Below are 57,671 nucleotides of genomic sequence, written 5' to 3' on the forward strand. Positions count from 1 at the left end.
CCGTCTCGCAGCTTGCCCATGAACTGGGGCAAAACGTGACGATAGCGGGATTTTCGGGATTTGTGGCGCTGTTCATTCCGGTGTGGTGGGCTTGGATTGGCACCACGTTCTATGCCAATCGGTTTGACAGCGACAACGTAGTGCGGCGGGTGCTGATGGGGCTGCAAATGCTGGCGATCGCATCTCTGGCGGTCAATGTGCATCACGGTTTGGGAGAGTCATCGGCAGGGTTTGCCTTATCCTACACAGCGGCGCGATTTGTGCTGGTGCTGGAATATCTCTGGGCGGGCTGGTGCATTCCGGTGGCACGGGGACTGGCGACGCGATATTCGATTGGATTTGCGATCGCGGCCACGCTGTGGCTAGTTTCAGCTTTTCTGCCAGTGCCGTGGCGGTTTGTGCTCTGGGGCGCAGGACTGGTGATTGATTTCGCGACACCGTTCTCAGCGCTCCAGTTTCAGCGTCAGCTCCCGCCCCATACGGAGCATTTGCCGGAGCGGTTTGGCCTGTTCACAATCATTGTCTTGGGCGAGGCGATTATTGCGGTGGTCAATGGCGTTTCGGAAGTCGAGTGGACGTGGATGAACGGTTTGACGACTGTGTTTGGCTTTGTGATGGCGTTTTGCCTGTGGTGGCTCTACTTTGAAAACGTCAGCGGGACGGCATTGAATCAGCTCCGATCTTCTGGAAAGCTGTTTTGGGCGCAGGTGTGGCTGTATGTGCATCTGCCGCTGGTGATTGGCCTAGCGGCAGCAGGTGTTGGCGTGGAGCAGATGATTATCAGCCAGGATGCCGTAGCGCTGCCGACGCCGGAACGCTGGCTGATCTGCGGCTCTGTCGCACTGTACTATCTGGCGCTGTCTATCCTGCACCGCTCCGGCATGATCTACTTCTGCAAAGCCCGCACCAAGCACCGCTTAGCAGCTGTGATGATTTTGCTCATACTTGCGATCGCAGGTGTGTCGCTGCTGCCGATTACCGTCATGGGGCTGATCGCGTTGATCAGCATTGTGCAAGTGATGCTGGATATCTACCAAGGGAAGGCCGTTGCCACCTCACCCAGCTTGGCGAGTAAATAACCCGGTTATCCCCAAAACGTTGGGTAGGGGCGGGTTTAGCCAGCAGATGACAAATCTAAAGCAAAACTGACCAACAAAACCCGCCCTTACGACCAACATTTAACCGACATCTAAAAATGCTGAAATCCGGTCTGTAAGTCTAAAACTAAATCATCATATTCACCTGATTGATCTCGCACAACAACCTGCGGCTGTGTCGTTGTGTGACCGACAATTGCCGCACCGTTACCCAGTTTTTCAACCAGCGCTTTGGCTAAGGCCGAGTCCAGACAGAACACCAGTTCAAAGTCTTCGCCGCCGTAGAGCGTCCACTCTACCGCTTGTTCAGCCGATACCCAATTGGTTAGAGCTGGCGGAATCGGCAACTGCGATCGCACTAATTCAGCGCCCACTCCACTGGCGGCACAGATTTGCAAAACGGCATTGGCCAGTCCGTCACTGCTATCCATTGCGGCAACTGCGGTTTCACCAAAGTGTCCCTCTTCAGCTAGCAACTGACGCAAACCCTGGACGGCATCAAAACGAGGGATGGGTCGCTGGTGGGCTTGAATGAAGGTCTGGCGATTGGCAGGCGTTAGCTCTGAACTGCGATCGGGATGAAGCAAGAGTTCCAACCCCGCCCGTGAGGCACCGTGAACTCCAGTGACAACAATCGCCTGCTCAGGCTGAGCCGCATCGCGTCGCCAAACTTGATCGGGCTGAACGATACCGAGAGCAGTAATTGCCAGGGTAATCAGTGGTGCCCGACAGATATCGCCACCAAGAATCGCGCCCCCGTGAGCCGTTAAGCAGTCAGCCATGCCCTGATAAACCTGTGTAACCCATTCCACGTCAGTATCTCCGGGTAGACTCAGGCCAACGGCAATCCCTAGCGGTGCGGCTCCCATTGCGGCTAGGTCGGACAAATTCGCTGCCGTGGCTCGCCAGCCGATATCGGTTGGGGACGTGGTGCGATCGCTAAAATGAACGCCATCGACCAGCACGTCTGTGGTGACAACGGTAGATTCTCCGGCGGGAATATCAATGACAGCGGCATCATCACCAACCAAGTCGGCAGCGCAAAACGGTTGGATGCGCTTGAGCAGTCCTAGTTCGCCAATATCTTTAACTAAAGTCACGGGTCATCTTCCCATAGGATTCACGCTTGATACCTGGTGAAGCAAGGCTCCAGTTGAAAACCCATGATTTATTGTTTGCGAAACGCTTGCTAAGCAAGCGTTTCGCAAACAATAAATTGGGTCCTTATACGCGGCTTCTCAATAACTACACGACTTGGCAATCTTCTCATTTTTAGAGCTAGAGAGAATCATGGCTTAAGCAGGCATGAGCACCTCCACGACTTGCGCAACCGATTGGCCCTGGGCAAAGAGTGACTGGCATAGCTGCACGAGGGGATGAAAGGCTTGGCGAGTCAATCCATAGAGCTTCTGGCCAATGCTTGACGTTGTGCTTGCAAAGCTAAACTTTTCAGATGTCCCCCCAGCCACCGGAGCAGTCTGGATGAACGACTGCGCCAAGCAACTTAAACAGACGTGGCGGTTGACCGCATCCTCGTTGCGGAGCTGAGCCGATTCCAGGCCACAGATGGCTTTGGTAAACTCATGAAAAATCTCACAGGGCCAGCGATAGCTCCAGGTGATGGCAATGCGCGAGACATCCCAGTGTAGGGCATCGGTCACTAAAAAGCGGGGGGAATCGGTCAATTCCTGGGTTTGATGAACAATGACAATCCGTTTGCGTCCGATTGTCTTGAGGCGTACGACTTTGCTAAAGGCCCAAATCTCTTTCACTTCGCCGTTGCGTTGACGGATACGGTAATGCCGAAACGACTGGGCAGATTCGGTACGAAGCTGGTGAGCCACTTGGTCAATACGAGTCCATTGGTTGTGCCAGAGTACCGAGCGATTACAGGCCAGTTCACTCACCCAATGTACTATGCCTAACTTCTAGTTCCCGTCCCGTGCGAGTTCTCAGCACTAGCCTAGAGCCATGATGACCAGGACTGCGGCTACTACCAGCTTGTTTTTGTTGATCTTCAAGTGGTTTTAGCCAACGTTCAACTGTACGTCTACTGGGAGGTTTCCCTTTCGTTACCCAGTACTCAAATCCTGATCCTTGTTCTCGCTGTCTAATCAGCTTTCCAATCTCAAAATCTAGGTCTTCACCTTGCCATCCTCTTTGCTCAAGGGCAATAATTTCAGACTTGATTTCTGCTTTAGCCAGTGCGTAAGCTTTGACATTAGCGGTTTCCACAACTTGGGCACGAGTCTTACTCTTAGTCCCCTTGTTACCAGCCTTGTAATCCTTGATCACAAAGTCATACCAGAAGTCACTTTTGCGAGGCTTTCCCTTGTCTTTTCTATGTGTCGGTTCAAGAAGGAAAGCAAGTCCATCTTCTTCCCATGCCTTGACTAACCGTCTGACTGTGCGGGTGGACTTACCAAGTTTGTGAGCAGCTTCTTTAAGCTTTTGACTATATTACTTCTTACTACAAGGTTTTCGGAGATTACGCACAATATCCAGTTTTAATCGCTGCTCTCCTGAGAGCTTTAGATCCTTGTCATTGGCAAAACGATAATCTAAGAATTCAACAGTCTCTTTGTCTTCACTGAAGTTAGAAGATGGTGAAGGTGTATCGAGTTGTAGATCTTTGGAGTAACTTTGCTCAGCATCCCGTTCTAACTCTGGGCTTTGACTACAATCAGCCTGAGTGCTTACTGGATTGGAAAACTAATCTGATCCAGATTAATCTCATTTTTGATATTACGCATGTTCATGAGCAGTTCAGTAAGAGCATACGAACTAAAGGACAAACGTACTCAAATGATATGCCAAAGTCCCACAAATTTGACATTTAGTTTGTCGGCAACTCACTTCTCATGCTAAAACCCTTACTAGGCAAGGGTTTTAGCATGAGAAGTGAAGCCTTTTTATAAATGGACACTGATTGTGACGCAGTCTCAAAGAAATGACATTGATTGTGACGCAGTCTCAATCATCTCGTATTTTGCATGCCGAATGCTTGTATTGCTTGCTGTATAAGGGTTTCAAGAGCAAGCAGAGTAGTGACATACAATGTGACGGACGGACATATAATTTGACGCTCAACAGCATCCGTAATCGTCACAGGTCAATCTGTATCTTTAGTGGACAATATATTACATGTGTAATACATTGTTGCCAAGCGTGTAATACAAATAATACGTTTCGTCATGTTGCACAATTTGATTACTGCACCCTATAGCGCCGCCGAATGCTGTCCCACTGAGGGTACGGGCAGATCGTCCATGCTATGCAGCTGGCTATTGGGATGGGGCGAGATGTATCGATTTTTTGATGCTAAAGCTGTTCGCCATACTGCTGTCAGCTTCATCATCACAGGGTTAAAACCGAATCGGTTAATGAATGGTTTACTCAAAAGCGGTAGGAGCAGGTTCAATCCTGTTTCGTAGATAGGAAAAGCATATGAACTGCTTCAGCCCCCGCTTTTAGTGATCAAAAGCGGGGGCTGTTTTGTGGAGGAAAGAATGATGCCCGTTCGACAACAGAGCCAATCATCTTCAGTCTTACAGCGCCAGGTAGTGGTGTTTTCTAAAAACTACCTGCCGCTGATGCGAATTAATACCAAGCGTGCGATCGCACTTCTGGTCACAGGTCAAGCGGAAGCCCTGGATTTTGGTAACGCTCAGCAGTGGCAAGTCCGCTCACCCAATCTCGTACTACAGGTTTCCGAGCACATTCGCCTAGTGAGTAGTAACCCCGAGCGGCAGTGGAAAGTGCCACCCGTTAACCGCCGGGAAGTCTTTCGCCGCGATAACCACACCTGCCAGTACTGCGGCAGCACCAAGCATCTGACGATTGACCACGTCATTCCCCGCTCCAAAGGCGGCACCCATACCTGGGATAACGTTGTCGCTGCTTGTAGTACCTGTAACTCTGCCAAGGGCGACCGCTTACTGCATGAAATCAGCATGACGCTCAAGAGCAAGCCCAAGGCACCTATCCATCCTGCGATCGCATTTGCCGAGCAGTTCTGGATCGAAAACGATTGGAATTCATGAGTTGCGATCATGAGTTGCGATCGCAGTTAAGGGAACTGATAGCTCAACAACGTATGTATACTACAAGTTTCAGTTCCCTCCTTAAACTCTTACACAGAAAGCACTTCAAGCTTTTTTCAAAAAAATGTAGTATGACCTCTTGACAATTGCATGCTACATATACTACAAATGTAATATGACAAGCCAAGGAGCACTACCAATGACGACTAGCTCCCTAGTATTACTCAAACGAACGGCAGTCAAACTCAAGTCGAGCAAAGCAGATCATCAATCTTCTTCCTCACCTTTAGAGTATTCGCCGGATCACAGCCTTCAGTCTCATCGCTTGACAAACCAAACTCAAGCCCTCCGCGATCTGAGGCAAACCTATTACCTGGAGCGGCGCAGCTTTCTATAGTACCTGCTCCAAGCCCACTCTGAACCTTGACAACTGAATGCCACCTTTAAAGATTGTGGTTTTCTGGATGTGAGAGCGGAACGCTCACAACCCGAAAACCACTACTACTTGGGGATGTAGCTTAGCCTGGCTCAAAGCAGTCGCCTGTCGAGCGAAAGATCGTGGGTACCGCTGCGCGGAAGCAAGCTACGAATCCCATCATCCCCGTATAGCCGTGTGGACGACTAGATAAGTCGCTGTGATTCTCAGTCACAGAGAAGCGAGTGCAACTCTCGTCACGGCTTTATTGCCTTCAATGTTCTTTGTTGTGTGGGCTTGGCCCACACAACAAAGAACATTGAAGGCAATGCTAACTCCAGGTCGCCAAGTGGGAAGGCATTGGTCTGCAAAACCGATTACTCGCGGGTTCAATTCCCGCCCTGGAGTCCAATCACTGCAGCGTAGCTTAACTGGCAAAGCCCCAAGTTCATACCTTGGTAGTTGCGGGTTCAACTCCCGCCGCTGCTACCACTGCCTAAATGTGTTTTCTGAGAAAGCGGGGTACTTTGCGAAAGTAAGTCACAAATCTAGTCTCTGCGATTCTACGGTGTCTTTCACAGTAGAACGCTAAACCTGGTGCCGTAGGCAAATTGGTAAAGCCACAGGTCTTTCACACCTGCGTTTGCGGGTACTGCTTCGCAGAAGCAAGCTACAACTCCCGTCGGCACTGCCAACTTTTTTGTGGGTCGGCTCGCCTATAGGCGTGGGCAACGGTCTGTAAAACCGCCGCATACTGCGTTGCTGGTTCAATTCCAGCCCGGCCTACCAATTCATACCCAGATTAAGCAACACCAGAAAGATGGAGAGTAAACCGATTAGGCAATCGGCGCTGTTTGCTAAACAGATGGATGAACAATTGTGGTTCGAGTCCACTGCTCTCCGCCTTGACCTAACTTTCATATAAGGCTTGCCCCGCAGGCTTTTCATAAACAAATCAGCATGAGGACGTGGTGTAACTGGATAAACATCTCAGACTACGAATCTGAAGAGTGGGGGTTCAAGTCCCTCCGTCCTTGCCAATTTGGAGAGTACCGCTGAATGGTCGGCAACTGGTCTTGAAAACCAGGGTAGCTCTCGGGCTAGGGGTTCGATTCCTCTACTCTCCGCCAAATGGGAAGTTGGTGAAGCTGGTGCTCACGTGCCGCTGAAGACGGCGAGATGGCAGTTCGTTCGCGAAGCGTCTCCGAAGGAGAATCCTGTCACTTCCCACTTGGGTAGTTCTAGTAGCTTGTCGTTATAACGACGAAGTCGCCAGAACAACAAGCTGGACTATCCCATTCGTTGCCCTATAGCTTAACTGGCAGAGCAAGCGGCTGTTAACCGCGAGGTTGCAGGTTCGATTCCTGCTGGGGCAGCCATTGATTGAACTGTGAAAAGCTTGCGCAGCAAGCTTTTCACAAAACACAGATATCACTGCCGAGTAGACGACATGGAAAGTCGCTGTGACTCTGAATCACGGAGATGCTAGTTCGAATCTAGCCTCGGCAGCCAATGCCCTGTGGTGTAACTGGCAACACCCCGCCCTTTGAAGGCGTAGTTCTAGGTTCGAATCCTAGTGGGGCAGTTGGGAGGTAAACAGTCGCCTGGGTCAAATTGCTGCGCGCCTCCCATTTCATAAAAAGGATAGTGTGTCGCGTGCGATGCACACGACACACTTCACAAAACAGATTTTTGCTGCTGTAGCCCAACTGGAAGAGGCGCTGGTCTTAGAAACCAGAGGTTGTGGGTTCGACTCCCACCAGCAGTACTGTGGCGGTAGTTATTAGATTCAGGTCTTTTACGGAGCGGTTAGCCATTCCATAAAAGACCAATCCAAATTGCGATCGCAACTATTACAACTACCGCAACTACCACAACATCGGGATGTAATTCAGTGGTCAGAAGCCTTGGTTTGGGACCAAGGAGTCGTAGGTTCGAATCCTACCGTCCCGATTTATCCATCCTTAGGCACCGGAGGCGGAAGTGGTGGACGCGCACGCCCGATAAGCGTGTTACTAGCAGGTTCAACTCCTGCCCGGTGTACCACTTGATGGGGTTGTATCTGAGCCACGTATGGCTCAGATACAACCAGGCTGGATGAGGGTCGTTGGCAGAGCGGATATGCAGCCGCCTTTTAAGCGGAGAGATCCAGGTTCAACCCCTGGGCGACCCACTGGATTTTGGATTGGTGATTTTGGATTGCGGATTCTGCCCCCTTATTCGAAACCTAAAGTCATCGATCCAAAATCCGCTTGGGCTGTTAGCTCAGTTGGCAGAGCAGCCGCCTCTTAAGCGGAAGCGCGTAGGTTCGAAACCCACACAGCCCACTTGGATTTTAGATTTTGGATTTTAGATTGTGCTCACCAATCCAAAATCTAAAATCCTTAAGCCCCTGTGATGCAAACGGTAGACATAGCTTGCTTAAAACAAGTTTGTTGCGAGTTCGACTCTCGCCAGGGGTATTGCGGGGATGGAGCAACAGCGGCTCGGAAGGTTCATACCCTTCAAATCAGTGAGTGCAATTCTCACCCCCGCGACCAAATGCTGGTGTGGCTCAACGGTAGAGCAACTGTTTTGTAAACAGTCGGTTGCAGGTTCGACTCCTGTCGCCAGCCCCACAGCTTTCATTGAATCTTGAAGAGGTTATTTGGCCGCCGTGTCGCGGCGGCCAAATAACCTCTTCAGGTTCCTAATCCAGAATGTGGACATGGTGTAACGGTAGCATGTGAGGCTTCCAACCTCTTGGTGTGGGTTCGAATCCCACTGTCCATACCAAATGCGAATGTAGTGTAAGGGTCAACATCGGAGTATGCCAATCTCCAGATGCGAGTTCAAGTCTCGCCATTCGCTCTTGATATCAAGTCCGCGTATAAGAACCCAGCTTATTTTTTGTGAAACGCTTGTGGAACAAACGTTTCACAAAAAATAAATCATATTAGTCCTGTAGCTCAACGGGAGAGCAAGCGCCTTACAAGCGAGAGGTTGCGGGTTCAAATCCTGCCAGGACTACTATACGTACACTCACATTTTGCACCTTGCCAACCGAAAACCCGAAAAGGTTATTTGGTTGCCGCGAACGGTAGCCAAATAACCTTTCTAGGTTTTGATGCGAGATGTGAATATGTGTACATTAAGGGAGTGTCGCCTAATGGATGAGGGCATCGATCTTCTAAATCGATAGGTGTAGGTTCGAGTCCTACCACTCCTGCTAGTCCGCGCAATGCTTGCCTAGCAAGCATTGAATAAAGATAAACATATAGATAGCGCTGTGTATGTTGGTTAAGAACAGTTGTGTGTGGCGCTTCGTGCCACACACAACTGTTTTTGTACTGAATGCGATTACAAATCGCTATAACTATTCAATTAGCTCAATTTGGCTGTCGTCTCCCACCATGAAGCGGAGAGCTTTGGGGCGTTTGGGCGTGGCGACGACTCTGGCGCGTTGACCAATTAGGCTATCGACAATGCGCTGGTGAATGCCGGAAACGGTTGCACCTTCGAGCACCACGCTGTGGTCAAGGTCAGCATCAATCAGCGTCACCCGATCCGCAATGCTGCTGTAGGGGCCGATAAAGCAGTTTTCAATATGGCAGTCTTTGCCGATGATTACTGGGCCACGGATGGAGCAGTTGGTAATAGTTGAGCCTGCGCCAATTTTGACCCGACCGATTACGCGGCTTTCGCCATCTACAGTGCCATCGCAGGTGACGAGCGGACACTCATCGAGGATGATGCGATTGGCTTCGAGCAGGTCATCTTTTTTGCCTGTGTCTAGCCACCAGCCACGAAGCTGACAGGCAACGACCGATTTTTGGTGATCAATCAGCGTTTGAATGGCGTCGGTGATTTCCAGTTCACCGCGAGCCGAGGGTTGGATACGTGCAATCGCATCGTGAATTGTAGGTGCAAAGAAATAAATACCGACTAGGGCCAGATCTGACGGCGGCACTTTGGGCTTTTCGACCAGTCCCACGACTTGACCATCGGCCATTACTTTGGCGACACCAAAGGCGGTGGGATCGCTTACCTGCTTGAGCAAAATCAGTGAATCAAGCTGGTTTTGATGAAACTGATCGAGAAAGTCATGCAGCGGATCTTGAATTAGGTTGTCGCCCAGGTACATGACAAATGGTGTTTGGCCCAGAAAAGGCTGAGCGGTTTTGACCGCGTGAGCCAGTCCACCAGGATGTTCTTGCAGAATGTAGGTGATTTGCACGCCAAAGCGAGAACCGTCGCCCGTTTTGTGGCGGATTTCGTCACCTGTTTCCGGATTAATGATGATGCCGATGTCCGTAATCCCAGCCGCAGCAAGGCTTTCGATACCGTACCAGAGAATCGGCTTGTTGGCGACGGGGACAAGCTGCTTGGCCCCCGTATGAGTCAGAGGCCGCAGGCGAGTACCCTTACCGCCGGAGAGAATCAGCGCTTTCATGGACTTGGACATATTCGCGGAGCATCTGCCGTAATGACTGCCGCCAGTGGGGAGGCGACGTTCCCAAAACTGTAGCTATTTTGGCACAGTGCAGAACCGAGTAGGCCGGACGCCGCGCAGGCGTCGGATAATCCGCAGTAGTAATCGGCGTCACCTGCTGTACCTGGAGCGGCAAACCAAGCTGCTCAGCTTCCTCGAAAGTGGCTACAGCAAAGTCATACCAACTGGCGACGCCGCTGTTGGTGAAGTGATACGTACCGTATAGCTCTGAGACGCTATCTGTTTTAAGTTTGGGAATGAAAGCTGCGATCGCACTTGCAATCTCTCGCGCCCAGGTGGGACTACCAATCTGATCAGCTACAACCCGCAGTTCTTTGCGCTCTGCACCGAGCCGCAGCATGGTTTTGACAAAGTTGCCGCCGCCTTCCGTGCCGTAAACCCAAGCCGTACGCAGAATGATAAACCGCTGAGTGCGATCGCAGATTCCCTGCTCACCCAGAAGCTTGGTTTTGCCGTACACGCCCAGTGGATCGGTTGGATCAGTCTCGCGATAGGGCGTACTCTGCTGGCCGTTGAACACATAATCAGTTGAGACGTGAATCAGCGGAATCTCTAGATCCTCTGCTGCCTGTGCCAGTTGAGCTGGAGCTTCTGCATTGATCCGATGCGCCAGTTCCGCTTCGGTTTCGGCCTTATCTACGGCAGTGTAGGCAGCGGGATTGATAATTAAATCCGGTTGCAAAAGTGCGATCGCATCTTCAATCTTGTCCGGCTGGGACAAATCCAAGGCTTGCCGATCCAGCCCGATTACCTGATAGCGGGAATCGTCACTGAGCAAGCGGTTCAGCTCCGCCCCCACCTGTCCGGTAATCCCCGTTAAAACAATCCGCATGGTTCAAATACGTCTGCTTCCTGTAGGCGCTGTCCGGTTTGATCTTTGGCGGAAAGAATCGGCTCCACGCCCTCCAGCGGCCAGTCAATGCCAATTGCCGGATCGTTCCACAAAATGCAGCGCTCGTGCTGCGGCGCGTAGAAATCGGTTGTTTTGTAGAGGACTTCGGCGGTGTCGGACAAAACCAGGAAGCCGTGGGCAAATCCGGGCGGCACCCAAATCTGATGCTTATGCTCGGCATCCAGAACGCAGCCGACCCACTCGCCAAACGTGGCGGAGTCTTTGCGAATATCGACTGCCACATCGAAAATTGCGCCCTGCACGACGCGAATCAGCTTACCCTGAGCTTGGCGAACCTGGTAGTGCAAGCCGCGCAGGGTGTGCTGTTTGGACTGGGAGTGGTTGTCCTGCACGAAGTCAACGTCGATGCCAGTCTGTTCGGCAAAGCGCTGGCGGTTGTAGCTTTCCAGAAAAAAGCCGCGATGGTCGGCAAAAACCTTGGGCTTAATCAGCAATACGTCGGGAATGCGAGTTGGAATAATCTCCATGCGTAGAGAGACAGTTCAGTAATACGTCAAGGGGATTATCGCATCTTTGGGGTGAAGCGTGAGGGGAAAGAGAGTGAGGTGCGATCGCAATTATTCTTGATTCTTCTCACTCTCTCCAGCTTGCTGAAGGATTTTTTGGATTAGCGGGTCGTTCAACCACATACCGCAGCTTTGCAGTTGCTCAATGTAGTGATCAGGCATTCTCAACGTCTTGTTCAAGTTCTGCGGCTGTCATCTGGAATGGAGAGACATGATAGCGCCCTAGAGTCATCAGGAAAGCGGCTCTAGACATTCCTGCCAACTGAGCTGCACGACCAGAGGATAGCTTGCCCATTTCAAACAACTTGACTGCGGCTAACGTTGCTAGTTCCTGTGCAATGCTCTCTGGCGTTTCTTTGAGGCTAATCAAAACTTCTTCAGGAATTTGAACTTGAATGGTAGCCATAGAACTATTGGGCTAAGTATGCAACTATTTTAAGCTACGTGTCGAGCATCAAGACTATGGGGTTTGCGCCAGCGCTACCACTAGAAGCTTTGTTGATAAATGTGTCGCTAGGGTTTAGAGCAATGATCGCACTTCCACTGCAACCATTAGCGTCGAATCCATTTGGTGAGAATCCGCATTGGTTTACCGCTGATTGGATCAATTTGAGGCTTGCTCCAAGCACGAGGTTCGGCAAAGCCAAGCTGGTGCAAGGTCTTAACAACTAGATCAATATCAATTTCAGCACCGTTGAGGAACTATCAGATGAGTTTGGGCCATTTTGAAAAGTAAGTGCGATCGCAGTTCGTTATTTGGCTAAATCCTGACGTAAGCCGTGCCCGATGTAAAACTTAAGTAGGGACTCAACGGACATGTCTCGCTTGTTTGCAATGTTCTCTAAATCCTGCAATGTATCGATTGGGATGTTCAGCGAGACTGTTTTTGATGGTCGGGGCTTGAGTTTGAGTTCAAATTCTGGTTCAGACATTTCGCTTTTTAGTATTTTTGATCTTATATTTCGTCTTCTATATTTAAGGTTATTGAATATAGAAGAATACAGATTTAAGTTTCTGCGAAATCGCCTGCTGTACAAAGGATATAAGCGGTGCTAATGGGTATTAATAAATTATTAAGGGAATAATATCGTCAAGCATTAAGGGATTGAGCACTGTGGACAAAGAGCAAAAGCCAGGAACTCGCGACCAGATTGAGCTGACTAAAGCTGAATATCTTTATGACATTCGAGATAAAGATGGTAAGGCAATTGACTATGAGACAACGAACGGTCGCCAGCTTTTTGAACATTATCGTCACAATATGACAAATCACGATACAGTGGTCGGTTCTCTCATAGAAGAAGGGCGAAATACTGAGTATGAGCGACATGAGGCATCAATAGGTTCAGCAGAGCAAGTTATTGAATATTGCCGAGATGAGCATATAAAAGTCCATAAAGATGCAAAACTAAAAGGGAATATCCTCAAGAATTTAATGCAGAAAGCTGGTGTGGGTACTGCAACTGCATTAACAGGTATTCTTGATTCCTGGTCTGAGGGTATTAAGAAAATAGCCAGGCTAGAGAATAGCCAACGCGGATTACAGACGTGGAACGACACCTATCGTGTTCAGCAAAAGCTAGTTAAAAAATTACTGATTGACGATGGTGTTGCTCAAGAAACTCGCAATAAAGTTGATGCTATTTTTGGAACTCGCTCGTCTCGAAAGGCTATCGAACTGGGAGCAACTCTGGTTGATTTAAAAAAATCTGAAGTTCTCAAATTAGTTAAGTCTGCAATTCGGTATGCAAAAAACGTATCGGAGAATGACTCATGAAGATGCAGGAAGTGAAGCAGGAGGTATATCGCCTAACCTGCACAAAAAACACAAAGCAACTTAGAAAGGAACGTCCTGATCTAACAGATGCTCGAGATTTACGCTACAAGGCACCGTGGATTGAAGTTTTAGAAAAAATCAAAGAACTTCGCGAGAAAGGACTTGATATGTCCTTAGAAGATCTAAAGAAATCCGAACAAATGCTGAAAGAATCTCTATATTCTGTCGGGCGGATGACAGGGCTAGACGACGAAACAATCGAAATCAATTGGCAGCGCATTAAGCTCGAAGCCCAATTTGGTGATGTTCATATTGAGGAACTGTAATGCAAGTTCTAATCACCGATTTAGCGTCTCTGCCTAAAGTTAGTGGCATTTATCTTGTCCGAAATGCTGATGGAGAAGTGATCTATGTTGGGCAGGCTAAGAACATTCATCAACGTTGGAATAGCGGTCATCATAAAATCGGTGAGATTCTAGCCGAGTGCAAGGCAGAAGCATACATTTCTTGGGCTGAAGTCCCCGAGTGGTTGCTAAACCGAGCAGAACATGCAGCAGTTGGTTTTTATAAACCTAAACTAAACTATAAGATGCCTTCGGTTATCTGATTCGATTTGCTCATAAGGCTCTTGGGTTACTTATATAAAAACATTTGTTGATATTTGACAGTAGAAGTTTTCCTTCTCTAGCTTTTTAAATAGCTCCTGTCCGAGTCTGAGAGATTGCATCAACTCGTAAAGCGGATACTGCATTTTTTACGGGTACAGACGAAAGAATATGATGCAAAGCATGGAGAAATTGCTCCTCATCCATACATCTAGCTGGAGGAGTACTTTGTATAAGTCCAGAGATGAGAAGAGGATATAGTCCTGCAGAATGTCTTACTTGAAGTAATGCTATGGAGTAATTATTAAGTGATGGCACTTTCGCTTTAAGATAGATGACCGATTCAGGATTTTGCTCATTGTCCCATCGGTTTCCCACTTCACTCCGCTCTACTTCACCAACAACTAAGCCCTGAGTTTTTCTGGTTAATAAATCAGCCTGATCTTTCAAAATTGTAAAGGGTGTTTTTATATTTTCTACAGGAGGAAGTTCCCCCCATAAATCTTCTACCATGATTTGCTTTCTCCTAGTTCACTATTAAAAAACTTAGATGACTGTTTCTTTCAATTGAATTAGAATCGGTAGATGGTCAGACAAATCTGGAACTCTTTTTAAGCCTTTAACCAAGCTTTGACTATTGATTTCTGTCAGTACGCTTATATTCTCAATCGAAAATTGTTCTAGACTTGCTGGTCTTAACAAAATCTGATCAAAAGTATTCCAAAAATAATTTATGTAGCTTCCCGGTTGATAGTAGTATGTACCGGGAGGGCCTGATGAAAGATCTCCTAAATAGCTCCACATAGGATTGTAGAAAAAAGTCTTTTGTCTTCCTTGAACTTTTCGGCTAACACTTCTAGCAATCGCTTGATCCATAACTGCGTGAAGAGCATCAGAACTTACCATCCCTTTCTCAAATGGATTCATATTGAAATCACCAACCAAGATTGTTCTTTGATTATTTCGCTCAACTTCAACTTCAGAAATTACTTCAGCTAATCTCATTGCCTGAAAAATCTGATCATCTTCACTCATGTGGAGTTTACTTGGAAGATGAACTCCTACTAGCAAAAAGCTACTACTGAGAGGTGGAAACACTTCTTTGATTGAAATCCCACCCTCATCCAAAACATTCTTCATTCGCTCTGGCGTATATCTATGAAAGAAAGCAACTTTGGGATTAGGAGCATACTGAAAGATATAAACAGGATCTGATAAACCTATCTCTCTGTTTAGCTCAAGCAGTAAATCATTAGCCAAAGACAAATTGAATTCCGCTAGAACGACTACATCAACCTCATACCTTCGACAGGTCTCGGAAATTTCTGGAAGCAATGGCTTTTTGTTGAGATTCCAAAAGAAAAGCGTTAACACTTTTGTTTGATCTTGCAAGTATGAATGAACTCATTTTAGAGTTTTTGCCTGAGTATCACAATCTTCATTTACACACGAACGCAAAAAAGGGGAGCCGTGGCTCCCCATAGAGGTAACAATTGAGATGACCTAGACCTTATTCGATACCTTCAATACGGTCTTCTACTTCTTGATACAGCTCACGTAGCCGATCCAAGTTTTCCTCGCTGGTTTCCCAGTAGCCGCGACCGTTAACTTCCAGAAGCGTACCCACCATCCGGCGGAACGAGTTCGGGTTCAGATTCATCAGGCGCTTACACATCTCCGCATCCTCGATGAAGGTTGTGTTTACGTCCTCATACACCCAGTTATCCACCGCGCCAGCCGTCGCCGACCAGCCCATTGTGTTCACCAGGCGCTTCGACAGTTCCCGCACACCCTCATAACCGTGGGAGAGCATCCCCTCATACCACTTGGGATTCAACAGCTTCGTCCGCGCATCCAAGCGAACCGTTTCCGATAGCGTCCGCACTTGGGCATTCGCTGTTGTCGTGTCTGCAATGTAAGAGGCCGGAGTTTTGCCGTCATCCCGTAGCTGAGACACCAGCTTTGTCGGGTCAGAGTCGAAATAGTGCGACACGTCCGTCAGCGAGATTTCCGAAGAATCCAGGTTTTGGAACGTAGCATCCGCCGTCTTCAGCGATGCTTCGAACAAGCCGCGTGACTCATCCATCACGCCCGGATTATCCGAATTGAAGGCAAACGACTTGCGCTTCAGATACATCTCCTGTAGTTCCGCCTCCTCTTCCCAAGAGCTGTTTTCCACCGCCAGATTGACGTTAGAGGAATAGGAACCGGATGCGTTAGAGAACACGCGGGTTGCCGCTTGGCGCAGATTGATGCCCAGCTCATCCGCCTGCTTCATGGCGTGCTTACGGACAAAGTTCATCTCCAGCGGCTCATCGGCTTCGGCAGCCATTTTCACACCTCGGTCAATCAGCGCCATCTGATTAATGAACAGATCACGGAACACACCCGAGCAGTTCACGACCACGTCGATTCGGGGACGGCCCAGTTCTTCCAGCGGAATCAGCTCCAGCTTGTTCACCCGCCCCAGGGAATCGGGCACCGGACGCACGCCGATGAACCAGAGGATTTGGGCTAGAGATTCGCCGTAGGTCTTGATGTTGTCCGTACCCCAGAGGACGCAGGCAATTGTTTCCGGCCAGCTGCCGCCGTTGTCCAGCTTTTGCCGCTCCAGTAGACGATCGACCACAACCTTAGCCGACTGCACCGCTGCGATCGTCGGAATCGACTGTGGGTCAAGCGCGTGGATATTCTTACCCGTGGGCAGCACATCCGGGTTGCGGATCGGGTCACCACCGGGGCCAGGTAGGACGTACTCGCCTTCCAACGCCTTCAGCAGCGCACCCAGTTCGTTATCGGCCACCACTTGCTCCAGGCAGAACTCTAGATACTCGAACAGAGGCTTTAATGCTTCCACGCTTACCTTGGTGTAGCCCAGATTGTGCAGCGCTTCCACCCAAGGCTCTTTGCGACCCATGTTGAAGAAATTGAGCTTGGCGACGCGAGACACGCGACCATCTGCATCGGCCTGCTCTTTTACCAGTGCCGAGACGGCAGCCCGTGATGCTTGGGTAATGTCATTGAGTAGCTGGACATCTTCAAGCACACCGCGATCGCTGTTTTTATAAACCTGATCAATGTCGCGACCTAAACTTTCGGCAATAATCCGCTGGAGGCTCTTAATGCCACCATCCTCAGGCCGATCTAGCCCCGCAATGTTGACCAGAGTTGCGATCGCTTCTTCGGCAGTAGGAGGCTTACCGATCACGTGCAGACCGCAGGGCAACAGACGCGACTCGATTTCCATCAGCTTGATGTAAACCTTACCGACAATATTGTCGCGCTGCTCGACGATTAGCTCACTGGCATCGACTTCTGGGAACTCGATATCCTTATCCAGATTGCAGATTTGCGCCTGAGTCACGATCGCGTTGACGATTTGCACCGCCCGCCCGCTTTCTTTCTGGCCCTGGTAGGAGCCGATTAGCTCGCTCAGTTCCTTCAAACCCTTGTACAGACCCGCATTTTCCGCTGGCGGAGTCAGATAGCTAATTGTGGCTGCATAGCTGCGCCGCTTAGCAATAGTTGCCTCGGAGGGGTTGTTAGCGGCGTAGTAGTAGAGGTTGGGAATGTGGCCGATCAGGTTGTCGGGATAGCAGTCGCCGGACATGCCCATCTGCTTACCCGGCATGAACTCCAGCGAGCCGTGCGTACCAAAGTGCAGTACCGCATCCGCCTTCCAGAGATGCTCTAGATAGGTGTAGTAAGCCGCGAAACCGTGGTGGGGGCTGGCCGAGCGGGAGAACAGCAGCCGCATCGGGTCACCTTCGTAACCAAACGTGGGCTGCACACCGATGAAGATGTTCCCAAACGACTTACCGTAGATCAGCATGTTCTGACCATCGGTATTCAGGTGTCCGGGCGGTGGCCCCCAGTTCTCTTCTAGCCGCTGGGAGTAAGGCGTAAGCTGCTCGTACTCCTGCACGGGCATCCGGTAGGCAATATTCAGTTCCGGACTCGCGTACTGAGCCTGTGCGTCGTGGATCACCTCTTGCATCAGCTGCTCAGGCGATTCTGGCAGATCCTGCACATCGTAGCCGTTGTTCTTCATCGCTTCCATCACTTTGTAGATGGAGCCGAACACATCCAGGTACGCTGCCGTACCGACGTTGCCCTTGTCCGGCGGGAAGCTGAAAACGGTGATGGCTAACCGCTTGTCAACCTTGGGCTTGCGGCGCAGACTGGCCCACTTCATCGCCCGCTGAGCGACAGCTTCGATCCGGTCTTGAAGTGCGATCGCACGTCCGGTCGCACCGTCACGACCGGAAAGGATAATCGGCTCAATCGCGCCATCCAGCTCAGGAATGGCGATTTGCAGCGCCACCTGGATCGGGTGCAGACCCAAATCGCTCGCTTCCCACTCTTCAGTGGTTTGGAACACGAGAGGCAAAGCCACCATGTAGGGACGATTCAGCCGCTTCAAAGACTCAATTGCCTTGGGATGATCCTGACGAGCGGGGCCACCGACGAGCGCAAATCCGGTCAGGGAAACCACTGCATCCACGACCGTTTTATTGGGATCAATTGGGTCGTAAAAATAGGCATCAACGGGTTTGGAGAAGTCTAAACCGCCTGCAAAGACGGGGATTACCCGTGCGCCCAGGCACTCTAGTTCCTGCACCATCGCCACATAGTGGGCATCGTCGCCTGTCACCAAGTGCGTCCGCTGCAAGACCAAGCCCACACAGGGAGCCAGCGGATCTTTCATGTCGGCTGAGAGATCGGGGCGGGAGTCGTACCAGTTGAAGTATTCCTTCAGATCCTCATACATGGTCGGTGCTAACGGGTGCCAAATGCCCATGTCGGGATAAGTGACAGGCTCAGCATACTTCACACCGTCTGCCCGCTCACCTTTGACCACATACCTATCAGCCAGCATCAGCAGGAAGTTCTCCAGGTTTTCCTGCGAACCACCCAGCCAGTACTGGAAGCTGAGCATAAAGTTGCGGGCATCCTGCGCCTTGTCCATCGGCAGGTACTTCAGCACCTTGGGCAGCGTCCGCAGCAGCTTCAGCATCGCGTCTTGGAAACCCGCACCGGAGTTTTCCTTCCGCTTCTTCATGAATGATGCGATCGCACTTTTAGACTGGCCCAACTGCGCCATCGAGAACGTGCCCATCTTATTCAAGCGCATCACCTGGGGCATAGACGGGAAGACAACCGCTACATCTAGATTGTCGCGATAGGGCGTAACGGCTTCTACCAGCTTGTCGGCCAAGTCTTCTAGGAAGATCAGCGACGCAATGAACACATTTGCCTCAGAGATATCTTTCTGGAACGCCTGATAGTTCTCTGGGTCACGAAGCTCTTCAATTAAGTAGCCACTCACTTCGAAAGCTAAGTGAGCGTTGTTGCGGTTGATCTCACGAACAGCGGCTGAGAGCGAGCTTTGGTACTGCGGCTCCAACACCACATAGACCACCTTGATGAGTCTGCGCGTACCGAGATCATCCGGCTTAATATGCCGTACGGTGGGCTTGACGTGGGTGAACATGCGGTTAAACTCCTTTGATGCGTGATGCCTGCGTTTTGATTAGAAATCGTATGATCGGATTTTGATATTAAGTAAACCCTGCATTCTGAGCCGCTAAGTCTGTAAATCACCCAGCAGCAAATCAGCCCGCAATCTTAGATCCTATCCCTTAGTTGAGAACCTTTGAGCAGGTTCTCGCTGACTGTTGCAGAACTGAAACAATCACTGAGGCTCTACCGACTAGGCGACCAGTTTCAACGCTCAAAATACGCAGATTTACGAGCGACTGAGTAAAAAGCACGGAGGCAAAGATGAGATTCTTTACCCGCTGTGAGCAAGGACTGAAACATCGCCATAGGAGTGTTTCTATCAAAAAATGCTCAATAGATAAGGGATTGCGGCCTTATCTGACACAATTTGATAACTATATTGAGATGTTTGTTTACAACCGTTGACAAAAATAAAAGTATTTACTCAGAAAATCTTAATCAAAGTTTACGTTTAGAGGATGAGGCGTGAGGAGAAGGAGTGAGGCGAAAGAAGTTGTAGGGTGTGTAGAGCGAAGCGAAACGCACCGATGAGGACTGTAAAGGGAGTCGATAGGCGTAACGAGATCACTCAATTACCCGTCCACCCGATCACCCATCCACCCCTAACTCATCTCGTCCCACTTCTAAGGACAGCTAAATATGGACATGCCTATTGATATCTTGATTCTCTCGAATGGCCCCGGTGAGGTGACGACTTGGGTGAAACCTGTGGTGCGATCGCTACGCCAAAAACTGGGCAATGACCATCAGCAAACCCGCATTTCCGTTGTGCTCTCGCCCTGCCCCAATGCCACCGGACAGGAAGGTGACATTGCTCGTAACTATGCCGAAGTGGATCGGGTGCAGGATGCCAAGGATTTCTTTCCGTTCTTGCTCTGGGGGCGGACGCAGGACGATTGGGACTGGCGCGATCGCGGAGTTGTCATTTTCCTGGGTGGCGATCAGCTTTTCCCCGTCATCATCGGCAAGCGTTTAGGTTACTCCACACTCATCTACGGCGAATGGGATACCCGCTGGCACCGCTGGGTCGATCAGTTCGCAGTGATGAAACCAGAGCTAATCAATCAAGCCAAACCCCAATACCGCCACAAATTCACTGTCATCGGCGATCTAATGGCTGACGTCACCGATACCCCCAATAATCCATCTACCCATTCACCCATCCACCCATCCACCCCATTGCCTCTCTCCCTCACCGACCAAACCGAACTCATCGGTCTCCTTCCCGGCTCCAAAGCTGCCAAACTGGCAATGGGCGTTCCATTTGTATGTGCGATCGCAGATCAAATCCACGCTGCTCGGCCCCAAACCCGATTTGTCATTCCCGTCGCACCTACCCTGAAGCTTGAGGAACTGGCTAAGTTCGCTGATGCTAGCCAAAATCCAATGGTGCAGCGCGTATCTGGTTCAGCAGCCCAACTGATTATTCCGAATGAACCCGACACATTACCTTACTTGAAGACAGAATCTGGCCTCAAGATCCATTTATGGACAGACTTTCCAGCCCACGCAGTTTTGTCTCACTGTAAGTTTTGCATTACAACCGTCGGCGCAAATACCGCAGAGTTGGGCGCTCTCGCTATGCCAATGATTGTGATTATCCCCACTCAGCAGCTTGACGCCATGCGAGCCTGGGACGGTATTCCTGGCATTTTGGCAAATCTACCGGGTGTCGGTACGCTGTTCGCCAAGTTAATTAATACGGTATTCCTGCGGAATTTGGGCAATCGCCTGTTGGCTTGGCCTAATATCTGGGCTGGACGCGAAATCGTGCCGGAACTAATTGGTCAACTACAACCTGCTGATATTGCCAAGATCGGCATCAACTGGCTCCAGCATCCAGAAACTCTTGCGCAAATTCGCAATGACTTACGCCAGGTACGCGGTGAATCCGGTGCGGCCCATCGGTTGGCGGAGCTGGTTATAAATGAAATGGTTTCGCCTGTTTATGCTGGCTTGAAGAAAAAGCCTAGAGTATAAACACCATTAAACCCTTGTGACGTTTGAACGTTTGGGCAGTAGAGATATCGGGCATCCTGTTTAAGAGGGTAATACTACGTAAAGTATTGGAAAGCTGTTCACGAGCCTGAGTTGCCATGACTATGCCTGGAAGTCCGTCATCAGATTGTTCATCAACGGTGCAGAGTGAGGATGGAAATCTAGAGTGCGATCGCACATCCTCGTCTACCCTCTCAAACAACCACGCAGCAATCCTACAGGGCATTTCTAAAATCACTCATCAACTGCTGACGGTGCGCGATGTTGACCAGGCCATGCAATGCGCGATCGCAACTCTAGGGCAAGCTTTTGATCTGGCGCAGGTTATCGTTTATCGGTTTAGCTCGGCAGTACAGACTCATGCAACCGTTGAGACCGCTGAATCTGAGCTAGATTTGGAGTGTTGTTGGCAGTGGCAAGCTGAGCACGGAGCGACGGACAGGAGCGAACAACCCGATGCCAGGTCTACTCTGCCACCTGTGTCTGGCTGGTATCCACAGCTCGCTCAGACCGAAATCGTTTGCTATGGCTGGAATCCGTCTGAGAACGCAATTCAATCTACTAATCAGGCCGGACAAGTCCAGAGTCAGCTGATTAGTCTGGTTCCTATTCAACGAAATCAGGAACTATGGGGTTTCCTACAGCTCATTGACGGGGCGGCTGAGCGGCAATGGTCAGAGGCTGAATTAACTGGACTGCACATCATCGCTGATAGTGTAGCTGCAGCTATTGAGCGCCATCAGATTGAGCGAGAGCGGCAGGAATCGCAGCAGTTTTTGCAGTTCGTCATCGACAACATTCCCCAGTTCATTTTTTGGAAAGATCAGCATTCGGTCTACCAGGGCTGTAATCGCCGCTGGGCCGAGATGACGGGGTTAGGCGCTCCCGAACAGGTTAAGGGCTGCACCGATGCCGAGATGCCGTGGACACCCGATCAGCGGGATTGGTATCTCAAGTGCGATCGCACAGTGTTGGAAACGGGCCAGCCTCTCCGCGATCTACGCCAGCCTCGACGCCAAGCGAATGGTGAAGTTCGCTGGCTCAAAACCAATAAAGTGCCACTCCGCGACGATGAAGGTAATATTACGGGCCTACTGGGACTGATTCAGGACATTACCGCCCAGGAGAATGCGGCAGCAACCATCCAGCGCAACAGTGAACAGTTCCGCACCCTGGTCGATAACATTCCGGGGGCTGTCTATCGCTGTTTATGCGATCGCAACTGGACGATGGAGTTCATGAGCAGTGCCACCTTCGATATTTCCGGCTATCCAGCCTCTGATTTTATTGATAATCAACTTCGCACCTGGGCCAGCGTCATCCATGCCGATGATCGAGTAGTGGTTGAGCAGAAGGTGGAACAGGCACTGCGATCGCGCCAGCCTTTTGTCTTGGAATATCGGGTGCTGCATCGGGATGGCAGTATTCGTTGGGTCTATGAAAAAGGACAGGGGATTTTTGATCGGCAGGGCAATCCCCATTGTCTGGACGGCGTCATTTTTGATATTACGCAACGCAAGCAAGCCGAGGAAGCCCTTCGACAGAGCGAAGCGACCAACCAGGCGCTAATTGATGCCATTCCCGACTTACTGATGCGGATGCGGGGGGATGGCACCTATATCGGAGCCGTCAATGGCGGCAATATTACGCTCTATGACCAGGAAGAAACCTTCAACGGCACGAGTATTTATGATGCCTTTCCCTACGATCAAGCCCAGCGCCGCATGATCTATGTCCATCAAGCGCTGCGAACCGGGGAACTACAGGTTTACGAGCAGCAAATTGAGGTCAAGGGTCAGCGACAGGATGAGGAAGTCCGGGTTGTACCGAGTGGGGACAATGAAGTCCTGATTATGGTGCGGGACATTACCGAGCGCAAACGGGCTGAAGCCAAACTCCAGCAGCTCAATGACGAACTGGAAGATATTGTCGAAGAGCGAACCGCCCAACTCAGTCGGACGATTCAAGACCTGCAAGCAGTCGAAACAGAACTGCGCCGCTCTCAGCAAAAGATGAATCTGCTGATTGAGCATACGCCGCTGGCGATGATTGAATGGTCGCCAGATGTCAAGGTGCTGTCGTGGAATCCAGCGGCAGAGAAGATTTTTGGCTACACGGCTGATGAAATCATGGGTCAGCATACTAGCGTGCTGTGTACCGACGATGTGAAACCCTACGTTGACCAAATTTGTAAGGATCTGATGACCCGCAAGGGCGGAACTCGCAGCACAAACCCCAACTTGACTAAAGATGGACGCATGATCATTTGCGAGTGGTATAACACGCCTCTGGTTGCGCCTGATGGCGAAATTATGGGTCTAGCGTCACTGGTTCTAGATGTGACAGAAGAGGTTAACGCGAAAGCTGAACTCCAGCGATCTCAGGATATGCTGCGTCTGGTGATCGACACGATTCCTCAGCAGGTTTTCTGGAAAGACCGCAACTGCATCTACTTGGGCTGCAATCTCCGGCAGGCTCAGGTGGCAGGACTCGAATCTCCCGCCGAAATTATCGGCAAATCTGATTATGAACTGCCGTGGAGTGGCGACGAAACCGAGTTTTACATCGAGTGCGATCGCAGAATTATGGAGGCCGACCAAGCAGAATACGGCATCATCGAATCGCAATCCCAGGCAGACGGTCAAGCCAAATGGCGCAGCACCACCAAAGTGCCTCTACATGATCCAGAGGGCAAAGTGGTGGGCATCCTGGGCATGGTGGAAGATATCTCTGACCGTAAAGAAGCTGAGGCGGCACTGGCGGAGAGTGAAGCTCAATATCGCAACCTGATCGAAACCGCCAATAGCATCATCATCCGCTGGGATAGAAAAGGCAAGATCAAGTTTATGAATGAATATGGTCATCGCTTCTTTGGCTATGAACCGGGTGAGCTAATTGATCAATATGGGCCGGGGACAATTGTGCCCAAAACTGAAACATCGGGTCGTGATCTAGAGCGGCTGATTGCGGATATCGTCAAGCATCCCGAACGCTATGCCTACAACGAAAATGAGAATATCCACAAAGACGGTTCGCGGGTGTGGGTGGCCTGGGCCAATCGCCCCATTCTGGATGAAAACGGTAACTTAGTGGAGCTGCTTTCGATTGGGAACGATGCCACTGAGCGCCGCCGCATGGAAGAAGCGCTGCGGGAAAGCGAACAGCGTTTTCGAGATGTCAGTGAAGCGGCAGGCGAATACCTTTGGGAGATGAGTCTGGACGGAAACTATACCTTTTTGACCGATCGAGTACAGGATGTGAAAGGCCACAGCGCCGCCGAACTCCTCGGTCATTCGCCCTTTGATTTTATGCCGCTAGAGGATGTTGACCAAGTCCAGAAAATTTTGGCTAAAGCGTCTGCCCAAAAGCGCAATTTCACCTTGGAGCATCGAGATATTACGCCCTCCGGTGAAATGGTGTGGGAGCGGGTGACGGGATTACCGCTCTTGGATGAAGACGGCAACATCATTGGTTTTCGCGGTACAGGACTCAGCATCACAAAACAAAAAGAAGCCGAGATTAAACTGCGGGAATCAGAAGCCCAACTGCGGCAGCAGGCACAAGAGCTGGAAGAAACGCTGCAAGAAGTGCGGCAAATGCAAATGCAGCTAGTGCAAAGCGAAAAGATGTCGAGCTTGGGTCAGCTGGTGGCCGGAGTTGCCCATGAAATCAACAACCCCGTCAGCTTTATCTACGGCAATTTGGGCTATGCCAGCGACTACATTAGCGACTTGATGCGAGTTCTTCAGCTCTATCAGCAGCACTATCCCCAACCGGCAGCAGAAATTGCCCAGGAAGCCGAAAATGTTGACCTCGATTTCTTGATGGAAGATTTGCCGCGCCTGCTGGATTCAATGAAAGTGGGGTCGGAGCGGATTAAGCAAATTGTTTTATCACTCCGAACATTTTCCCGCATGGATGAGGCGGAAAAGAAAGAGGTCGATATCCATGATGGTCTCGACAGCACGCTGATGATTCTGCAAAATCGGCTAAAGCCACGCCCGGATCGATCCGAAATTAAAATTGTGCGTCAGTACGGTGATATTCCCAAAGTGGACTGCTATGCTGGCCAGCTCAATCAGGTGTTTATGAATGTTCTAAGTAACGCGATTGACGCACTAGAAGAAGCCATCCAAAACGATAACCTGTCGGATCGGGCACCGATAATTCAGGTAACGACAACGTTAGTCAAAACAGCAGTGCGCGATCGCAACTTGCAAATCCAAATTACTGACAATGGCCCCGGCATTCCTGACCATATCAAACCGCGTCTATTCGATCCGTTCTACACCACAAAGCCCATTGGTAAAGGAACGGGGATGGGGTTATCGATTAGCTACCAAATCGTCACCGAGCGGCATAGCGGTACGCTCACCTGTGAGTCAACGCTGGGAGAAGGGACGACATTTTTGATTACGATTCCGTTGGGGGAACGTGAGGCGTGAGGCGTGAGGAATAAGGGGTGGATGGGTAGATGGGTGGATGGGTGGGAATGTGTAAATTTGGGTGAGGAACGGTAGGATTCGATTTTATCGGGGTTGTATTCGATTGCCGTCAGTAACAGTTTCGGGGTAGGCAATCACCGTATCACCTTCTGCTAGACCACTTGCGATCGCAACTTCAAAGGTGTTCCGTGCCGCCGTTGTCACAGGGGTTAGGTAGGCCCGATTATTCTCTACTGCAAAAACGCACGATCCGGTATCGCAGGGAAAGACGGCGCTAATCGGTACGGTCAGCGCATCATCGGTTTGATCAATCACGATTTGCGTTTCGACCCGATAGCCATCGCCCAGTGCGATCGCACGTTCTGAATCCACGAAATCGGCAATCACGTTTACCCGCTGTTCTTCAACGCCCAGGGCTGACACGTCGGTAAATGCAGACGGTTCTACATAGCGGACTTTGGCCAAGATTGTGTCGTCGCCGCCCCACTGGGATACCTGGATGGTGTCTCCTGGTTGAATCTTGACGGCATCGGTGGATAGAACATCAATAATCAGCTCCAAGTTGCTCGCGTCGCCGAGTTCAACTAGCTCCGTGCCTGCCGTCACATAGCGGGCACTCTTTTCGGGAATGCGGAGTACTCGACCACTGGCGGGAGCCTGAATCTCGGTACGATTAGCGTCATCGGCTAGGCGAGCCAGTTCGGCTTCGACCTGATTGATTTCCGCCTGGTAGACATCCAGCAAATAGTCTGGGTCTTGCTGCTCCGCCTGCAAAATCGCCAGGTCAGATTGAGCGGCATTCACAGATGCGATCGCACTTTCCACGTTCTGTCTCGCCACCGTCACCGCCTGTTCCCGCGATACCTCCGTCAGGCGAGCCGATTCTCGATCTTGCTCTGGGATCGCTCCCTGGGAGGCCAGCATATCGGCGCGATTGCGATCGCGTTGTGCCTGAGCCAGTTCAGCTTGTGCTTCGGCCAGCTCTGCCTCGGCCTGACGCTGGGCGGCTTGGGCCGACTGGATACGCGCCTGGGCCTGAGCCAACGCCTCGTTTTTGGGCCGCTGGGTGTCCACCCCGGCGATTTCCGCCCGCAGCGCCTCAATCCGCGCCTGCGCCTCCTGCACCTGGCTGGTGTAAGGGATAGGGTCAATCTGGGCAATCACGCTGCCCTGCTCCACCCCATCCCCCGCCGACAGGTCAATCCGCGCCAAGCGGCCATCCACCGGAGCCGCCACCACAAAGCGATCTTGCACCCGCGTCTTGCCTTCCGCATCCACCGTCACCTGCAAATCGCCCCGCTCCACGGTGACTAGATCGACCCGCACGGGCGCAGGCCGAAACGCCAGCGCAATCAGTCCCACTGCGCCTAATCCTCCCAGTGCATACAACCAGCGTCGGGAAAGCCTAAATTTCCGCTGCTGCACGGGAACCGAGCCATTCACGGCTTTCGTCCCGTTGTTCGTGTTCGGCGAATCAGATATCGCAACCTGCCGATTCGTCTCGTCCTGGACTGGCGTTTGACCATTGCCCAACCCCGTCTGTTGCGGCTCGGCAAACTGAGATGACTCCGTAGTATGACTGTCGTGAGGCATGATGGACTCCTTTATTCGCGGGTCTTCAGCACGGCAACGAGATCAAGCTGATTGATTTGACGGCGAATCAGCGCACCAGAAATGATAGCTGCGATCGCAATCACGCCAAAGGCAAAACCATAGGTGTAGCGGGTCACAACCAGCGGCCAGCGATACAGCTCGGTGTTGTAGGCCAGCGCCATCAACGCCGCCAGTCCGTACCCAATGGCATAGCCCACCGGAACAGCCAGCAGCGTCAGCACCGCCTGTTCACCCAGCAAAATAAAGGCCACTTCCCGCTGAGTGAAGCCAATAATTCGCAGCGTCGCCAGCTCTCGCCCCCGCTCAGATAAAGCGATTCGGGCAGCGTTATACACCACGCCAAAGGCAATAATGCAGGCAAAAATCACCAGCACCGTCGTAAAAATGGCCAAACTGCCAGCAATCGTTTCCTGAAACCGCTTAATGCTGTGTTGACGCAGGGCGACGCTAGCCACAGCAGGCGTTTGCTTCAGTTCGGCGTAAATTGGGTCAAGCTGCTGAGGGTCTACTGTCAAGTAGGCACCGGAGAGGGTCAAATCCTCCCGCATCAGGCTATTCAGTGTATCGATATTCATGTAGGCCGAAACGCCAATCAGCTCATCAACCAGACCGACTACAGGCACCTGTCGCTGGGGACGACTGCCTTCCAGCACCTCCAGCGTCAGCAGTTCTCCCGGATGAATATTTAGAATTTCAGCCAGCTTCGTTGTCAGCAGCACTCCTGATTCCGGCAGCGAGACTGGCTTCAGCTGCCGATTTAGCAGACGGCGCAGCGTCCCATCCGGCGGCAACCCTGTCAGACCGCCCAAGTAAGTGCGCTGCTGAAATCGCAGTCGGGCGGGCACACTGCGAAACGGCTCCACCCGCAGCACGCCGGGTAAGTGCAGCAAATCGTACTGGGCGCGTCCCGCCAGCGGTTCCGCAAAGGCCAGGGTAATATCCTCCTGCTGAATCTGGTGAAACTGCACATTGATGATGTAGTTCATGCCGTCCTCAAACGAACGACCCACCACCAGAATCGCCACCGCCAGCGAAATGCCCAAAATCGCCAATCCCGCCTTAATCGGCTGCCGCTCCAGATTACGTAAAATAATCCGTCCCGCTGGCGAAAATAGCTGCTGCAAACCCAAGCGCTCAATCAGCGTCGGTCGAAATTCTGCCGGAGGCTCAGGCCGCATCGCTTCCGCTGGAGGTAGCTGCACCGCTCTTTGCACCGACAGAAACGCGCCAATCATGGCGGCAACTAGACTGGTTCCCACCGCAATGATGACCAAGTCCGCCCCCACTTCAAACGCCAGCACCGGAAAGTGATAGAAATTGGCGTAGTTTTTGGTCGTCGCTGAGCCAAACCAAAGGCCAATCCCGGTGCCCAACGCCGCTCCGGCCAGCACCACCAGCACCACCAGCTTGAGATAGTGCAACCCCACATCCAGATTGCTGTAGCCAAACGCCTTCAGCACCGCAATCTGATCTCGCTGAGTGCTAATCAACCGCGCCAGCAGCAGGTTCAGCAAAAACGCCGCAATCCCCAAAAAGATAATCGGCATGAACACCGCTGATGCTTTGAGACTGGTGATTTCATCCGAGACAAATCGATTCGAGATTTGATCGCGCCGCCCGTAGGCTCCCAGTCCCCCGTAGGATTCCAAGAGCTGATCCAATCGGAAAATCACGTCAGCTTCACTGGCATTTCGGGTTAAATCCAGCGCCACATCGTTAAACGCCCCGTCCATATCGAACGCTGTCGCCAATGCCTCGCGCCCCATCCACAGCACGCCAAACCGCTGATTATCCGGCAGCAAATCCGTACCGCGAATCTCGTAGACATACTCCGGCGACAGCGCCATCCCGACAATCTGCAAATCCTGCCAGCGCCCATTGATCACCGCGCCCAAGGTATCACCCAGCTTCAGGTCATTCGCATTGGCAAACGTCTCACTCACCAGCACCTCATTGGGATGTCCGGGCGTAAGGTAGTGTCCCTGGCTGAGGTATAGGCTATTCAGCAACGGCATCCGCTGCTCCGGCACCGAAATTAATCGTCCTGTCGCTGGCTCCGCCAACCCCGGCACATCCAAAATTACATCTCGCACCACCCGAGTCTGCACCTGCTGCACCCCCGGTAACGCTTGAATGCGATCGCGGATTTGCTCCGGTGCCCGCTTCACCTGCACAAACACATCGGCAAAGTGATACTGGTCGTAATAGGCCGCCTGGGTGAGATTCAGCGAGTCATAGGCACTTAGCATCGTCACCAAACTGGCAATCCCACAGGCCACAATCAGCACAATTGCAACCACCTGGCCTCGGAGGTGAATCAGATCGCGGAGGAGTTTGAGGTTGAGAGAACTCACCATTCCAGCTCCTCCGGATCAGCCTTCTGCGCATTGCATTCAATTGCCGTAATCTGGCCGCTGCGCATGTGAATCACCCGATCGGCCATTGCGGCAATGCCAGCATTATGGGTAATCACAGCCGTCGTTGTACCAAACTCGCGATTGACCTGCTGTAGGGCTTTCAGAACCAACTTACCCGTCCGGAAATCCAGCGCTCCCGTCGGTTCATCGCAAAGCAAAACTTCAGGGCGTTTGGCAATGGCACGTGCGATCGCAACTCGCTGCTGTTCCCCACCGGAGAGCTGAGCCGGAAAGTGATCGAGCCGATCGGCCAGTCCGACGATATCAAGTGATTCCACGGGCGACATGGGATGACGAGCAATTTCCGTGACCAGCGCCACATTCTCGCGGGCGGTGAGACTGGGGATGAGGTTATAAAACTGGAAGATAAACCCTACAGCATCGCGACGGAAACGGGTTAGAACCGCATCGTTGGCATGGGTGAGATTTTGGGTGCGGAAGAACACCTGCCCGCTGGTGGGAATGTCGAGTCCGCCCAGAATATTGAGCAGCGTCGATTTGCCGCTACCCGACGGCCCCAGCAGCACCACAAATTCACTTTCATACAAGTCAAGATCGACTGACCGCAGGGCCTGCACTTCGACTTCGCCCATGCGGTAGGTTTTAGTCAACTGCTCGACGTGAAAAACCACAGGTGTCCGAGCCGTCGCCTCTAATTGCAATCCCTCTGTTGATAGCCCCATGATGCGTTGCAGGAATATCTATCTTGAGGCTAGCCAGGGAACGAAGCTCGCGGTAGATCTAAGCATATATTCTTAATGATTTCAGTTTAGCAACCCAGAAGAGAGGGCCAGGTCGTCGCCATTTTGTTGAAACTATTGAGGCATCTGCTCGATCTAACGTTCAAACGTTCCAACGTTTTTAGGATTGTGAATTAAATAACCTGTAATTCTGGTTTTGCTGTGTAATTCCATTGCGGCAGAAGCTCGTCGAAGACAATCTTCATGTTGGCTTTGAAGTCCTCGGGATTGTAAATTAGATTGTGTCAAAGGTCAGAGATGAGATCTAATGAACTATTGAACCTAAGAGACTCGTACTATGACTTTTCGACCTGAACTCCTGGATGAATTGCTTAAAGGCTATCAGAATCCCGAAGACCTGCTGGGGGATGGAGGGATTCTTAAGCAGCTCACGGCGGCTTTGGTGGAACGCTGCTTGAATGCGGAAATGAAAACCCATCTGGACGAGCAACAGGCGGAGCCTGAAAGCGACGTCAAGCCAACTCGTAACCGCCGCAACGGCCACAGCAAGAAGACCATCAAAGGGGAGTTTGGAGAAGCTCAAATCAATGTTCCCCGTGACCGCAACAGTGAGTTTGAACCCATCATCGTCAAGAAGGGGCAGACCCGCTTCGAGGGCTTTGATGACAAGATCTTGTCCCTCTATGCCAGGGGCATGAGTACCCGTGACATTCAGGCTCAACTGCAAGACCTGTATGGCGTTGAGGTCTCAGCCGGGCTGATCTCGAACGTCACGGATGCGGTTGAAACGGAGCGTAAAATTTGGCAAAATCGCGCGCTCGACCCGGTTTATCCCATCGTCTATTTTGATGCCATCGTGGTCAAAGTCAGACAAGACGGGCGGGTGATCAACAAAGCGATTCACTTGGCGCTTGGGGTTAACTTGTCTGGCACCAAAGAACTCTTGGGGATGTGGATGACCCAGAACGAGTCTGCCAAATTTTGGCTTCAAGTGCTCACAGAGCTGCAAAATAGGGGTCTCAAAGACATCTTCATCGCTTGCTGTGATGGCCTCACTGGCTTTCCCGATGCCATTGAAGCGGTCTTTGCTCAAACCCAGGTGCAGTTGTGCATTGTTCACATGGTACGAAATTCACTCCGCTATGTGTCCTACAAAGACCGTAAGGCGGTTGCAGCAGACCTCAAGCTGATTTACACGGCCAGCACTGAGACTGAAGCAGAGCAGCGCTTAGTTGAGTTTGCCGAGCAGTGGGACCAGCAATATCCAACCATTAGCAGGTCTTGGCTTCATCATTGGCAGCGGATTATTCCCTTCTTTGCTTTTTCACCGGAGATTCGTAAAGCAATCTATACGACCAATGCGATTGAATCGATGAATATGACTCTTAGAAAGGTGATTAAAAACCACCGAGCTTTTCCAACCGATGAATCTGCCCTAAAAGTTATCTACTTGGCAATTCAAAATATTGCCAAAAAGTGAACCATGCCCATTCGCGACTGGAAACCCGCTCTCAACCGCTTCGCGATTGAATTCAGCGATCGCTTTCCAACTTGAGTTTTTACCTTTGACACAATCTATTTGACATACCCGTCCTCAGCAACTTTACGACCCTTGTGATACGTTTTATCGAGAATCGTCGTAAAGACCTTGAGACCTGTGCGAGTGGTTGCCTTTTCCATCAGCTCTTTTACCATCTGGACACTCTCAAAAATTACCCCTTGACACCTGCTTGAGACGTGAGGAAACAAGCGGTGTTCAATTGGATTGTACTTGGAGGTATAGGGGGGATAGTGAGCAATGCGAATTTCAATCCCTAACTCGTTGACCAATGCTTGCAAGTCTTGCTTAAAGATGTAGTAGCGAGAACTGTTACTGCCCCCACCATCGCAAAGCAGCAAAATCGAGCCAGCTAGGGGATAGCGTGCTTTGCCATAGGTGTTCCACCAGTAGCGAATCGATTCGCAGGCAAACTCACTGGTATCATGACTCGTGCCGATCTGGATGTAGCCAATATTATCGCTCAAGTCGTACAGTCCGTGGGGAATAGCGACGCCTTCTGCGAGCGTTGCCCAATCATGGTCAAACACTTCGACTCCCTGCTCTTGAGTGTACAGTTGCCCCGCTCGATACAACTTGCCAATTAATTCTCTTTTTTTGTGTCCATACTCATGACGGGATTGCCAGCAGCTTGATAGGTGCCTTTCAACTGCTCAATCCGCTCAAATTGTTCATTGCGATGTTCACTCTCCCCAGTTGCCAGTCTTTTCACCGCTTTGCGTTTACGAAAGTTGTGCCGCTCCAACAACTGATCGACCACCGTCACACTCACGTCAATTCCGTCCTCTTTCAGCAAGGCCACAATCTCATGGCGCTTGAGATTAGTCCACTTCACCGTCTCATCCATGGGTGAACCCGCCGTGTGTTGCTCCAACACCTGCAGAAATGACGCATCTAGCCCTTCAATGGTCTCAAATGCTGACTTCCGTCCACCTCCCACTTGACGAATCCGTTCCCGTTTGAGAGCAGGTTCATCATCCAGTTCTGCCAGTCCCAACGCTAGGGTTGCATGATGGCATCCGAACAACTCTCGGATATAGGCTTGCCCACCATATCCGAGTTTGATCGCTTCAATGGCGGCATAGCGACGACGATCCTTCTCAGACAACGATTGATAATAGCGTTGCATTTGAGCTTCAATTGGCGCAGGGTAGGGTTGCATTCAGGTTCTGCTTCATCTTCTATTGCTCTAGCTTACAAATACAGACGGTAAAATTACATCTTATTTAATCCACGATCCTTAGAGTTGCTTGATGTCTAACCGATGTGGCTATTTCACGCTCTCCGGTTCGACAGTTACCAAAATCTGCGTTATTGCTAAGTTGTAGGGATTAAATGATTGCTAAACATGGCACGCCAACGCTCCAAATCTGATTTGCCAACTAAACTCTGTCCCGTTTGCGATCGCACATTTACCTGGCGCAAAAAATGGGCCGACTGCTGGGACGACGTTAAATACTGCTCCGATCGCTGCCGTCGCCGTCGTTCTCAGGCCAAGTCTGAAGATTGAATCTGGGTTTAATGTCTAAGTGACATTTTTAATATATCAATCTTATCAGTACCTAAAAATCATCGCCCTTTAAATGTACTTATGAAACCATGAAAAATAGCAAATTCAATCGTCTATTTACTACTCAGTGGCATCATCAGAGTTCAGCATTGGTAAAACTTCGTCCTCAAGAAAATCAATAAACTCTACGGTATAGTTTTTTGCACTATCAGCCGTGAGATGGGATGTGTCAAAGACTTCTAATTGATTGGGTTCCTTAGCCTGAAAAAAGGGAACCTTCATATAGTTTGAAACCTCTTGCAAGCGATTTTCACAGTAGCCGAGTTTTGGAATGTATGTATTCACTATAATGGCACTTGGAGCAACTGAATTTATTTGCTCCACCCAATAATCGATAAGCTTCTTTTCATCGACATCCAATATTTTGCATGAACGCGCCTTAGTATTGGGAATTTCAGAGGGTGCTGTATATGTATTCATAAAAGCATCCTTAACCCATAATCCATTGTCTATCTGGCGATAAATTGTTCGATTAGGAACCCACCTGCTCTGATCTGACAATAAGGCCACAATTACTTGATTGAAGTAATAGTTTGAAATCTGTAATAGATTACTCTGAAAAACTCGTCGAGAGCCATAGTCTTTTCCGGTCAGAAAACGGGTTGCACATTTTGAATGTTTTTTCTTAAAAAAACTTTGATCAACGTTTAGCACAAACAGCTTTGGACGCGTTTTGCTTCGTTTTAGCAGATCCAATTGAACTTTAATCGATTCATTACAGCCAAAGCCCACATGATAAAAGTTGATATTTTTGTCTTCAAAAAACTTCTCTAGAATTAAACGATCGTAGGCAAATTGGGATCTACTATTTCCCAGAAAAACAACATCAGCTCTCCGAATATATTTGGAGACCTCTTCTTCCCTATAGTGATAATAATTCAGATCAGTTTGCTCAAAATGAACCATAAGCCAATATCCAGTTACTATCAGCTTGAAAATATTTTTCTACTACTGTAAACTGTTGATCGTCGATTTGCCTAAGCCTATGCCAGCTTCGAGACTTCCCCAGGAACCATCCAGCATCAATAAACAATGACAGAATAAGTAGTAGCGGCAAGCTAAAGATTATCAGTAAATTGTATTTTTGATATTTTGTAGAAGGCTTCATAAATTAATTTAAAGGTTCGTAACAGTTCCAATATTAGCAAAGCCACGGAAGCATTTCATGCTGAAGATGGAGAAACGTCCTCGTACTCATAACCGAATAAATGCTGTAGTCAAAACTGAAAATATAGAAAATCTGTTGGAATTGAAGCCAAGGCAGAAAGGGAGATAAGATTCATTATGGTAAGAGCTAAAAACCATATGAAATTTGGGTTCCACTGCAAATGCATCCAATGCTTCCAACCATCATCTTTGATTTGATAGGGAAGAGTCACTGAATTATATTTTTCAAACACTTGTTGTGTATTTGGCAGAAACCAAACAGCCAGCAATAAAAACAATAAAAGAATCAATCCAGATACCTGAATCAGATCATTGGGCGATAAAACTGCCAACCATTGTTGCAATTGAGGAGCTTCACCAACGTCTTTGTGCTGCAAAAAAGAATGAATTGTTATTCCAATAGGCATCCCACCTAACCCAGTCATCTCGTACAATATTTGAGATGCTGTGGTTAAGTTCTGAGATTGAAATAGAACCCAACCTACCACAACTGCTACAAACGTAATGGTTTTTCCAAGCAGCTTCATCCATGCTTGTTTGGTCATTTGAATTAAATTAAGCTTGTTCAGCAAGTAGTGCCAAAAATGATTGACGACTAAATATAAACCATGCAGTCCACCCCATACAACGAATGTCCAACCAGCACCATGCCATAAACCTCCTAAAAGCATTGTAATAAACAGGTTGGTGTAACGGCGAACATTGCCTTTTTGATTGCCACCGAGAGGAATGTATATATAGTCACGCAAAAATTTTGATAGTGTCATATGCCAGCGCCGCCAAAAGTCAATAATGCTGATAGCTTTATATGGAGAGAAAAAGTTTAAAGGTAGTCGGATGCCAAACATATTACCGATGCCGATTGCCATATCTGAATAGCCAGAAAAATCAAAATAGAGCTGCATTGTGTAGGCTAAAGCTCCATACCAAGCCTCAAAAAAGCTTAAATCTTCACCTTTGAAGGCAACTGTAAAAACAGGATTGCCATGAATTGAAATTGCATCCGCCAAAAACTTCTTAAACAAACCAATTGAAAAAATACTAATTCCAAGCGCAACTGATTCTGCATTAACGCGGAGATTATTTTGAAATGAGAACTGAGGCATAAGTTCTCGATAATGAACAATTGGCCCTGCAATTAGCTGTGGGAAGAAAGTAACAAATAGACAATATCTTAAAAAGCTGTGATCACCTCTAATTTTGTCTTGATAGACATCTACCAAATAAGCAATCTGCTGAAACGTGAAAAATGATATTGCTAATGGAAGAATAATATTTGGAATCTCAACATCTAAGCCGAAAGCTGCATCAATATTTTCAAGAAAGAAATCTTGATATTTGTAATAAGCAAGCACCAACAAATTTACCGATATTCCAGATATGAATATAGTTTTGATAGCCAACTGCTTTCCATTCGCTTTTCTCAAATTAGCCATCCAGTAGGCGACCAAATAGTTGACTATGATGGAGGCAATCATCAAGAGGAGATATCGAGGATTCCAATACCCATAGAAAAACAGTGATGCACTGACTAGCCATCCTGTTGCCAGTGTCCATTTTTGCCAACGAATAATGAGTAAAAATACGATTAGTACACATGGTAAAAAGATAAAAATAAATCCGTAAGAATTAAATAGCATACAAATTCAACTTATACATGTGCTGCATTAAAGAGTTGTTTTTTGTCTTTAGTCTTTAAGTTTGGCATAGCATATTGGCATATGAGTATACCTGATGGGCTGCAGTGTTAGTTACGTCTTGTATAAGAGAAATCATGTTTGCTTTGTACGTGATTCGACCAGCTGGCTCTATTTATTTTCATGCAGAGCCTCTACCGAAGTGCCTCTTCTATCTCAAATGATTTGAATACAGGGTTTGCAAAGGCAGATCTCCAGATAAGCCCAAATTGCCGATGATATACAAGATCGGCATTAGCTCGTCTAATTCGTGCAGTCCTGTGTAACAGTGATAGAGGTTCAAATCGTGCAGTAGATCAACGCTAGTCAATAACTTTAGTCAGTATGGGTAAGATTTGGGAACTCGATTTTTATTCGCGGCCAATTTTGGATGACAACGGCAAAAAACGCTGGGAGATGCTGGTGTGCGAATCGCCGCTTAGCGTTGATGCCGATCCGGACAATTTGTTTCGCTATAGCCAATACTGCTCCAATACCGAGGTGAACTCGATTTGGTTAACGGCAGCCTTGGAAGCTGCGATCGCAGAAGCAGGCAGTTCTCCGACGCAAATTCGCTTTTTTCGGCGGCAGATGAACAACATGATTACCCGCACCTGCCAGGATATGGGCATCGCGGCCAAGCAGAGCCGTCGCACCATCGCGCTCCATCAGTGGCTAGAGCAGCGGTATGAATCGGTCTATCCCAATGAAGAGGGATATCAGCCATCAACCAATCCATCCGTTAACTACGGCACGACCCCGCCCCAGCCGCTACCGGACGCGTTAAAGGGGCAGAAGTGGGCCTTTGTCTCACTACAGGCCAGTGATCTGAGCGATATGCCGGAGTGGGACATTGATTTTGGTGAAGGTTTTCCATTGAAACTGGCCGGGATCAGTCCCGATACTCAGGTGCCCGGAGTGATTATTTTTTCGTCAAGGGCTATACCTTTAGCAGGTTGGTTGTCTGGGCTAGAGCTGGCGTTTTTACGGATCGAGCCCAATCCAAAACCGCAATTGGTGCTGGAAACGGGCAGTAATGATGCTTGGATATTGGCGGATCTAGTCCCAAAAGTTTTACCAGAAGCCAATGGATTTATGGCAGCCAAAGAACAGGCTCAGGGAGTTCATTTCATTGCTGTACAGGAGAATCCAGAATCAGAATCCTTTGCTGGATTTTGGTTATTGCAAGAACTCCATCTGGCGTAAGTGCACACGATCCCAGAAGATAGGGAAGAACAATCTTGGTCGGTAGCAAGCGAAGTCTATATGCACCACCCAGGGTTGTTTTAATTTGGTGTGCTTGAGATACCTATGGGTTCGATTGAATCTTCACATGATCAATTAGCGGAACAGCTGGTTGAACTAGCGATGCGCTCTGGAGCGGAAGCGGCTGAGGTATTTCAGTCCTTTTCGGCATCGCGTCCGGTTTTTTTTGAAGCTAATCGACTAAAGCAGTTGGAAAGCTCCCAGGTGGAAGGGACAGCGCTGAGAATCTGGCGCGATCGCAAACCAGGGATTGCCGTGGCCTATGGTTCTGTAGAGCCAGAGGCACTGGTGGAACGTGCGATCGCACTTAGCGAGTTAAATGAGCCAGAAGAAATTGAGCTAACGGAAAATCTGCAGATCACCTACCCATCGCAGGGACGTGAAGTTGCAGTGGAGCAGCTAGTGGACTGGGGCCGCGCGGCAATTGCCCAAGTGCGAGATGCCTATCCCGAAGTCCTCTGCTCGGCAGAATTAGAGTGCGACATGGAGCGTACCCGGCTCATCAACTCCGCCGGACTTGACTGTAGCCACGTTGATACCACCCTCAGCTTTTATCTCGATACGGAGTGGGTACGGGGCGACGATTTTCTGAACGTATCTGATGGGCAAACGCGGCGTGAATCGCTCGATCCAGACATGCTGGTGCGCCAAATTTTGCAGCGGCTAGAGTGGGCCGAAGATAACGTTGCGCCGTCTCAGGGTCGTCCCCTGGTTCTATTCACTGCCAAGGCCGCCGATATGCTTTGGGGCACGGTGTTAGCTGCCCTTAGCGGCAAGCGAGTGATGGAGCGTTCGTCGCCCTGGAGTGACTCCCTGGGAGAAGTGGTAGCCGATGCCAAGTTCACGCTATATCAAGATCCGGAAGCCGGCCCCTTTAGCTGTCCCTTTGACGATGAGGGAACGCCGACGCAGCGACTGACGTTTATCGAAAACGGCGTGTTGAAGCTGTTTTACACTGATCGCACGATCGGACGAGTCTTGGGCGGTGGTTCAACCGGAAACGGGTTCCGGCCCGGCTTGGGCAGCTATCCCACACCTAGTACCTACAACTCCATTGTGCAGCCTGGAGTGCGATCGCTAGATGAGCTGATTGCATCCCTAGACGATGCCATCGTTGTAGATCAAATGTTGGGGGGTGGGGCCGGAATTTCGGGCGACTTTTCGATTAACGTTGATTTGGGCTACCGAATTCGCAACGGTACCATTACTGGGCGCGTCAAGGACACTATGGTGGCGGGTAACGTCTACACCGTGGTGAAGCAATTGGTGGAAATTGGCGGGGATGCCGACTGGAATGGCTCGTGCTACACGCCTTCTGTTATCTTAGGAGGCTTATCAACGACCGGACGATCGATTTAGGTCATGCTTCATGAAGTTTGCTGCTCTATCTCGCAAGCTGCAGTACTTGCTTAAGCCGAAGCGAATCGCCATTTTTGAAGCCTGCATTATCGGGCTCGTATCTGGCCTCGCCGCTGTATTGCTCAAGCAAGGTGTGGGCTGGCTGGGCGGCTTACGCATCTATAGCACAGCACTGGGACTACCTGCCTGGCTGGTTTTACCGCTAGTGGGTCTCATCGGCGGTAGCCTAGCCGGTTGGCTAGTGCAGCGGTTTGCGCCAGAGGCATCCGGTAGCGGTATTCCCCAAGTCAAAGCGGCATTGGCCTATGTGCCGATGCCGCTCAATTTACGAATTGCTGTGGTGAAGCTGATTGGCACTATGCTGGTAATCGGCTCCGGTTTAATGCTGGGACGACAAGGCCCAACGGTGCATATTGGTGCCGCTCTGGCCGCCTGGCTAAGTCGCTGGGTACCGACATCACCGGAATATCGCCGTCAGTTGATTGCCGCCGGAGCCGCCGCCGGATTAGCCTCGGGCTTCAATGCGCCGATTGCCGGGGTACTGCTGGTGGTGGAAGAATTCCTACAGGATTTTTCTGGGCTGACTCTGGGTACCGCCATCCTGTCGTCGTTTATCGGGGCGGTGGTGTCTCGCTTACTGGGTGGCGGCAGTTTGGCCGCCAATATTGAGAACTATCCGGTGGAGTTTTCGGTACAGGACATTCCTTTTTTTCTGCTGCTGGGACTGCTGGCGGGTGTGCTGGGAGCGTTATTTAACCGAGGGGTGTTTATTAGTCTAAATATTAATGAACGGCTGATCGGCCTCAGTTTGCCGGGTTTAGTAGGACTGGCAGGTTTAATTTCAGGGTTGGGACGATCGCTGTTACCGATTGATTTTCGTGATAATGCCGGACTGCGAGAATTCCTGGTAGTGGGCAATGTGGATTGGCGGTTAGCACTGATTGCCTTTATCGCTACGTTTATTCTGACGCTGGTGGCCTGCGGATCGGGGGCACCAGGCGGCTTATTTGCCCCATCACTGATTCTCGGCTCAGCCCTCGGTATGCTGGTGGGAGAATCAGCGCACGTACTGGAATCCGCCATTGGTGTTCCGCTGGGCATTCCGGTCGGGATTAGCTCCTCTAGCACCTACGCGCTAGCGGGCATGGGGGCATTTTTCAGCGCCATGACGCGGGTGCCCGTCACGGCAATTGTCATCGTTTTCGAGATGACTACTAACTTTACGCTGGTACTACCGCTGATGATTGGCTCGGTGGTGGCCTATCTGATTGCCGACCGGGTTGATCCAGGCTCCGTCTATAGCCGGATGTTGGCCCGTAAGGGTATTTTGCTAGACGCCAATCGGGCAGAGAACATTCCCTTGGCGCAGTTAAGCGCCGCCGATGTCATGCAGCGGCGGGTGGAAACGCTAACTAGCCAAATGTCGATGCGAGAGGTGGTGCAGGCTTTTTCGCGATCGCACCATCGCGGATTTCCTGTGGTTGACCAAGGGCGACTGGTCGGCATCGTCAGCCAGTCGGATTTAGCAGATTTGAGCAGTAGCACAACATCATCGACAACCACGCTGGCTGAGATTATGACACCCAATCCAGTCGCCGTCAGCCCCCGCGATCTGCTGCCCCAGGTGCTGTATTTACTGAATCGCTACAAGCTCAGCCGATTGCCCGTCGTAGAAGATCGGCGTATTGTTGGCATCATTACCCGCGCTGACATTATTCGGGCTGAATCTGATCATCTCAGCGGGCAGATTGATCAGATTGGCCCCCAGCCAGAACCGTCCTATCTGGTGTATCAAACTCGTTCGCCTGTGACGGGGCGCGGGCGCATGCTGGTGCCGCTCGCCAATCCGCAAACCGCACCGACGCTGCTGAAAATGGCAGTTGCGATCGCACGGGAGAGTCGCTACGAAGTTGAGTGTTTGCAAATTATCGAAGTCCCTCGGAACTATTCCCCAGCTGAAACACGGGTCAACGCCACCGCCAGTCGGCAGATGCTAGCCGAAGCGGAAGCTCACCTCACAGCCCAGCAGATTCCCGTCCATACGCAAATTCGGATTGCCCATGATATTGCTCACGCCATCCTCGAAACGGTCAAGGATCGCCACATTGATCTGATCTTCATGGGCTGGAAGGGCAACACGGCTACTCCGGAACGCGTTTTTGGCAATGTTGTGGATACGATTATTCGGCAGGCCGCCTGTGAAGTGGTACTGATCCGTTTAGGAAACTCCTTATCTTTTGACCGCTGGTTGATTCCGGTATCGGGTGGGCCGAACGTACTGCGAGCCGTCGAGTTGATTCCAGCCCTAATCAGCTTAGGAGACCATACAGAAGCTGTTGTGTGCCAGGTTTTCACCCCTGACCAAAAGAAAATTCAGCGGACGGAAAGCATGATTTATGTCATGCAGTCTTTGAATCCAGTTTTCGACGGGCGCATGATCCCTCTCTGTTTGGTGGGAGACTCAGTGCCACACAAAATTTTGAGCACAGCCGATCGGTATCAGACCGATGTGATTGTGATGGGAGCTAGTCGTGAAAGCCTACTAAAACAAGCTATTGGGGGCAATATTCCAGAAAACATTGCTAAAAACAGTCCCTGTACCGTCATTTTGGTTCGCGGAGCAGAGTAAACACTACGGCGTGAGATTGTTACACCAAACTTCTCTGATTAAAAATAAACCGCCATAATTAAAGAGCAGGTGCATAGTATTTCTATTTCCTAGATGACTAGTGTTGTGCCCAATCAGTTTTGATGATTCAGTTCTGATGGTTGATGTGCCGCGCAGAGCGTGGCACATCAACCATCAGAACCCAGCCCAATAAAAGCTGGCAAACTACTAGATTCAGTTGCAAATCAGGGTCTTCTCACTGCACAGATTAGCTACTGCTCATACACACCTTGAATCTTCCTGCTACACCCCAGAATGCTCTGTTGTGGGTACTACACACCCTCTGAATTGTGGGCTAGGATGCAGCAAAGTCCCGCATTTCTGGCTCTGTTATACCAAGTCTGTAGTGGTTTTCAGCAGACTTGATCCTGGAGGTTCAACGATTCTTCCCTGATTTAGAGGTTTTTTCATGGCGCTTCAGTCAGCGAGTCAGCTTGTACGGTCGGCATGGAGCAAACTGAAGCAAACTGTCTTTCCTCGCAATGCGTTAGGAATTCAGGGCGTTTTAGTAGCCGCGATTCTGATTACGGGTGGAACATGGGCCGTTCGCTACTGGGATGGACTACAGGCATTAGAACTCAAAGTTTACGATCGATTTATGCGGGTGCGATCGCAACTGGAGCCCGACCCCCGCATCTTAATCGTCGGGATTACAGAAGTTGATCTGCGACGATTCCAGCGCTCAACCCTTTCGGATAAAGATCTAGCCCAAGTTCTTCAGCTCATTCAGCGGCAGCAGCCTGCCGTGATTGGCTTAGACCTCTACCGCGATGTGCCTCAACATGTTGGTTTATCGGAACTCCGACCTCAATTGCAGGCCGAGAACCTGATTGCGATTACGCTGATCGGTGACGATGAAAATACAAGCGTGCCGCCACCGCCCAATGTGCCCGAGGAGCGGGTAGGGTTCAATGATTTAATCAATGATTCAGATGGGGTTGTGCGACGCAATTTGCTGTTTGGTGCAACGCCGGATGGTACAGTTTATTACTCATTTAGTCTGAGAGTTGCGATCGCATATTTAGCTCAGCAAAACATCCTACCCAAGCCCAGTGACCAGAATCCAGAATATCTCCAGCTTGGAGCAGCCACGTTTGAACCGCTGAAGCAGAATTCCGGCGCGTATAAAACGGTGGATGACGCTGGCTATCAGATTTTACTCAACTATCGAGCCGATACCGCACCTGCTCGCATTGTGTCGGTATCCGATATTCTGACTCGCAAGGTGCCTCCGGAATGGATCGCAGACCAAATTGTACTGATTGGCACAGTTGCACCCAGCAGCAAAGACCTCTTCTTCACACCCTATTCCGCTGGTAATTCAGTGGAATCCAAAATGGCCGGTATCAACGTCCATGCCCAAATGGTAAGCCAGTTCTTGGATGCGGCTACGGGTGAGCGTAATCTGTTTACATACTGGCCAGAATGGGCAGAGTTCGGCTGGATGCTGGCCTGGGCTCTGCTGGGCGGTACAGTCGCTTGGCAAATTCGCCATACGCTGGTGCTGATTGGCGTGGCGGCAGTGACAGCGGGTGGGCTAGTTCTAGTTAGTTACGGCATTTTTCAGCAGGGCGTCTGGATTCCGGTTGTGGCTCCTCTGATTGCAATGGGGGCAACCGAAGCGGCAATGGTCACCTATCGGGCACAACAAGCCCAGCGACAGCAGCAGATGGTGATGACGCTACTGGGCCAAAATACCTCACCGGAAATTGCTCGCGCCCTGTGGGAAAATCGCGAAAACCTGGTTTCGGCGGGTAAATTACCCGGGCAAAAGTTAACGGCCACTCTGCTGTTTTCTGACCTGAAAAATTTCAGTACGATGGCTGAACAGATGCCGCCCGAACAGCTGCTGCTCATCCTCAATCAGTACCTGGGCGAAATGACGGAGGTAGTGCAATCCAACAACGGCATTATCAATAAGTTTACGGGGGATGGTTTACTGGCCGTTTTTGGCGTGCCCATTGAGCGGATGCAGAAAGAAGAAGTCGCGACCGATGCCCATAATGCTGTCGTGAGTGCTTTAAAGATGGGCGAACGGCTGCAAACGCTGAATCAAATTTGGCGATCGCAGAATTTACCGGAACTGCAGATGCGAGTTGGCATTTTTACGGGGCCAATCGTAGCGGGCAGTTTGGGCGGCAAAGACCGCATGGAATATGGCGTGATTGGCGACAGCGTCAATGTAGCTTCACGGCTTGAGAGCTGCGAGAAACATCGACATAAAGGCGTCTGCCGCATTTTGATTACCAATCACACCTTGGATTTACTCAATGCCGCTCAGTTTGTAGTCGAAGCTTGGGGCTTAATCGAATTGAAGGGACGACAGCAGCCAGTTCAGGTTTATCAGGTTCTGGATTACGCACCCTATCCCCACTGCCCTCTAGAAGAAACAGCCGATCAGAGTTTACCTGCACAGGATTTAACTGAAACACCCAGCGCGGCTGGATCAGCATTGACCACCTATGACGCTTGCGATCCAGAAGTCATGTAGAGCTCGAGGTGGAGTCGTCAGCAACGCCCTTGTAGTGCAATAGGTTCTGTCGCTTGCGGCGAGCAATCGCCTGCAGGTCAACGCCGCGATCGGTTTCATCGACAATTTCATCCGTCAGTACTTCCAGCACGTCTTCCAGCGTTACAACGCCTGATACGCCGCCATATTCGTCAAGTACAATCGCTAAGTGCTCCCGGTTGGACTGAAAGGTTTTCAGCAGCCGATCGGCTCGAATCGTTTCGGGCACAAAGCGAGCCGGACGAGCCAAATCGGTAATCAGCTGCTGGCCGTCCTGCTCAATTAGCGCGGTCAGTAAATCATCTTTCAGCGCCACACCGCGCACCTGATCAATGGATTGGTCAATCACCACGATGCGGCTATGTTGTGAAGCAATAATCTCAGCCTGAGCCTCCAACAAGCTAATGTCGCCACGCAGATAGGTGAGAACGACCCGTGGCGTCATCAAATCAGCGGCAGTCACATCATTCAGGTGAAAAATCCGCTGAATCATCTCCGCTTCGTCTTCTTCGATGATGCCTTCTTGGCGGCCCAATTTGGCGAGAAATCGAATTTCGGCTTCGTTGGTAATCGGCATCTTTTGACCGTGAGTGAACGGCGACATGATGTTTTCAATCAGCCAAACGATAGGGCCAAACACTAAGCTCAAGGTTTGCAGCGGTTGAGCCGCTACCAGAGCAATGACTTCCGCATTTTGTTCTCCCAGTGTTTTCGGCAGGATCTCGCCCAGGATAATAATCAAAAATGTGAAAACACCAGAAACAACCCCTAACCAAGCATCTCCCAGGACTGAGGCTGTCACCTGCCCCACAATAATACTGCCGATGATGTTGAAAATATTGTTGAGGATAACAATCGTGGCAATGGGGCGGTTAATATTCTCGCGGATCTTCAAAAGCGAGATCGCAGTTCGCTGTCCCGATTGAGCCAGTTGACGCACCCGCAGAACGGGCACCGACAAAATAGCGGTTTCAGTACCCGAACAAATGGCTGATCCCAAAATAACGACTAGAATGACGAAAACAATTTGCAGCATGAACGATATTAACGACCCATAGAATCCCCTTTGACCATCACAGCAGAACTGCTTCCGGTTTGCCTGAATCGTTCACGTATTGTCACCTGTTGCCTACTCGTCAAGCCAGTCGTCCCAGTCTTCTTCATTTGCTAGATTATCGATGTCGTAGCGGAGTTCTTGCAGGGCTTGATTTTGCGATTTGCGGGACGTGCGACGATATTTTTTAGGGGAGAGCTTTGGCTCATGCTGGAGCTGGCCGGACTGACTGTTTTTGACTTTGACCGTTGATTCTTGATCCGCTCGCTGCTCTAAACTCTGCTGATATGCGATCGCATCGTCTAAAAAAGCCAAATAGTGCTCGTAGCGCTCCCAATCGTCCGAAAGGGCACAGTTGGGTTCGTCTCGATGCAAACAATCACTAAATTGACAAGATTGATCGGTTAGCTGCTGCCGTGCTTCTGGAAAATAACTCACCAGTTCCCGTGGCATACACTGCAAATCGGGTTGATTAAATCCTGGTGTATCAGCCAGCAGTCCACCATCTGGTAGTTCAAAGAGTTCTACATGGCGCGTCGTATGGCGACCTCGTCCCAATTTGCCTGACACACGTCCCGTGCGCAGGTCGGCTTCAGGAATCAACCGATTAATTAAGCTCGACTTGCCTACTCCAGATGGCCCCGATATGACCGTCACGTGCTGCTTGAGCTGGTCAGTCAGCTGAGTGAGTCCTTCTTCTGTGCTGGCACTGACAAATAAGGGAGCATAGCCCCACTGTTCCAGCCGATTACGCCACTCCTGCCGCTGTTCGGTGGAAGCCAAATCGCACTTATTGAGGCAGATTTGCACGGTCAGCTGGGTTGTTTCCGCCTTGACGAGAAATCGGCTCAACTGCCACGGCTCCGGTGGCGGTTCATCCAAGGCAAATACCAGCAGAATTTGGTCGGCATTGGCAACTGGGGGACGATCTAGCTCTGTTGTGCGAGGATGCACAACTGCGATCGCACCTCGTTCTCCCTCCCAATCCGGCTCTTCGACAGTGACGCGGTCACCGACCATTACCTGCTGACCAATTTTCTTCAGCAGTGTCCGGCGGGTACACAGCAGCATCGTCGGTTGATCAGGAACCATAGACAAATCTGCTACTGCCGGATCTAAGCGAACCCAGTAGTAATTAGCCTGTACAGCTAAAACAGTGCCGATTAGATCCGTTGCAGCTTGCGTCGGGTCACTATCGGACGTATCGCTCGCAGGTGTGACGGGTAGAGAGGGTAAGTTGCGATCGCAATTCTGATCTCCATTATCGCCAGCATGGCCCTGACCAGCCGATGAATTGGAGTCAGCCTGCGAGTTAAACTGCGTGTAGCTCGGCATCATACCGGACAACGGACGTGCAGGACAAAGTAGCCCGTTTGCTCATCCAGGCGCTCAATACTGTAACCTTCCATCTTGAGGCTATCAGGCACCTGCTCAATTGGTTCGCCGGGATCCAGCCAGACTTCCAACAGTGAACCCGGTGACAATTGTTCTAAGCGCAGTTTGGTGCGCACAAAATTAATTGGGCAGGGTGTGCCGCGCAGATCAAGCTGATCGTCTGGAGCCTTCGCGGCAGAATTACCAGCAGAGGGTGAAATCATGATGTAAATGCAGCCTTATCCACGAAATAAATCGCCTAAAAAGCCAAGATGGCCTTTCCCCACTCGATCACCCCGCAGCTTGGCTAATTTTTCGAGCAGCTCACGTTCTTCGGATGAAATACGGTTGGGAATTTCGACGTTAACAGTGATGCGATGATCGCCTCGGCTAACCGGATTACCCAAACGAGGAACGCCTCGGTTTTCTAAGGTTAGTATCGTGCCAGGTTGGGTTCCGGATGGCACCTGGAGTTCTTCTTTGCCATCGACGGTTTCAACTTCCATCCGACAGCCTAAAATGGCCTGCAGATAACTAATATCAACCTCTGAGAGGATATCAATGCCGTCTCGCTGGAAGGTGGAATCGCTGTTAACAAATAGATAAACGTATAGATCTCCCGGTGGGCCACCCCGCTTACCCGCGTCACCTTCGCTGGCGACTCGCAAACGGGTGCCGTTGTCCACACCCGCTGGAATGGTGATTTTCAGGCGCTTCGTCCGCTGTACCTGCCCGCTACCGTGACAGGTTTCGCATTTCTCTTCAATCACCTGACCGCTACCCGTACAGGTCGGACAAACCGAAACTTGAGTAAAACTACCAAACGGCGTACGAGCGGCCCGTCTAACTTGACCAGAGCCGCCACAGGTTGTGCAGGCCCGTGGGCGAGTGCCAGGTTTTGCGCCCGAACCATCACAGGTATTACAGCTCTCCAAGTGATTAATTGGAATTTCTTTATCGCCGCCAAATACGGCTTCTTTAAAGTCAAGCTTCAGATCAAGCCGCAGATCTTCACCCCGTACTGGGCCACTGCGCCGTCGTGCTGATGTACCCGCACCTGCACTGCCACCTGCAAAACCGCTGAAGAAACTTTCAAAGATATCTGCGAAACCGCCCATGTCGCCAAAGTCGCTAAATCCAGCGCCAGCGCTAGCAGCGGAACCAACGCCTGCCTCGCCGAAGCGGTCATAGCGCGATCGCATTTCGGGTTCAGATAGGACTTCGTAGGCCCGATTAATCTCTTTAAACGTCTCCTCCGCCCCATCCTCTTTGTTGACATCTGGATGATACTTCCGAGCTAAGCGGCGATAGGCACGCTTGATTTCATCTTTGTCAGCATCCCGAGAAACGCCAAGCAGTTCGTAGTAATCACGGGCCATAGAGCAGCAGTATTAAGGGCTAGGATTTACAACAGTCAATTACAACAATGAGTCAGACAACCAATCCGGCAATTACAGATTGATTAGCCTGCTAAGAGTCTAGGATAGCGAGAATGGTGACGTTCAAGAAAGCCCCAACAGATGGTGGAAACCGAACCTCGACCTTAGTCGATGGCCTCGTAGTCGGCTGTTACCGTCGCATCATTTGAGAAATCGTAATCATCATCATCGGGATCAGGGACATCATCGGGATGAATACTATCTGATGCCACCTCGGTCGGAGCCTCTTCAAACATTTCCCCCTCGCCCATATCGCCTGCGGACTGATAAACCGATGTGCCGACTGTCATTAGAGTCTGCTGCAGTGCATTGAGGCAGGCCTGTAAATCTTCTGGCGTCACATTCCGATCTGCGATCGCAGCCCGCAGTTCCGAAACCCGCTCTGCGGCTAAAGCCTTTAGCTCATCACTAATGACATCAGCGTTATCCCGCATTGTGGTTTCGTAGCTGTAGAAGAGGTTGTCGGCCTGATTCTTCAGCTCAGCCACTCGAATTCGCCGCTGGTCTTCGTCGGCATAAACTTCAGCTTCTTGCCGCATCCGCTCAACCTCAGTCTGGCTCAGACCACCCGTATTGGTAATCCGGATGCTCTGCTCACGACCTGTTCCTTTATCACGAGCGGCAACCTGTAGAATCCCGTCCGCATCAATCTCGAATGCGACTTCGATTTGCGGGATCCCGCGTGGCGCTGGTGGAATCCCGGTCAACTGGAACTTACCGAGGCTCTTATTGTCTTTTGCCATCGCCCGCTCACCTTGCAGGACGTGAATCTCAACCGACGTTTGTCCATCCGTTGCGGTCGAAAATGTTTGCGTCTTGCTAGTGGGAATTGTAGTGTTGCGCTCAATCACCTTCGTAAAGACTTCCCCAAGGGTTTCAATGCCCAACGAGAGCGGCGTCACGTCCAGCAGCAGCAGGTCTTTGACTTCTCCACCCAAAACGCCAGCCTGGATAGCCGCACCTAATGCAACCGCTTCATCTGGATTAACGGAGCGGTCAGGCGTCTTACCGTTAAAATAGCCCGTGATCGCAGCCTGTACGGCTGGAATCCGCGTTGAACCACCAACCAAAATAATTCGATCAATGTCGTCCGTAGTTAGCTCACAGTCTTTCAGGGCTTGAGCGACAGGTTCGAGAGTGCCATCGATTAGCTCCTTAGCTAATTCCTCAAACTTGGCACGAGTCAAGTCCATTTCTAGGTGCTTTGGCCCCGTTTCATCTGCTGTGATGAAAGGAAGATTAATCGGTGTGGACACCATGCTAGATAATTCAATTTTGGCTTTTTCCGCTGCTTCACGCAGTCGCTGAAGTGCCATTTTGTCGGTCGATAAGTCAACACCTTCCTGTTCCCGAAAGGCATCGATCATCCAGCGAACAATAACGTTGTCGAAATCATCTCCACCCAAGTGGTTGTTACCAGCCGTGGCCTTAACCTCGAAAACCCCGTCTCCTAGTTGCAGCACAGATACGTCAAACGTACCACCACCCAAGTCAAACACAAGGACGGTTTGGTCTTGATCCTGCTTATCTAGACCGTAGGAGAGCGCTGCGGCTGTAGGCTCGTTGATAATCCGTAGTACTTCTAAACCCGCAATCGTTCCAGCATCTTTGGTGGCCTGTCGTTGGGCATCAGTAAAATAAGCTGGCACTGTAATTACAGCTTGAGTAGCGGTTTCTCCCAAATAACTTTCAGCATCCTGCTTCAATTTCTGCAGGATCATAGAAGAAATTTCTTGAGGAGTATAAGTTTGTCCCCGCACCTGCACATCAACGGTTTGATCTCGGCCCGTTACACAGGTGTAAGAAACGCGTGCGCGCTCTGCCTCAGTATCGTCCCACCGTCGGCCAATAAAGCGTTTAATACTGAACACAGTATTTTCTGCATTGGTAACGGCTTGCCGCTTTGCTAGCTGGCCAACGAGCCGCTCTCCAGATTTACCAAAACCGACAATACTGGGAGTTGTGCGTCCCCCTTCTGTATTTGAAATGACAACAGGTTGGCCTCCTTCGAGGACGGCGACACAGCTGTTAGTGGTTCCGAGGTCGATACCAATGACTTTTCCCATAATTCAGGGGGTGAATAGCGACAGAGCTAGGATTAGTAATCACGTTGAGAATAACTCAACTTTCTTAGGATGGACGTGTTGAGGCCAAGGATTAACATCAGTCAACACAAAACATCCAAGTTTTTTTTCAAACAACTACCAAACAACCGTAGTTTGGTGTGAATTACAGGTATCAATGAACTGCCATTTAGGAGCTACATTGATACCTTAATGAGTGCGATCGCAGTTATTTTTTATTATTCACAAGGGAATTCATAAATACCGGATTGCACAGCAGCATTTCTGCTACTACTTTTTTAGATGGCTAACTGTACTGAAGTTAGCCAAATTTGACTGGCCAGCTAGTATAAGTTAGCCAAAAGGATACACCTTATTCAGCGGCTGGTTCAGTTTCTGTTCCAGCTTCAGCTGAATTCGGTTCCATGTCTGGGTCAGGTGCAGCAGCGACCTTCACCATCGCATGCCGCAACACGCGGTCTCCAAGTAGATAACCACGCATTAATTCTTCCATCACAACGCCTTCTTCATACTCCGACGTCGGTTGGCGCATGACAGCCTCGTGAAGGTTAGGATCAAATTCTTGTCCTTCTGCCCGCATCGGGGCCACACCAATTCGCTTGAGACAATCTACTAGCTGTTTGTAGACACTCTGATAACTCTTGTGGATGGTCATTTCCCCTTCCGTCTCGGGCTTAATCTGCGATCGCGCCCGCTCAAAGTTGTCCACAACTGGCAACAGCTCCTTAATAGTGGAGCATTTAGCTTGAGTTTCCAGGCTTTGTCGCTCCCCTTGAGTGCGCCGCCGGAAATTTTCGAAGTCGGCAGCGATGCGCATATATTGCTGCGTTCGGTCTTCTAACTGGGCCTTGAGCGACTCAATTTCTTGAGATAAACCTGCGATCGCAGCCATACTTTCTGCATCTTGGGTCGCCGTTCCTTCCGAATCAGCGGGTGCGGCTTCCTCTGCCATATCGTCTGTCAATTCTTCGACCGCAGATCGATCGACAGCAGCGGCATCTCCCTCCACAGCAGATTGATGAGCCTCTACTGGAGTAACGCCCTCGTCCCCCATTGCTGCATCCAAATTGTCCTCTTGGGCATTGTCTAGCCGAATTTCTTCATCCATCATCGTTAACTACTAACCTAATCGCGATTTACTGAGAATGTAAGTCGATCGCTGAACTCTGACGTTCTGTTCTTTGTCATTATATTTTGCCCATGTTAAGACACATCACCTGGACACCCCAACCCAATGTCTAAATTAATGCCCGATCAGCAAATTAAAGAGGTCTGGAGAGCTGTACTAATCCTGAAGCTGCTTACCCAAACGAGCTGTGCTTTTACAACGACATGTACGACACGCTCTTTGGAAAGATGATTCTGGAGTTTTCAAACCAGATGCTGAAAGGCCAGCTAGGCTTTCAACAGTTTGCCCAAATTTCATATATGTTTTACCTCTAAATATAGATTTTCTCTACTTGTTGAGAAGAACTGGTTGAGGAGACTGTTCATTTACACCTTGACATTGCGTCAAGGTGCGTCACACTGAGGGCGCGAGAACCGCTTACTGCTGCATTTGCAAGATTTATTTATAAAGCTTAACCATGATCGTTCACAGAGTCATCTCAGATCTACGCCATCCTTGTCGGAGGTTAGCCAGCTTCATCTGACCCATCCAAGCCAAATTTTGCCTGATTTTGCTCTATGTCAACGTATGAAATTGCGAAAGTGTGGGAATACTGGAATTGTCCTATGAGATCTAAGCGATTATGCTCAGAGCCATCTCCGGATAAACATACGAAAGTTTACTAACGCCATCTCGTTTAAGTAACGATAGACTAGGCTTATTTCATTACATTGGCGTTGTCATTCATCAACACGGTCTAAATGCTCCCTATTTCATACAGAATCCACTGGTTACAACCTTCGGTTTTTAAGCTAGGCATAGCGTAGTTGAGAAATCATTCTGGTACTCTGTAGCCGGATTCAGTATCGCAGGGAATTTTGGGAATATAACTGTAATCAGGATCTTTCGCACTAGCTATGGCTAATTCCTCCTCGTCGCGGCGTGCTCTAGTTGTACAAAACAACCTATCTCCCTTTGGCAATCAACTAGTTCAATCTGGGTTCGTTGATAGCGAGCAGATGCAACAAGCCCTCGTTGAAAGTCGGCGTTCGGGACGATCCTTGACGGATGTTCTGGAATCAATGACAGGCAAGCAGCTGCCACCAGATTTAATTCGTCAGTACAAAAAACAATACCTTTTTGAACTAAAAATCTTATACGGGATTGAATCTCTCGATCCGGAACTGAGCGATTTTCCTGATGTACAAATTGGCCAACTCATTGACGAGCTAATTCCAGTTGATATTTGCCGCCGCTATAAGCTGATTCCACTATCACAGCAAGAGGATCCACCCTCTGTACTGGTAGCTATGGTGAATCCTGAGAACTTAGATGCTCAAGACGACCTGAATCGGATTTTGCGCCCGAAGTCTCTCAAGTTGCAGCGCATGGTAATCACGACAGAAGACTTTCAAAGCCTGCTGTCCCGCTACTTGGATGAGCGAATTGAGCGCGAGAAACAGGACGAGTTTCGGAAGGCAACCGATGTTCAATCCGACATTGCCGGATTGGATAATCTAGATGACCTTGAAGATGCGGTAGACGAAGAGGCCGACCTCGGAGCAGCGCTGCAAGACGCAGAGGCGGCACCTGTCATTGCTTTGGTGAATAAAATTCTTGTGAAAGCGCTCCAGGAAGGCGTTTCTGATATTCACGTTGAGCCACAAGAAGAATCCCTGCGAATTCGCTTCCGGAAAGATGGCGTTCTACGGCAGGCATTCGATCCGCTGCCCAAAAAGATTGTGTCTGCGGTCACGGCTCGTTTCAAGATTATTTCGAACCTTGACATTGCTGAGCGTCGCGCACCCCAGGATGGCCGGATTCGTCGAATGTACCAAGGCCGCAAGGTCGATTTCCGGGTCAACACTCTTCCTTGTAACTATGGGGAAAAGGTTGTACTACGGATTCTAGATAACTCTTCAACTCAACTGGGACTGGATAAGCTAATCACCGACCCAGAAACGCTGAAGATTGTGCAGGACATGGCATCTCGTCCCTTTGGTTTGATCCTGGTTACAGGTCCAACGGGTTCAGGTAAAACGACAACCCTGTATTCTGTTCTGGCCGAACGGAATGATCCAGGCGTCAATATCAGTACGGCAGAAGATCCGATTGAATATACGCTGCCCGGTTTAACACAGGTGCAAGTCATTCGTGAAAAGGGCATGGATTTTGCGTCCATCCTACGGGCGTTTTTGCGACAAGACCCGGATGTCATTCTGGTGGGTGAGACACGAGATAAGGAAACGGCCAAAACGGCAATTGAGGCTGCACTAACGGGACACCTTGTATTAACAACCTTACACACGAATGATGCCCCAAGTGCGATCGCACGTTTAGAGGAGATGGGCGTTGAATCATTTATGGTTTCCAGTTCTCTACTGGGCGTCCTAGCACAGCGTCTTGTCCGTCGCGTCTGTCAAGACTGCCGTATTCCCTATAATCCTGAACGAGAAGAATTGGCTCGATTTGGTTTGTCAACCTCTGCTCATGCCGATATTACTCTGTACCGAGCAAACAGCCTCCAGCCAGAAGAAATTCAAGCGGCCCGGAAAGACAATACACTTTGTAAAACCTGCAACGGTGTTGGCTACAAAGGTCGCTGTGGTGTCTACGAGGTAATGCGAGTCACAGAGAATATTCAGGCTCTGATTACAGAAGGTGCTCCGACAGAACGGATTAAGGAAGTAGCAGTCGAGGAGGGAATGAAAACTTTGCTCGCTTATAGCCTAGATCTCGTTTCTCAAGGACTAACCACATTAGATGAAGTTGAGCGGGTTACCTTCACCGATTCGGGCTTAGAAGCAGAATTGAAAGCCAAACGAAAAACTTCACTGACCTGCCGAGTGTGTGGAGCAGGACTCGAACCCGAATGGCTTGATTGTCCATACTGCACAACACCGCGATTCCAAGATTGAGAATAAAAGCCGTGCAAGCTGATCACAAATGATCTATTTTGTTTGGATCTAGGGCATCCTTGCACCAAACCCACCGTTGAAACTGGTAAACCGATTGGCAATTTCTATTGCCGAGCAGTTTGTATCGTTGTAGCAAAATCTCAGGATGAGGTACCTTCATGGAACTAATGATTGAAGACCTAATGGAAGAGGTCGTTGAGCGGGGTGGTTCTGACCTGCATTTATCTGCGGGCTTACCTCCCTACATCCGCATTAGCGGCAAGCTAACCCCCACCGAGCATGAACCGATGTCTGCGGAACAGTGCCAACGGCTTATCTTCAGCATGCTCAACAATACACAACGTAAGACGCTTGAACAAACCTGGGAACTTGACTGTTCTTATGGCGTTCGAGGGCTTGCTCGCTTCCGGGTCAACGTGTACAAAGATCGGGGAACCTATGCAGCTTGTTTGAGAGCACTGAGTTCTAAAATTCCTACTATGGAAGTGCTCGGCCTACCCAATATCGTGCGCGAGCTATCGGAAAAGCCTCGGGGTTTAATTTTGGTAACTGGTCCGACCGGATCAGGTAAGTCTACTACTCTGGCTTCCATGATCAACAACATCAACCTGACTCGGCCAGAGCACATTTTGACTGTTGAAGACCCAATTGAATTTGTATATGAACCCATTAAAAGCTTGATTCACCAGCGCCAAGTGGGCGAAGATACCAAGAGTTTTGCCAACGCGCTGAGAGCTGCTCTACGGGAAGATCCCGATGTCATCCTGGTCGGTGAGATGCGGGACTTAGAAACGATCTCGCTTGCGATCTCCGCTGCTGAAACTGGTCACTTGGTTTTTGGCACCTTACACACCAGCTCCGCATCCCAGACCGTTGACCGGATGGTAGACGTATTTCCGCCCGATCAGCAGCAACAGGTTCGAGTTCAGGTCTCCAACTCCCTCGTTGCTGTACTGAGCCAAACCCTAGTATCCAAAAAGAATCCGAAACCCGGTGAATTTGGACGGGTGATGGCGCAAGAAATTATGGTTGTCACGCCCGCTATTTCTAACCTGATTCGTGAGGGTAAAACTGCCCAAATTTATTCTGCAATTCAGACAGGTGGTAAGTTGTCGATGCAGACACTAGAAAAAGTGTTGGCCGACTACTGTAAACAGGGTGTGATCTCATTTGAAGATGCAATGTCAAAAACCTCCCGACCTGACGAACTGCAGAGACTGATCGGCGGTGCTGTGACAACTAATGCAGGAGCAGGGGCTGCACGCCACTAATCTGCCTACTGGCCAGTTACTGGCGATCAAATAGGCAATCGAGATGTATTCGATATTGTCGTGAAATACCAACGGTAGCCAGCAGGTATTCAGTAAAGCTCAGCTCGAAAATGACTACTTGCTGGTTCCGTTTTCCAAATAGTTGAAAACATGATGTTGAAGTACTAGATATCATTACACTAAGAATCAGATTTTGATTCTTATCGGGAACTTGGCCTTCTCAGCCCTCCTGGTTTTCAAGTTAGATTGATGCTGTCTGGTAACTTATAACAATTTCTATCCTTAAGTGAGAGAAATTTTTAATCGCATAAATCCTTACAGGACAAAGCCATGCCTACCTATGTTGCAACTGCCCGCGATGCAGCTGGAAATTCTAAAAAGCAAAAAATCAAAGCGGACTCACCCAACGCTGCTCGTACCGCCCTACGAGAACAGGGTTTGTTCGTTCAGGACATCAAGGAAGATCAAGGCTTAAGTATTGATCTCAGCGATCTGTTAACCAGCGTATCTGTGAAAGATAAGGCGATTTTTTCACGTCAGTTTGCTGCACTGGTTAATGCTGGTGTAGCTTTGGTTAGGGGACTGGGCATTTTGTCAGAGCAGTGTCCAAACCCCAAGCTGAAGAAAGCACTACAAGCGGTCGGTGCCGAGGTACAGCAGGGCACCAATCTTTCAGATGCAATGAGTAAACATCCTCATTGTTTTGATGATTTATACGTAGCGATGATTCAAGCTGGTGAGGTTGGTGGTGTACTGGATGAAGTGCTAAACCGCTTATCTAAACTGCTGGAAGATGTCGCCCGGTTACAAAACCAAATTAAGTCAGCGATGGCTTATCCGGTCACAGTAGGATTTTTGGCAGTCGTCATCTTTGTGGCAATGACGGTGTTCCTCTTGCCTATCTTTGCTGGCATTTTTGAGGAGTTGGGCACGACGCTGCCGCTCTTCACGCGCATCATGTTGGGCATTAGTAAAGTTCTAAGAACGCCTCAATACATTGTGGGCATTATTGTCATTATCGCGGGATTGAGCTTTGCTTATCGGCAATACTATAAAACTCGTGCTGGCCGTGAAGTAATTGATCGGTTGTCTCTTAAAATGCCCTTGTTCGGTGATTTGATTCAGAAAACGGCTACTGCTAGATTTTGTCGGACATTTGGTTCCTTATCTCGCTCTGGAGTTCCTATTCTGACCTCTTTAGAAATCACCCGTGATACGGCAGGAAATCAGATTATTTCAAATGCGATCGATCATGCGCGGGAAGAGGTGCAAAGCGGTGGCATGATGAGTCTGGCGCTACAGCGAGAACAGGTTTTTCCAATCATGGCGATTCAGATGATCAGCATTGGCGAAGAAACTGGTGAAATTGACCAGATGCTGATGAAGGTGGCTGACTTTTATGAAGATGAAATTGAACAGGCCGTCAAGGCACTAACGAGTATGTTGGAGCCAATTATGATTGTGCTGTTGGGTGGTATGGTCGGCGCAATTTTGCTGTCGATGTATCTCCCGATGTTTGCAGTCTTCGATCAACTTGGATAAGGCTGAATCTACAGCTTAGAGTTTGGATTACGGATTTTGGCTAATTAGGAAAAGTAGAAGCAATATACCTGTCTCACCTACATTAGCCAAGATCCAAGCAAAGTCTAGATGGTTGATGCGATCGATAGAAAGACTATGGTTGTTTATCAAGTTCACTATGAAGAGTTGCTAGCGGAGTATAGCAACTATGACGGTGCGATCGCACTTTTGAAGCAGTATCGTCCCTACCTGGAAACCATTCCGAGTATGCGGCGACCCGATGAAAGCGTTATCACCATTCCGCTACCGAATATTCGAGTCCGACAAACCATCTCAAAACCCCATAGTGATCTCAAGGTGGCCGCAGGTGAAGTGATTCCGTTGCCCTGCGACGTCGTGATTCTCATGTGCGATCCAGAATGGAAAATCAAAACGGGTGTTGAGATTCCCATCTATATTCATCGACCTCAAGAAGATTTTTCGGCGTTGTTGACGCGCTGGCGACACACTCAGGTGCTACTGAGCCAAGAATATGAGTGGCTCATGCCAATGCGCCATAAACATTTGTTGAGCGAAGGGGCTG

The 57,671-nt window shown here is 49.9% G+C and carries 38 protein-coding genes, 22 tRNA genes and 3 pseudogenes (2 of these 63 only partly in view); 40 read left to right on the forward strand and 23 right to left on the reverse strand.

Annotation, left to right across the window (positions count from 1 at the left end; translation table 11 throughout):
- A protein-coding gene (locus tag AC286M_RS24645) for a low temperature requirement protein A (RefSeq protein WP_488206911.1) crosses the window boundary here: on the forward strand, nucleotides 1-1,079 show its 3' portion. Its footprint begins 112 nt before the window's first position; 1,079 of the gene's 1,191 nt are visible here — the last part of the coding sequence; its start codon lies beyond the left edge, outside the window; the stop codon is at nucleotides 1,077-1,079.
- A 110-nt stretch (nucleotides 1,080-1,189) separates the two neighbouring features.
- Here AC286M_RS24645 and thiL read toward each other — a convergent pair whose 3' ends face one another.
- The 4 genes and pseudogenes from thiL to AC286M_RS24665 form a co-directional block, all read right to left on the reverse strand.
- Nucleotides 1,190-2,197, reverse strand: a complete 1,008-nt coding sequence (gene thiL / locus AC286M_RS24650; RefSeq protein ID WP_488206912.1) for a thiamine-phosphate kinase — start codon at nucleotides 2,195-2,197, stop codon at nucleotides 1,190-1,192.
- A 195-nt stretch (nucleotides 2,198-2,392) separates the two neighbouring features.
- Nucleotides 2,393-3,004, reverse strand: coding sequence for a transposase family protein (locus tag AC286M_RS24655; RefSeq protein WP_488206913.1), 612 nt, complete (start codon nucleotides 3,002-3,004; stop codon nucleotides 2,393-2,395).
- Nucleotides 2,997-3,392: a hypothetical protein gene (locus AC286M_RS24660; protein ID WP_488206914.1), complete on the reverse strand. Its 396-nt coding sequence runs from the start codon at nucleotides 3,390-3,392 to the stop codon at nucleotides 2,997-2,999. The genes AC286M_RS24655 and AC286M_RS24660 overlap by 8 nt, the downstream gene beginning before the upstream one ends.
- 42 nt (nucleotides 3,393-3,434) lie before the next feature.
- Nucleotides 3,435-3,533 (reverse strand): annotated as a pseudogene (locus AC286M_RS24665) (helix-turn-helix domain-containing protein); the annotation flags it as partial.
- 1,073 nt (nucleotides 3,534-4,606) lie between these two features.
- Here AC286M_RS24665 and AC286M_RS24670 point away from each other — a divergent pair.
- The 24 genes from AC286M_RS24670 (at nucleotide 4,607) to AC286M_RS24785 (ending at nucleotide 8,763) form a co-directional block, all read left to right on the forward strand.
- The gene (locus AC286M_RS24670; RefSeq protein WP_488206915.1) at nucleotides 4,607-5,140 is read left to right on the forward strand and encodes an HNH endonuclease; all 534 of its coding nucleotides are present in this window, start codon (nucleotides 4,607-4,609) and stop codon (nucleotides 5,138-5,140) included.
- A gap of 199 nt (nucleotides 5,141-5,339) precedes the next feature.
- A complete protein-coding gene (locus AC286M_RS24675; RefSeq protein ID WP_488206916.1) occupies nucleotides 5,340-5,537 on the forward strand; it encodes a hypothetical protein in 198 nt (65 codons plus the stop codon).
- Between the two features lie 110 nt (nucleotides 5,538-5,647).
- Nucleotides 5,648-5,744: transfer RNA gene (locus tag AC286M_RS24680), tRNA-Asp, on the forward strand.
- A 146-nt stretch (nucleotides 5,745-5,890) separates the two neighbouring features.
- Nucleotides 5,891-5,966: transfer RNA gene (locus tag AC286M_RS24685), tRNA-Cys, on the forward strand.
- 5 nt (nucleotides 5,967-5,971) lie between these two features.
- Nucleotides 5,972-6,047, forward strand: a tRNA-Met gene (locus AC286M_RS24690).
- Nucleotides 6,048-6,151: 104 nt separating this feature from the next.
- A tRNA-Glu gene (locus AC286M_RS24695) sits at nucleotides 6,152-6,249 on the forward strand.
- A gap of 10 nt (nucleotides 6,250-6,259) precedes the next feature.
- Nucleotides 6,260-6,344: transfer RNA gene (locus AC286M_RS24700), tRNA-Tyr, on the forward strand.
- A gap of 173 nt (nucleotides 6,345-6,517) precedes the next feature.
- A tRNA-Arg gene (locus AC286M_RS24705) sits at nucleotides 6,518-6,595 on the forward strand.
- A gap of 4 nt (nucleotides 6,596-6,599) precedes the next feature.
- A tRNA-OTHER gene (locus AC286M_RS24710) sits at nucleotides 6,600-6,685 on the forward strand.
- Nucleotides 6,686-6,858: 173 nt separating this feature from the next.
- Nucleotides 6,859-6,934 (forward strand) — tRNA-Asn (locus tag AC286M_RS24715).
- Between the two features lie 56 nt (nucleotides 6,935-6,990).
- A tRNA-Gln gene (locus AC286M_RS24720) sits at nucleotides 6,991-7,067 on the forward strand.
- 1 nt (nucleotide 7,068) lies between these two features.
- Nucleotides 7,069-7,140 (forward strand) — tRNA-Gln (locus AC286M_RS24725).
- A 109-nt stretch (nucleotides 7,141-7,249) separates the two neighbouring features.
- A tRNA-Leu gene (locus AC286M_RS24730) sits at nucleotides 7,250-7,323 on the forward strand.
- Nucleotides 7,324-7,435: 112 nt separating this feature from the next.
- Nucleotides 7,436-7,508 (forward strand) — tRNA-Pro (locus tag AC286M_RS24735).
- A 15-nt stretch (nucleotides 7,509-7,523) separates the two neighbouring features.
- Nucleotides 7,524-7,601, forward strand: a tRNA-Ile gene (locus tag AC286M_RS24740).
- Nucleotides 7,602-7,656: 55 nt separating this feature from the next.
- Nucleotides 7,657-7,728 (forward strand) — tRNA-Lys (locus AC286M_RS24745).
- 81 nt (nucleotides 7,729-7,809) lie between these two features.
- Nucleotides 7,810-7,882, forward strand: a tRNA-Lys gene (locus AC286M_RS24750).
- A gap of 61 nt (nucleotides 7,883-7,943) precedes the next feature.
- A tRNA-Leu gene (locus AC286M_RS24755) sits at nucleotides 7,944-8,017 on the forward strand.
- Nucleotide 8,018: 1 nt separating this feature from the next.
- Nucleotides 8,019-8,095: transfer RNA gene (locus tag AC286M_RS24760), tRNA-Met, on the forward strand.
- 3 nt (nucleotides 8,096-8,098) lie between these two features.
- A tRNA-Thr gene (locus tag AC286M_RS24765) sits at nucleotides 8,099-8,173 on the forward strand.
- An 83-nt stretch (nucleotides 8,174-8,256) separates the two neighbouring features.
- Nucleotides 8,257-8,330: transfer RNA gene (locus AC286M_RS24770), tRNA-Gly, on the forward strand.
- Nucleotides 8,331-8,333: 3 nt separating this feature from the next.
- A tRNA-Gly gene (locus AC286M_RS24775) sits at nucleotides 8,334-8,405 on the forward strand.
- 87 nt (nucleotides 8,406-8,492) lie between these two features.
- Nucleotides 8,493-8,564, forward strand: a tRNA-Val gene (locus AC286M_RS24780).
- A gap of 125 nt (nucleotides 8,565-8,689) precedes the next feature.
- Nucleotides 8,690-8,763: transfer RNA gene (locus AC286M_RS24785), tRNA-Arg, on the forward strand.
- A 147-nt stretch (nucleotides 8,764-8,910) separates the two neighbouring features.
- Here the strand turns inward: AC286M_RS24785 and AC286M_RS24790 are convergent.
- The 4 genes from AC286M_RS24790 to AC286M_RS24805 all read right to left on the reverse strand — a co-directional run bounded on the left by AC286M_RS24790 (nucleotide 8,911) and on the right by AC286M_RS24805 (nucleotide 11,872).
- Nucleotides 8,911-9,999: a glucose-1-phosphate thymidylyltransferase gene (locus AC286M_RS24790; RefSeq protein WP_488206917.1), complete on the reverse strand. Its 1,089-nt coding sequence runs from the start codon at nucleotides 9,997-9,999 to the stop codon at nucleotides 8,911-8,913.
- Complete coding sequence (gene rfbD, locus AC286M_RS24795) at nucleotides 9,959-10,879, reverse strand: dTDP-4-dehydrorhamnose reductase (protein WP_488206918.1); 921 nt, start codon at nucleotides 10,877-10,879, stop codon at nucleotides 9,959-9,961. The genes AC286M_RS24790 and rfbD overlap by 41 nt, the downstream gene beginning before the upstream one ends.
- Nucleotides 10,864-11,427 (reverse strand): dTDP-4-dehydrorhamnose 3,5-epimerase, encoded by a 564-nt coding sequence (rfbC, locus tag AC286M_RS24800; RefSeq protein WP_488206919.1) that lies wholly within the window; start codon nucleotides 11,425-11,427, stop codon nucleotides 10,864-10,866. Before rfbC ends, rfbD begins: the two co-directional genes overlap by 16 nt.
- A gap of 193 nt (nucleotides 11,428-11,620) precedes the next feature.
- A complete protein-coding gene (locus AC286M_RS24805) occupies nucleotides 11,621-11,872 on the reverse strand; it encodes a UPF0175 family protein (protein WP_488206920.1) in 252 nt (83 codons plus the stop codon).
- Between the two features lie 708 nt (nucleotides 11,873-12,580).
- On the opposite strand from AC286M_RS24805, the gene AC286M_RS24810 reads away from it, so the two are divergent.
- From AC286M_RS24810 to AC286M_RS24820, 3 genes are read left to right on the forward strand one after another with little or no spacing between them, the layout of a single operon-like run.
- Nucleotides 12,581-13,243, forward strand: a complete 663-nt coding sequence (locus AC286M_RS24810) for a hypothetical protein (RefSeq protein ID WP_488206921.1) — start codon at nucleotides 12,581-12,583, stop codon at nucleotides 13,241-13,243.
- Nucleotides 13,240-13,569, forward strand: coding sequence for a hypothetical protein (locus AC286M_RS24815; protein ID WP_488206922.1), 330 nt, complete (start codon nucleotides 13,240-13,242; stop codon nucleotides 13,567-13,569). The genes AC286M_RS24810 and AC286M_RS24815 overlap by 4 nt, the downstream gene beginning before the upstream one ends.
- On the forward strand, nucleotides 13,569-13,850 hold the full coding sequence (locus AC286M_RS24820; protein ID WP_488206923.1) for a GIY-YIG nuclease family protein: 282 nt from the start codon (nucleotides 13,569-13,571) through the stop codon (nucleotides 13,848-13,850). Before AC286M_RS24815 ends, AC286M_RS24820 begins: the two co-directional genes overlap by 1 nt.
- Before the next feature lie 85 nt (nucleotides 13,851-13,935).
- On the opposite strand, the gene AC286M_RS24825 is transcribed toward AC286M_RS24820, so the two are convergent.
- The 3 genes from AC286M_RS24825 to AC286M_RS24835 form a co-directional block, all read right to left on the reverse strand.
- Nucleotides 13,936-14,361 carry a hypothetical protein gene (locus AC286M_RS24825; protein WP_488206924.1) on the reverse strand — a complete coding sequence of 142 codons (426 nt, stop codon included), beginning with the start codon at nucleotides 14,359-14,361 and terminating at the stop codon, nucleotides 13,936-13,938.
- A gap of 33 nt (nucleotides 14,362-14,394) precedes the next feature.
- Nucleotides 14,395-15,240 carry an endonuclease/exonuclease/phosphatase family protein gene (locus AC286M_RS24830; protein ID WP_488206925.1) on the reverse strand — a complete coding sequence of 282 codons (846 nt, stop codon included), beginning with the start codon at nucleotides 15,238-15,240 and terminating at the stop codon, nucleotides 14,395-14,397.
- 118 nt (nucleotides 15,241-15,358) lie between these two features.
- Nucleotides 15,359-19,342, reverse strand: a complete 3,984-nt coding sequence (locus AC286M_RS24835) for a magnesium chelatase subunit H (RefSeq protein WP_488206926.1) — start codon at nucleotides 19,340-19,342, stop codon at nucleotides 15,359-15,361.
- 668 nt (nucleotides 19,343-20,010) lie between these two features.
- Here AC286M_RS24835 and AC286M_RS24840 point away from each other — a divergent pair.
- A complete protein-coding gene (locus AC286M_RS24840) occupies nucleotides 20,011-21,351 on the forward strand; it encodes a glycosyltransferase family protein (protein WP_488206927.1) in 1,341 nt (446 codons plus the stop codon).
- Between the two features lie 116 nt (nucleotides 21,352-21,467).
- Complete coding sequence (locus tag AC286M_RS24845; protein WP_488206928.1) at nucleotides 21,468-25,814, forward strand: PAS domain S-box protein; 4,347 nt, start codon at nucleotides 21,468-21,470, stop codon at nucleotides 25,812-25,814.
- A gap of 84 nt (nucleotides 25,815-25,898) precedes the next feature.
- On the opposite strand, the gene AC286M_RS24850 is transcribed toward AC286M_RS24845, so the two are convergent.
- Genes AC286M_RS24850 through AC286M_RS24860 form a run of 3 tightly spaced genes read right to left on the reverse strand, consistent with a single transcriptional unit; the run spans nucleotide 25,899 to nucleotide 30,528 of the window.
- Nucleotides 25,899-27,407 (reverse strand): efflux RND transporter periplasmic adaptor subunit, encoded by a 1,509-nt coding sequence (locus tag AC286M_RS24850; protein ID WP_488206929.1) that lies wholly within the window; start codon nucleotides 27,405-27,407, stop codon nucleotides 25,899-25,901.
- Nucleotides 27,408-27,418: 11 nt separating this feature from the next.
- A complete protein-coding gene (locus AC286M_RS24855) occupies nucleotides 27,419-29,785 on the reverse strand; it encodes an ABC transporter permease (RefSeq protein ID WP_488206930.1) in 2,367 nt (788 codons plus the stop codon).
- The gene (locus AC286M_RS24860; protein WP_488206931.1) at nucleotides 29,779-30,528 is read right to left on the reverse strand and encodes an ABC transporter ATP-binding protein; all 750 of its coding nucleotides are present in this window, start codon (nucleotides 30,526-30,528) and stop codon (nucleotides 29,779-29,781) included. The genes AC286M_RS24855 and AC286M_RS24860 overlap by 7 nt, the downstream gene beginning before the upstream one ends.
- Before the next feature lie 355 nt (nucleotides 30,529-30,883).
- On the opposite strand from AC286M_RS24860, the pseudogene AC286M_RS24865 reads away from it, so the two are divergent.
- Nucleotides 30,884-32,101, forward strand: a pseudogene (locus tag AC286M_RS24865) (IS256 family transposase).
- Between the two features lie 20 nt (nucleotides 32,102-32,121).
- Here AC286M_RS24865 and AC286M_RS24870 read toward each other — a convergent pair.
- A pseudogene (locus AC286M_RS24870) lies at nucleotides 32,122-33,266 on the reverse strand (ISAzo13 family transposase).
- Between the two features lie 186 nt (nucleotides 33,267-33,452).
- Between AC286M_RS24870 and AC286M_RS24875 the strand changes: the two are divergent.
- Nucleotides 33,453-33,614, forward strand: coding sequence for a DUF2256 domain-containing protein (locus AC286M_RS24875; RefSeq protein ID WP_488206932.1), 162 nt, complete (start codon nucleotides 33,453-33,455; stop codon nucleotides 33,612-33,614).
- A 120-nt stretch (nucleotides 33,615-33,734) separates the two neighbouring features.
- On the opposite strand, the gene AC286M_RS24880 is transcribed toward AC286M_RS24875, so the two are convergent.
- Both AC286M_RS24880 and AC286M_RS24885 read right to left on the reverse strand, forming a co-directional pair.
- Nucleotides 33,735-34,580: a hypothetical protein gene (locus tag AC286M_RS24880; protein ID WP_488206933.1), complete on the reverse strand. Its 846-nt coding sequence runs from the start codon at nucleotides 34,578-34,580 to the stop codon at nucleotides 33,735-33,737.
- A gap of 311 nt (nucleotides 34,581-34,891) precedes the next feature.
- On the reverse strand, nucleotides 34,892-36,481 hold the full coding sequence (locus AC286M_RS24885) for an MBOAT family O-acyltransferase (RefSeq protein ID WP_488206934.1): 1,590 nt from the start codon (nucleotides 36,479-36,481) through the stop codon (nucleotides 34,892-34,894).
- 381 nt (nucleotides 36,482-36,862) lie between these two features.
- Between AC286M_RS24885 and AC286M_RS24890 the strand changes: the two genes are divergently transcribed.
- The 4 genes from AC286M_RS24890 (at nucleotide 36,863) to AC286M_RS24905 (ending at nucleotide 44,301) form a co-directional block, all read left to right on the forward strand.
- A complete protein-coding gene (locus tag AC286M_RS24890; protein WP_488206935.1) occupies nucleotides 36,863-37,723 on the forward strand; it encodes a Tab2/Atab2 family RNA-binding protein in 861 nt (286 codons plus the stop codon).
- A gap of 105 nt (nucleotides 37,724-37,828) precedes the next feature.
- The gene (locus AC286M_RS24895) at nucleotides 37,829-39,142 is read left to right on the forward strand and encodes a TldD/PmbA family protein (protein ID WP_488206936.1); all 1,314 of its coding nucleotides are present in this window, start codon (nucleotides 37,829-37,831) and stop codon (nucleotides 39,140-39,142) included.
- Nucleotides 39,143-39,152: 10 nt separating this feature from the next.
- Nucleotides 39,153-41,771: a chloride channel protein gene (locus tag AC286M_RS24900; protein ID WP_488206937.1), complete on the forward strand. Its 2,619-nt coding sequence runs from the start codon at nucleotides 39,153-39,155 to the stop codon at nucleotides 41,769-41,771.
- A gap of 448 nt (nucleotides 41,772-42,219) precedes the next feature.
- On the forward strand, nucleotides 42,220-44,301 hold the full coding sequence (locus AC286M_RS24905; protein WP_488206938.1) for a CHASE2 domain-containing protein: 2,082 nt from the start codon (nucleotides 42,220-42,222) through the stop codon (nucleotides 44,299-44,301).
- On the opposite strand, the gene AC286M_RS24910 is transcribed toward AC286M_RS24905, so the two are convergent.
- The 6 genes from AC286M_RS24910 to grpE form a co-directional block, all read right to left on the reverse strand.
- A complete protein-coding gene (locus tag AC286M_RS24910) occupies nucleotides 44,294-45,355 on the reverse strand; it encodes a hemolysin family protein (RefSeq protein ID WP_488206939.1) in 1,062 nt (353 codons plus the stop codon). The two genes, AC286M_RS24905 and AC286M_RS24910, sit on opposite strands and share 8 nt — an antisense overlap.
- A 93-nt stretch (nucleotides 45,356-45,448) precedes the next feature.
- Nucleotides 45,449-46,711, reverse strand: a complete 1,263-nt coding sequence (rsgA, locus tag AC286M_RS24915; RefSeq protein WP_488206940.1) for a small ribosomal subunit biogenesis GTPase RsgA — start codon at nucleotides 46,709-46,711, stop codon at nucleotides 45,449-45,451.
- A complete protein-coding gene (locus tag AC286M_RS24920; protein WP_488206941.1) occupies nucleotides 46,708-46,971 on the reverse strand; it encodes a sulfurtransferase TusA family protein in 264 nt (87 codons plus the stop codon). Before AC286M_RS24920 ends, rsgA begins: the two co-directional genes overlap by 4 nt.
- 15 nt (nucleotides 46,972-46,986) lie before the next feature.
- On the reverse strand, nucleotides 46,987-48,126 hold the full coding sequence (gene dnaJ, locus AC286M_RS24925) for a molecular chaperone DnaJ (protein ID WP_488206942.1): 1,140 nt from the start codon (nucleotides 48,124-48,126) through the stop codon (nucleotides 46,987-46,989).
- Between the two features lie 164 nt (nucleotides 48,127-48,290).
- Nucleotides 48,291-50,252, reverse strand: a complete 1,962-nt coding sequence (gene dnaK, locus AC286M_RS24930) for a molecular chaperone DnaK (protein WP_488206943.1) — start codon at nucleotides 50,250-50,252, stop codon at nucleotides 48,291-48,293.
- 370 nt (nucleotides 50,253-50,622) lie between these two features.
- Nucleotides 50,623-51,381, reverse strand: a complete 759-nt coding sequence (gene grpE, locus AC286M_RS24935) for a nucleotide exchange factor GrpE (RefSeq protein WP_488206944.1) — start codon at nucleotides 51,379-51,381, stop codon at nucleotides 50,623-50,625.
- Between the two features lie 914 nt (nucleotides 51,382-52,295).
- On the opposite strand from grpE, the gene AC286M_RS24940 reads away from it, so the two are divergent.
- The 4 genes from AC286M_RS24940 to AC286M_RS24955 form a co-directional block, all read left to right on the forward strand.
- Nucleotides 52,296-54,296: a GspE/PulE family protein gene (locus AC286M_RS24940; protein ID WP_488206945.1), complete on the forward strand. Its 2,001-nt coding sequence runs from the start codon at nucleotides 52,296-52,298 to the stop codon at nucleotides 54,294-54,296.
- A 158-nt stretch (nucleotides 54,297-54,454) separates the two neighbouring features.
- Nucleotides 54,455-55,567, forward strand: coding sequence for a type IV pilus twitching motility protein PilT (locus tag AC286M_RS24945; protein WP_488206946.1), 1,113 nt, complete (start codon nucleotides 54,455-54,457; stop codon nucleotides 55,565-55,567).
- 330 nt (nucleotides 55,568-55,897) lie between these two features.
- On the forward strand, nucleotides 55,898-57,109 hold the full coding sequence (locus AC286M_RS24950) for a type II secretion system F family protein (RefSeq protein ID WP_488206947.1): 1,212 nt from the start codon (nucleotides 55,898-55,900) through the stop codon (nucleotides 57,107-57,109).
- Nucleotides 57,110-57,244: 135 nt separating this feature from the next.
- Nucleotides 57,245-57,671 carry the 5' portion of a hypothetical protein gene (locus tag AC286M_RS24955; RefSeq protein ID WP_488206948.1) on the forward strand. 179 nt of this gene lie beyond the right edge of the window, so 427 of the gene's 606 nt are visible here — the first part of the coding sequence; its start codon is at nucleotides 57,245-57,247; the stop codon falls past the right edge of the window.

The organism is Thainema salinarum CENA647, from assembly GCF_057732415.1.

Excerpts from the sequence above, each read along its gene's own strand:
- AC286M_RS24670 (WP_488206915.1), top strand. The coding sequence starts at position 4,607 with ATGATGCCCGTTCGACAACAGAGCCAATCATCTTCAGTCTTACAGCGC.
- AC286M_RS24675 (WP_488206916.1), top strand. The coding sequence starts at position 5,340 with ATGACGACTAGCTCCCTAGTATTACTCAAACGAACGGCAGTCAAACTC.
- AC286M_RS24790 (WP_488206917.1), bottom strand. The coding sequence starts at position 9,999 with ATGTCCAAGTCCATGAAAGCGCTGATTCTCTCCGGCGGTAAGGGTACT.
- rfbD (WP_488206918.1), bottom strand. The coding sequence starts at position 10,879 with ATGCGGATTGTTTTAACGGGGATTACCGGACAGGTGGGGGCGGAGCTG.
- rfbC (WP_488206919.1), bottom strand. The coding sequence starts at position 11,427 with ATGGAGATTATTCCAACTCGCATTCCCGACGTATTGCTGATTAAGCCC.
- AC286M_RS24805 (WP_488206920.1), bottom strand. The coding sequence starts at position 11,872 with ATGGCTACCATTCAAGTTCAAATTCCTGAAGAAGTTTTGATTAGCCTC.
- AC286M_RS24815 (WP_488206922.1), top strand. The coding sequence starts at position 13,240 with ATGAAGATGCAGGAAGTGAAGCAGGAGGTATATCGCCTAACCTGCACA.
- AC286M_RS24820 (WP_488206923.1), top strand. The coding sequence starts at position 13,569 with ATGCAAGTTCTAATCACCGATTTAGCGTCTCTGCCTAAAGTTAGTGGC.
- AC286M_RS24825 (WP_488206924.1), bottom strand. The coding sequence starts at position 14,361 with ATGGTAGAAGATTTATGGGGGGAACTTCCTCCTGTAGAAAATATAAAA.
- AC286M_RS24835 (WP_488206926.1), bottom strand. The coding sequence starts at position 19,342 with ATGTTCACCCACGTCAAGCCCACCGTACGGCATATTAAGCCGGATGAT.
- AC286M_RS24840 (WP_488206927.1), top strand. The coding sequence starts at position 20,011 with ATGGACATGCCTATTGATATCTTGATTCTCTCGAATGGCCCCGGTGAG.
- AC286M_RS24845 (WP_488206928.1), top strand. The coding sequence starts at position 21,468 with ATGACTATGCCTGGAAGTCCGTCATCAGATTGTTCATCAACGGTGCAG.
- AC286M_RS24850 (WP_488206929.1), bottom strand. The coding sequence starts at position 27,407 with ATGCCTCACGACAGTCATACTACGGAGTCATCTCAGTTTGCCGAGCCG.
- AC286M_RS24855 (WP_488206930.1), bottom strand. The coding sequence starts at position 29,785 with ATGGTGAGTTCTCTCAACCTCAAACTCCTCCGCGATCTGATTCACCTC.
- AC286M_RS24860 (WP_488206931.1), bottom strand. The coding sequence starts at position 30,528 with ATGGGGCTATCAACAGAGGGATTGCAATTAGAGGCGACGGCTCGGACA.
- AC286M_RS24875 (WP_488206932.1), top strand. The coding sequence starts at position 33,453 with ATGGCACGCCAACGCTCCAAATCTGATTTGCCAACTAAACTCTGTCCC.
- AC286M_RS24880 (WP_488206933.1), bottom strand. The coding sequence starts at position 34,580 with ATGGTTCATTTTGAGCAAACTGATCTGAATTATTATCACTATAGGGAA.
- AC286M_RS24885 (WP_488206934.1), bottom strand. The coding sequence starts at position 36,481 with ATGCTATTTAATTCTTACGGATTTATTTTTATCTTTTTACCATGTGTA.
- AC286M_RS24890 (WP_488206935.1), top strand. The coding sequence starts at position 36,863 with ATGGGTAAGATTTGGGAACTCGATTTTTATTCGCGGCCAATTTTGGAT.
- AC286M_RS24895 (WP_488206936.1), top strand. The coding sequence starts at position 37,829 with ATGGGTTCGATTGAATCTTCACATGATCAATTAGCGGAACAGCTGGTT.
- AC286M_RS24900 (WP_488206937.1), top strand. The coding sequence starts at position 39,153 with ATGAAGTTTGCTGCTCTATCTCGCAAGCTGCAGTACTTGCTTAAGCCG.
- AC286M_RS24905 (WP_488206938.1), top strand. The coding sequence starts at position 42,220 with ATGGCGCTTCAGTCAGCGAGTCAGCTTGTACGGTCGGCATGGAGCAAA.
- AC286M_RS24910 (WP_488206939.1), bottom strand. The coding sequence starts at position 45,355 with ATGCTGCAAATTGTTTTCGTCATTCTAGTCGTTATTTTGGGATCAGCC.
- rsgA (WP_488206940.1), bottom strand. The coding sequence starts at position 46,711 with ATGATGCCGAGCTACACGCAGTTTAACTCGCAGGCTGACTCCAATTCA.
- AC286M_RS24920 (WP_488206941.1), bottom strand. The coding sequence starts at position 46,971 with ATGATTTCACCCTCTGCTGGTAATTCTGCCGCGAAGGCTCCAGACGAT.
- dnaJ (WP_488206942.1), bottom strand. The coding sequence starts at position 48,126 with ATGGCCCGTGATTACTACGAACTGCTTGGCGTTTCTCGGGATGCTGAC.
- dnaK (WP_488206943.1), bottom strand. The coding sequence starts at position 50,252 with ATGGGAAAAGTCATTGGTATCGACCTCGGAACCACTAACAGCTGTGTC.
- grpE (WP_488206944.1), bottom strand. The coding sequence starts at position 51,381 with ATGATGGATGAAGAAATTCGGCTAGACAATGCCCAAGAGGACAATTTG.
- AC286M_RS24940 (WP_488206945.1), top strand. The coding sequence starts at position 52,296 with ATGGCTAATTCCTCCTCGTCGCGGCGTGCTCTAGTTGTACAAAACAAC.
- AC286M_RS24945 (WP_488206946.1), top strand. The coding sequence starts at position 54,455 with ATGGAACTAATGATTGAAGACCTAATGGAAGAGGTCGTTGAGCGGGGT.
- AC286M_RS24950 (WP_488206947.1), top strand. The coding sequence starts at position 55,898 with ATGCCTACCTATGTTGCAACTGCCCGCGATGCAGCTGGAAATTCTAAA.